At 69.7% G+C, this 57671-nt stretch carries 36 protein-coding genes and 2 pseudogenes (2 of these 38 cut by a window edge); 26 read left to right on the top strand and 12 right to left on the bottom strand.

What is annotated here, in order from left to right:
* The 8 genes and pseudogenes from OG453_RS43995 to OG453_RS43960 all read right to left on the bottom strand — a co-directional run.
* Positions 1-649: the 5' portion of an MAB_1171c family putative transporter gene (locus OG453_RS43995; protein ID WP_266874442.1), read on the bottom strand. The gene continues 569 nt to the left of window position 1, outside the view; only the first 649 of its 1218 coding nucleotides appear in the window; it begins with the start codon at positions 647-649; its stop codon lies beyond the left edge, outside the window.
* A 39-nt stretch (positions 650-688) separates the two neighbouring features.
* Positions 689-1258, bottom strand: a complete 570-nt coding sequence (locus OG453_RS43990) for an ImmA/IrrE family metallo-endopeptidase (RefSeq protein ID WP_266874441.1) — start codon at positions 1256-1258, stop codon at positions 689-691.
* 67 nt (positions 1259-1325) lie between these two features.
* Entirely contained in the window at positions 1326-1862 is a 537-nt protein-coding gene (locus tag OG453_RS43985; protein WP_266874440.1) for an ImmA/IrrE family metallo-endopeptidase, read from the bottom strand.
* Positions 1859-2380 carry a helix-turn-helix domain-containing protein gene (locus tag OG453_RS43980; RefSeq protein WP_266874439.1) on the bottom strand — a complete coding sequence of 174 codons (522 nt, stop codon included), beginning with the start codon at positions 2378-2380 and terminating at the stop codon, positions 1859-1861. The genes OG453_RS43985 and OG453_RS43980 overlap by 4 nt, the downstream gene beginning before the upstream one ends.
* Positions 2381-2601: 221 nt before the next feature.
* Positions 2602-2988 carry a hypothetical protein gene (locus tag OG453_RS43975; protein ID WP_266874438.1) on the bottom strand — a complete coding sequence of 129 codons (387 nt, stop codon included), beginning with the start codon at positions 2986-2988 and terminating at the stop codon, positions 2602-2604.
* Positions 2985-3502 (bottom strand): annotated as a pseudogene (locus OG453_RS43970) (winged helix-turn-helix domain-containing protein). Before OG453_RS43970 ends, OG453_RS43975 begins: the two are co-directional and overlap by 4 nt.
* Positions 3503-3536: 34 nt before the next feature.
* Entirely contained in the window at positions 3537-3716 is a 180-nt protein-coding gene (locus tag OG453_RS43965) for a hypothetical protein (protein WP_266874437.1), read from the bottom strand.
* Between the two features lie 74 nt (positions 3717-3790).
* Positions 3791-4222 (bottom strand): helix-turn-helix domain-containing protein, encoded by a 432-nt coding sequence (locus OG453_RS43960; RefSeq protein WP_266874436.1) that lies wholly within the window; start codon positions 4220-4222, stop codon positions 3791-3793.
* Between the two features lie 234 nt (positions 4223-4456).
* Here OG453_RS43960 and OG453_RS43955 point away from each other — a divergent pair, with 234 nt between their 5' ends.
* The 18 genes from OG453_RS43955 to OG453_RS43875 all read left to right on the top strand — a co-directional run bounded on the left by OG453_RS43955 (position 4457) and on the right by OG453_RS43875 (position 32369).
* Positions 4457-5140 carry a flavoprotein gene (locus tag OG453_RS43955; RefSeq protein ID WP_266874435.1) on the top strand — a complete coding sequence of 228 codons (684 nt, stop codon included), beginning with the start codon at positions 4457-4459 and terminating at the stop codon, positions 5138-5140.
* Positions 5141-5194: 54 nt separating this feature from the next.
* A complete protein-coding gene (gene lanKC / locus OG453_RS43950) occupies positions 5195-7798 on the top strand; it encodes a class III lanthionine synthetase LanKC (protein WP_266874434.1) in 2604 nt (867 codons plus the stop codon).
* A 243-nt stretch (positions 7799-8041) separates the two neighbouring features.
* On the top strand, positions 8042-9058 hold the full coding sequence (locus OG453_RS45465; protein WP_353962315.1) for a hypothetical protein: 1017 nt from the start codon (positions 8042-8044) through the stop codon (positions 9056-9058).
* A 1271-nt stretch (positions 9059-10329) separates the two neighbouring features.
* A complete protein-coding gene (locus OG453_RS43945; RefSeq protein WP_266874433.1) occupies positions 10330-10887 on the top strand; it encodes a hypothetical protein in 558 nt (185 codons plus the stop codon).
* A 149-nt stretch (positions 10888-11036) separates the two neighbouring features.
* Positions 11037-12053, top strand: coding sequence for a 3-oxoacyl-ACP synthase III family protein (locus tag OG453_RS43940; protein ID WP_266874432.1), 1017 nt, complete (start codon positions 11037-11039; stop codon positions 12051-12053).
* A 2-nt stretch (positions 12054-12055) separates the two neighbouring features.
* Complete coding sequence (locus OG453_RS43935; protein WP_266874431.1) at positions 12056-12301, top strand: hypothetical protein; 246 nt, start codon at positions 12056-12058, stop codon at positions 12299-12301.
* Complete coding sequence (locus OG453_RS43930; RefSeq protein WP_266874430.1) at positions 12298-12933, top strand: GNAT family N-acetyltransferase; 636 nt, start codon at positions 12298-12300, stop codon at positions 12931-12933. Before OG453_RS43935 ends, OG453_RS43930 begins: the two co-directional genes overlap by 4 nt.
* The gene (locus tag OG453_RS43925; protein WP_266874429.1) at positions 12933-13694 is read left to right on the top strand and encodes an SDR family NAD(P)-dependent oxidoreductase; all 762 of its coding nucleotides are present in this window, start codon (positions 12933-12935) and stop codon (positions 13692-13694) included. The genes OG453_RS43930 and OG453_RS43925 overlap by 1 nt, the downstream gene beginning before the upstream one ends.
* Entirely contained in the window at positions 13691-14605 is a 915-nt protein-coding gene (locus OG453_RS43920) for a hypothetical protein (RefSeq protein WP_266874428.1), read from the top strand. Before OG453_RS43925 ends, OG453_RS43920 begins: the two co-directional genes overlap by 4 nt.
* The gene (locus tag OG453_RS43915) at positions 14595-15491 is read left to right on the top strand and encodes a hypothetical protein (RefSeq protein ID WP_266874427.1); all 897 of its coding nucleotides are present in this window, start codon (positions 14595-14597) and stop codon (positions 15489-15491) included. The genes OG453_RS43920 and OG453_RS43915 overlap by 11 nt, the downstream gene beginning before the upstream one ends.
* A 106-nt stretch (positions 15492-15597) precedes the next feature.
* Complete coding sequence (locus tag OG453_RS43910) at positions 15598-16743, top strand: glycine amidinotransferase (protein ID WP_266874426.1); 1146 nt, start codon at positions 15598-15600, stop codon at positions 16741-16743.
* 430 nt (positions 16744-17173) lie between these two features.
* Positions 17174-24529, top strand: a complete 7356-nt coding sequence (locus OG453_RS43905; protein ID WP_266874425.1) for a type I polyketide synthase — start codon at positions 17174-17176, stop codon at positions 24527-24529.
* The gene (locus OG453_RS43900; RefSeq protein WP_266874424.1) at positions 24526-25266 is read left to right on the top strand and encodes a thioesterase II family protein; all 741 of its coding nucleotides are present in this window, start codon (positions 24526-24528) and stop codon (positions 25264-25266) included. The genes OG453_RS43905 and OG453_RS43900 overlap by 4 nt, the downstream gene beginning before the upstream one ends.
* Before the next feature lie 75 nt (positions 25267-25341).
* The gene (locus OG453_RS43895; RefSeq protein ID WP_266874423.1) at positions 25342-25584 is read left to right on the top strand and encodes a hypothetical protein; all 243 of its coding nucleotides are present in this window, start codon (positions 25342-25344) and stop codon (positions 25582-25584) included.
* A gap of 688 nt (positions 25585-26272) precedes the next feature.
* Positions 26273-26983: a GAP family protein gene (locus OG453_RS43890; RefSeq protein ID WP_266874422.1), complete on the top strand. Its 711-nt coding sequence runs from the start codon at positions 26273-26275 to the stop codon at positions 26981-26983.
* 913 nt (positions 26984-27896) lie between these two features.
* The gene (locus OG453_RS43885; protein ID WP_266874421.1) at positions 27897-28376 is read left to right on the top strand and encodes a hypothetical protein; all 480 of its coding nucleotides are present in this window, start codon (positions 27897-27899) and stop codon (positions 28374-28376) included.
* Between the two features lie 1287 nt (positions 28377-29663).
* On the top strand, positions 29664-29801 hold the full coding sequence (locus OG453_RS43880) for a hypothetical protein (protein ID WP_266874420.1): 138 nt from the start codon (positions 29664-29666) through the stop codon (positions 29799-29801).
* A gap of 1377 nt (positions 29802-31178) precedes the next feature.
* On the top strand, positions 31179-32369 hold the full coding sequence (locus tag OG453_RS43875) for an MAB_1171c family putative transporter (protein WP_323178753.1): 1191 nt from the start codon (positions 31179-31181) through the stop codon (positions 32367-32369).
* Between the two features lie 1192 nt (positions 32370-33561).
* On the opposite strand, the pseudogene OG453_RS43870 reads toward OG453_RS43875, so the two are convergent.
* A pseudogene (locus OG453_RS43870) lies at positions 33562-33720 on the bottom strand (SDR family oxidoreductase); the annotation flags it as partial.
* Between the two features lie 131 nt (positions 33721-33851).
* On the opposite strand from OG453_RS43870, the gene OG453_RS43865 reads away from it, so the two are divergent.
* Positions 33852-34610, top strand: a complete 759-nt coding sequence (locus OG453_RS43865; protein ID WP_266874418.1) for a transposase family protein — start codon at positions 33852-33854, stop codon at positions 34608-34610.
* Between the two features lie 157 nt (positions 34611-34767).
* On the opposite strand, the gene OG453_RS43860 is transcribed toward OG453_RS43865, so the two are convergent.
* Positions 34768-36372: an aspartate aminotransferase family protein gene (locus OG453_RS43860; protein ID WP_266874417.1), complete on the bottom strand. Its 1605-nt coding sequence runs from the start codon at positions 36370-36372 to the stop codon at positions 34768-34770.
* 254 nt (positions 36373-36626) lie between these two features.
* Here OG453_RS43860 and OG453_RS43855 point away from each other — a divergent pair, with 254 nt between their 5' ends.
* The 4 genes from OG453_RS43855 (at position 36627) to OG453_RS43840 (ending at position 42487) form a co-directional block, all read left to right on the top strand.
* Positions 36627-38000, top strand: coding sequence for an NAD(P)/FAD-dependent oxidoreductase (locus tag OG453_RS43855; protein ID WP_266874416.1), 1374 nt, complete (start codon positions 36627-36629; stop codon positions 37998-38000).
* Between the two features lie 3 nt (positions 38001-38003).
* The gene (locus tag OG453_RS43850) at positions 38004-38774 is read left to right on the top strand and encodes an SDR family NAD(P)-dependent oxidoreductase (RefSeq protein WP_266874415.1); all 771 of its coding nucleotides are present in this window, start codon (positions 38004-38006) and stop codon (positions 38772-38774) included.
* A gap of 136 nt (positions 38775-38910) precedes the next feature.
* Positions 38911-39057 carry a hypothetical protein gene (locus OG453_RS43845; RefSeq protein ID WP_266874414.1) on the top strand — a complete coding sequence of 49 codons (147 nt, stop codon included), beginning with the start codon at positions 38911-38913 and terminating at the stop codon, positions 39055-39057.
* A 76-nt stretch (positions 39058-39133) separates the two neighbouring features.
* Entirely contained in the window at positions 39134-42487 is a 3354-nt protein-coding gene (locus OG453_RS43840; RefSeq protein WP_266874413.1) for a type 2 lanthipeptide synthetase LanM family protein, read from the top strand.
* Here OG453_RS43840 and OG453_RS43835 read toward each other — a convergent pair.
* Together OG453_RS43835 and OG453_RS43830 are read right to left on the bottom strand one after the other, a co-directional pair.
* The gene (locus tag OG453_RS43835) at positions 42484-42780 is read right to left on the bottom strand and encodes a hypothetical protein (RefSeq protein ID WP_266874412.1); all 297 of its coding nucleotides are present in this window, start codon (positions 42778-42780) and stop codon (positions 42484-42486) included. The two genes, OG453_RS43840 and OG453_RS43835, sit on opposite strands and share 4 nt — an antisense overlap.
* Positions 42781-43072: 292 nt before the next feature.
* Positions 43073-44230: an acyl-CoA dehydrogenase family protein gene (locus OG453_RS43830; RefSeq protein WP_266874411.1), complete on the bottom strand. Its 1158-nt coding sequence runs from the start codon at positions 44228-44230 to the stop codon at positions 43073-43075.
* Between the two features lie 287 nt (positions 44231-44517).
* Here OG453_RS43830 and OG453_RS43825 point away from each other — a divergent pair, with 287 nt between their 5' ends.
* From OG453_RS43825 to OG453_RS43815, 3 genes are all read left to right on the top strand, one after another.
* On the top strand, positions 44518-45552 hold the full coding sequence (locus OG453_RS43825; protein WP_266874410.1) for a ketoacyl-ACP synthase III family protein: 1035 nt from the start codon (positions 44518-44520) through the stop codon (positions 45550-45552).
* Between the two features lie 195 nt (positions 45553-45747).
* Entirely contained in the window at positions 45748-53949 is an 8202-nt protein-coding gene (locus OG453_RS43820) for a type I polyketide synthase (protein ID WP_266874409.1), read from the top strand.
* A gap of 98 nt (positions 53950-54047) precedes the next feature.
* Positions 54048-57671, top strand: the 5' portion of a protein-coding gene (locus OG453_RS43815) for a type I polyketide synthase (RefSeq protein WP_266874408.1). Its footprint extends 1977 nt past the window's final position; only the first 3624 of its 5601 coding nucleotides appear in the window; its start codon is at positions 54048-54050; its stop codon lies beyond the right edge, outside the window.

The raw sequence follows: 57671 nt of genomic DNA, 5'->3' as shown, positions 1-57671 counted from the left end.
CCAGTGGGCGGAGATCGAATTGTACGCTGACGGTGGCCGAGGCTCGGTTTACAAAGTTGATCGAATAGATCAGTGCACCCGCAGCGGTGAGGCGTAAGCCGCGGCGCAGCCATGGTTCCCCCGCGACTTTGGCGTATCTCCAGCACAGGCGAGCGATCTCGAAAAGTGCTACCAGCAAGGCTCCTACGTAGAGGAGCGAGTATGCGGCTACCACGGGCCGGTGAATGTTCTGCAGAAGATAGTGCGTTGAGCGCCCTGACGCCTGGGAAGAGGCCACGATCCACAGCGACAGCATGGTCACCATCATGATCACGGCGATGGAAATTCGCCACTTGGCTTTCGGCCATGCCCGTTCGGGTTCGTGTGCCCAGAACAGGAGCACGAGGAGTACTGCGGTGCTGAAGACCACACCGCCGAGGAGGTGTATGGCCAGTGCTGCTATGTCAGATATGCCTGACTGCCGGTCGACGGCCCGAGCTATTTCGGGGGTTGCGAGCGCGAAGGCCGTGCCCTTTAAGGCGAAAGCGGCCAATAGTGCGAGCAGCGCTGGGTCGCGCCGCCCCGGTTTCAGGCCGCGGCATTTGTAGAAGAACGCCGCCCAGCATAAGGCGGCGAGCAGAGGGAAGACGATGCTCTTGGCTCCGGTCACAGCAGCTCCAAAGGCAGGTAGGTTGGAACCGGGTTGCCTTCATGATGCTCTGGTCGGGGAGTTCTTCAGTGAGCGCTCAATCCGTGCGGCGGTCCCGACGGCCCCGGGGGGTACTGTCCAGGTGCGTTCGGGCGGGCAGCGATCGGCTCGCCCAAGGATCAGCGAGGCCGTGATCTCGGCCTCTTCCTCCTGTACATCGGAGTAGGTGGTACGGCGGAATATATCGCGCAGCAGCTCTGGACCGAGGCCTGGGAACAGCTGGTTCATGGTGGCCTCGTCGAGTTCGCCGGTGCCGCGATGGCAGCAAATCATGTGTGCCAGTTCGTGGGCGATGATGTGCTCCTGGTGAAGTTTGCTGGTGTTGGCCTCGTAAACGATGTAGTCGGCATTGTTGGCGGCTATCCACAGTCCGCAGGGATCGGGCGCCTGCATTGCCGCGGGGATGAGATGGATCGGGCGCCCCCGTTGCCGACCGAGGTGTTCGCACAGCATCCGGATGTCAGGCGTCTCTGGAAGCTCCAGGCTCGCCAGTCTTTTCCGGCAGATCTCCAGCAGCTGTGCCGACCGTTTACGCTGTGCCTGGTGAACATGTCTGGAGGATTTAGCCATGGTCTACCGCCACTCGCTCCCTTACTGATTTCATGATGGAAGATCGTCGGGGCGCATATGGGATGCGTTATCGGATTCGTGGGTGGCGCTCATGACGGTGTACCAGCAAGCGCCGCACCCTTCTGATGGTCTCGTCGGCTTCTGGTGTAGGACGATTCAGCCCTGCCGGAGCCCGTTCGGCACCCTGGAGAATCAGTGAGGCGATCATTTCTGCCTCTTTTTCTTCCGGGGTGCTGTAGTGGGTGCGCTGCAGAATTCTTTCGACCATGTTCGGGTTCAGGGTTGGCATGAGCAGGCGTGACGTCTCGTCGGTCATAACTGCCGCAGTGGTGTGGCCGCACAGAAGATGGCCGAGCTCATGGACGATGATGTGTTCCTGGTGGAATGGACTGGCCTGTTTCTCATAGAAGATGTAGTAATTGGTGGCCGTGGACACCCACAGCCCGCAAGGGCTGCCTGCGGGCATCGCGAGAGCCTTCAATTGGATTGGGCGGCCCTGCTGTTGCGCGATGTTTTGGCACAGAGCATGCACGTCGAACGGGCTCGGTATATCCAGGCTGCGGATGAGAGCCTTGCACCGGCGGTGCAAGCCATACAGGCTCACGCATCCTCCCCATTTCTCTCATCGGGCGCCGTGTCGCCAGATGAGGGTGATCGCTTCCTGTCTTGTGTTTCCCTGTTTGTGAGACAGCGATCTGGCGCGTCCTGGGGCAGCCCCTCCAGTTCGCGGACTCGCTCGATCACTTCGCTGATCGAGTGCAAACTCTTGGATGACAGGCCGGCTGCTCGTAATGCGACGCTCTGCACGCCTGTGTCCTTCAGTGCGACGAGCAGCCCCAGGTCTGCGCTGACGTCCGCTGCCACCTGCTCATCGAAGAAATACGCCGCAGGCACTCCGAAAAAGTCCGCTATCCCCTGCAAATGCCGCATTGTAGGGTTGTCCCGCTGGCCTTTGCGTAGCAGCCAGACATAGCTGCTGGAGATCGATACTCCGCTTGCCGTGATGGCCTGGGCTACTTCCTCTGTGCCGTACGGCCCGCGTCCGGGTGGGACGACTGTCCGGAACAAGTGCTCGAGCTTGCTGGCCAGCGTGTGCCCCGCCGGACCGTGTTCGCTGTCCATAGCCGTCTCCGTTCTGGCCTGTGAGCTGCGCTCCGGTGCGACGGGCAACCGCGGTGACGCTTGCATCAGTTGACGGCGCGCATACGCCGGCAGTGGTGTCCGTCACCGCCAGTCACTCAACTAGCGTAAGGGAAACCGCCTTTGAGTTCCATCATGAGTCGAAGAACGTGAGTGCATGGTCGCCTCTGCCCCGGCGCCGGGCTGGTGGCGGGGCGGCTTCTTCATCGCCGAAGGCCACGTCGGCCGTCTCCCGTGAACAGTGTGTCCTTGAGGAGTGCCGCAGTTCGCGCGAGGCGGTCGGGGTCGGTGAAGGCCCGCATGCGGGCGTCCTCATGGACGTTGAAGTCGTCCCAGGTCAGTACGCGTGGGCCGCCGAGCAGCCGGTGGGCTGCGATCAGCAGATCGCGGTCATCGGTCCGGGTGAAGCCGCGGCGCCTGGCTTCCTTGCGGTCGCCGCGGCGCTGGGGCCGGTAGAGCAGGCGGGAGCATGCGCCGTGCTGGTAGCAGGCCAGTGCGGCGATGGAGATGCGCCGCTGGGACCGGCCACGCACCTGGATCACCGGTGTGTGGCCGCGTTTGGCCCAGGTGCGGGTGGTGGGCGGCGTCATCGAGAAACCGGCCTCGTCCTCAAAGGCGATCCAGCCCTCGAGCGCCGCCGCGGCGCTTCCGCCTGCGGCCTCGTGTCCTTCACCCAGCCGGTGACCACGTCCTCATCGCGATCCAGCGCCCGCCGTGCCGGCCATTGGCGGCTGAACCCGTGGCGGTGCAACATCTGCGCGATGGCCGACAGGGTGAGGGTCTGGTGGAACCGGCGCCCGATGAGCGTCTTGGTCCGGGCCAAAGTCCACGTCCGGTCCTTCCAGCCGTGGGCAACCGGCCCTTTGGCCAACTCCGCCTCCAGGGCGGCGAATCGGGCCTCGCTCAGCTTGGGGCGGGCTGCTGGCCCCGAGCCGGCCCCTTGGAACGCAGGCTCTGGTCCCCGCCGTCCCGCCAGGTCCTGCGCCAGCGCCGCACCGAGCGGACACTGACGCGGAGTTGCTTCGCCACCTGCGTGTCGTCCTGTCCGGAGGCGAACAACTCGGCCGCCCGCGTGCGGATGCGCTCGCGAACGGCAACCAACACCTGTCAGCCCCTCTACGGCATCGCGGCAGCAAGGTCAGTGACCGGGGAGCGCCAGGTTCACCGGCTGCTGGCTGACCCCGCGTTCGGCGGCGGCCCGCTTGTTCGTTCCGCCCTCGGCACACCGCAGCACGATCTTCGCGCGGAGGGCCAGGTGCTGCCCGCTCTTCGCCCGCCTCGCCCACCGTGTCAGCTCGGCCGGCTCCGCAGCAGACAAGACGACTTCAACAGCGCAAGGCCCCGCGAGAGAGAAAGACGCCGGCTACTTGCGCCTCTGGTCTCCGGTGCACGCTAGAGCGAGGGGTCGGTGGACAGGCCCTCCAGCTCGCGCACCCGCTTGATCACCTCAGCGATCGAGCTCAGGCTCTCGGGGGAGAGACCTGCCGCGCGCAGGGCCACGTCTTGTACTCCGGCACCACGCAGCGCGACGAGGAGCGCGAGTTCCTCGTCGACGCTTCGGGATGTCTCATCGTCGAAGAAGTACGCCGGCGGGACGCCGAAGAATTTCGCCAGCGCTTCCAGATGGCGCAGGGTCGGGTTGTCCCGCTGCCCCTTGCGCAACAGCCAGATGTAACTTCCGGAAATCGAGACCCCGGTCGCAGTGATCGCCTGTGCAGCCTCTTCTGTGCTGTACGGCTCGCGTCCCGCCGGAACCACGGTGCGGAACAGGTGATTGAGCTTGTCGGCGAGGGTGCGCTTCGGCGAAGCGGTGGCATCGGGCATGGCTACCCCTCCCTCGCGACGAGCACCGCCATCGTAGCAGCACACTGGTGTGGATGCCTGGAGGAGTTGAAATGCACACCAGTTGACAGCTCCGAGGGGGCCGACCTAGCCTCCCACTGTCGCCAGCTCTTCTGATGTATCAATCGTCATCCCTTCAGTTCGCTCATGAGTCGAAGGCCGGGTGGCATCGCCTCCGCTCACAAGCGTCTCCTTCGCCGCTGAGAGAGGGACTCTATGTCGTCCGACGGCACCTCCGCCAAGGCCGCACCCGGCGCTTCAGCCAAGAAGCCCGCACCCGCCCTGGGGGCCGAGCGGCTGCTGATCGTGGGAACGGGCGCTCTGGCCGTGATGCATCTTCCGTTCTGGATGAACTGGCTGCATGTGAACTACCCCGATCTGGATGTCCAGTTGGCCCTCACGCGCAGCGCTGAGCGCTTCGTGAGCCGCGAGGGGCTCACTGTCATGGGCAGCCGCGAAGTCATCGCGGACGTGTGGCCGGACCAGCCGGAGACCAGCGCCCTGCACGTACGCCTCGCCGACTGGCCGGATGCCGTCGCTGTCTACCCCGCAGGCATGGACTTCATCTCCCGGATGGCCGCGGGAGCCGCCAACACTCCCGTCCTCATGGCGCTGCAGTGCACCCGCGCCCCCGTGGTCATAGCCCCCTCGCTGCCGCCCCACGCGGAACTCAACCCTGCCCTGCAGGACAACCTGCGCCGCCTGGGCGAGCGGCCCAACACCAGCGTCGCCCCAGGACAGCCGGGCCGCAGCTCCACCAGCGGGGACAAGGTCCTCATGGCACCCCCGCTCTGGGCCGTGCTCAGGCTCCTGGAACAGCAGCGGCAGGCCATGGCCGCACCCGCCGAGCCGGCCACCGCCCGCGAGCCCGTCAGGGCTGACGCGCCAGCTACGACCTGAGCGGCACGGGACCTCTGCCGCACCGTATCGGCCCCCGACCCCGGATGGTTTCCTGTGTTCGAGTTCCAGCAGCTCTACTGTCTTGCCGACCCGGTCTTCTACGACGACGTGGCGCGCTGGCGCGAAGGCCGCGGATACTTACCCGACGCCCGCCCGGCCCTCGCCGAGCGGGCCGTGCCACAGGGCTGGTCGCGAGACGACCGCGGCTTCTGGGTGGTCATGCGGCCAGACCGTCATGTCATGCCCGAGCAGGGCTGGAAGGTGCACGTCTCGGCAACGCTGGACAACGCCGACCGGCTCGCGGAAACCGTCTGGGACTACTGCGTGGCGCACGGCATCGCGTTCAAGTACCTGGGCAGCCGCAACACCCATCTCGCGCTCAACTTCAAGTACGCCCCCCGTGGCGCCAGCGGCAAGATGATGACCGTCTACCCGCAGGACGAAGACGAGCTCCGGCGTCTGCTGGAAGACCTCGGCGGGCAACTCGAAGGAGCAGAGGGGCCGTACATCCTCAGCGATCTGCGCTGGGAGCAGGGACCGCTCTACGTCCGCTACGGCGCGTTCCGTGACATGCACTGCCTCGATGTGACCGGCCGGCAGGTGAAGGCCTACCGCGCCCCCGACGGAAGACTGGAGCCCGACCGCAGGGGACCCGTCTTCGCCCCGCCGTCCTGGGCGCGCCTGCCCCCCTTCCTGGAAGCACAACTGGCCGCCCGCAAGGGGGGCGGGGGCGAGCACCCCTACCGGGTGCGCAGGGCTCTGCACTTCTCCAACGGCGGCGGCGTGTACGAGGCCGAGCGCACCACGGACGGACGCACCGTGGTGCTCAAGGAGGCGCGACCGCACGCGGGACTCGACCGCCACCAAGAAGACGCCGTACGCCGCCTGCAACGCGAACACTGGGCCCTGACCCGCCTGCAGGGCGTGTCCTGCGTCCCGCAATGCCTCGACTACTTCGTCATCAGCGGACACCACTTCCTGGCGCAGGACTTCGTCGCCGGCCAGCCCCTGACGGAATGGACGGCGTGCAACAGCCCCTGGCTGCTGCGCGAGAACCCCACCGCGCCGCCCGACGCGGACAGCCTGAAGCGCTTCACCGAGCGCGCGCTGCGCGTGTGCGACGCCGTGGCGAAGGCCGTCGAGGAACTCCACGCGGCCGGCGTCGTCTTCGGCGACCTCCACCCGGGCAACGTGATGGTCCAGGACGACGACTCCGTGCGCCTGATCGACTTCGAGTTCGCCCGTGACATCACCGAGCGCGCCTATCAGCCCGGTCTCGGCGCAACCGGGTTCGCCAGCCGCGGCAAGCGCGGCGCGGATATCGACTGGCACGGCCTGGCGGCAGTGCGCATCGGGGCCTTCGTCCTGCTCAATTCCCTGACCCGGCTCACCCACGCCAAGACCCAGGAACTGGTCCGCATCATCGAGGACGGTTTCCCTGTTCCGCCCGGCTGGGGCGCCGACATCCTGTCCGAGCTCGACGTTGCACACGAACGCATCGACCTCCCCGCGGCCTGTGCGGGACCGCTGCGCGTACCACTGGATGAGAAGGTCACTGACTGGGAGCCGGTCTGTTCCTCCATGGCGCGGGCCATCGTGCGCTCGGCCACTCCCGATCGGACAGACCGGCTCTTTCCTGGAGATCCCGAGCAGTTCGCCACGGAGGCCGGCGGACACGGATTCGCCCATGGCGCCGCCGGTGTCCTGTGGGCCCTGGCCGCCTCGGGGCAGGGCCGCTTCCCGCACTTCGAGCAGTGGCTGGTGGACGGTGCGCGGACATTGCGCGAACCGGGCCCCGGCTTCTACGAGGGCGCCTCCGGCATCGCCTACGCCCTCGACGAGCTCGGCTACTCGGACACGGCCCTGGACCTGATGGAACGGCACGTCCTGGACGCCGAGTTGCCAGGGGCTCCAGGCCTGCACTCGGGGCTGAGCGGCATCGCCCTGAACCTGCAGCACCTGGGCGAACGGCACGCCCTGGCCGCCTATCTGGAACGGGCCACCGCCCTCACCGAGCAGGTCGCCGCCGCCATCGGCTCCGCCACGCGCTCCGGCGAGCGGCATGAGGCCGGGCTGCTGCACGGCTGGTCGGGAGCCGCCCTGCTGATGCTGCGCCGCCACCAATACGACGGCGACGAGCGGTACTTGGACCTTGCCGTGCGGGCGCTCCGTCTCGACCTGGACTCCTTGGTGACCCAGTCTGACGGCTCCCTGCAGTACGAGGAGCCCGGCGTGCGCACCCTCGGCTACCTCGACACGGGCAGTGCGGGCATCGCCCTGGTCGCCCACGAGGTCCTGCAGCACCACGCGGACGCCCGCCTCGCCGAGAGCCTGCCCCAACTGGTACGCGCGTGCTCCCCCGAGTATGTCGTCCAGTCCTCGCTGTTCCGAGGGCGCGCGGGACTGCTCGCCACCGTGGCCCGCATCGGCGCGCAGGAGAGCGGCCCGAACCCGCGCTCCCTGACCGAGCGGCACCTCCAGCGCCTGCACTGGCATGCCATCCCCTACCACGGGGAGGCGGCCTTCCCCGGAGTGAAGAATCTGCGGCTCTCGATGGACCTGGCCACGGGCACGGCCGGCGTCCTGCTGGCCGTGTCAGCGGCCACCTCGGCCGCCCCCTTCCTGCCCTTCACCGAGAGCAGGTCTGTCGAGGCGTGAGCAGGTGCAGCCGTAGGGGGCTGCACCTGCTCAAGGCCGGGGATCGGCGCCATGACGTCCCCCGAACTGGCCATTTCATCGTGCCACGCACCAGCCTCCCGCGACAGAGCCCGGCTCTCCTACGCCCGTGCCACGAAGATATGAGGAAGCGTGACATCCATCATCCGGCCTCCCACCCACCCGCCTGTCAACAGCCCGGCCAGTGGGCTTGGTGCACCGACTGGAATCGTCGGTAGCGCCGCCATGGCCCCTGGCCGGTCCGTGTCCCCTCACGTGCCGGCCCCGGGCCTGGACACGAGCGATGAAGAAATCGCCTCACGAAAGGGCATGCGCAGCCGTCGCTGCCGGGAAGAAGGCGTGCGCTCCTGGCAGTCGTGCGTCGCCGCGGCTCGCATTGCGCTCAAACGGGCACGGGCACGCCCGGCCGATGCCGACGTCATCATCGTGGCCGCCTTCACGCCCGGCCAGCCGCTTGCCTCAACGGTCCTGACGATGGAAGAGCAGCTCGGCGCGGGCCGGGACCGGCCGCTGGACAGCCACCAGGCGGCCCGCGCGGCCCGCGCGGGCGGAGCCTGCGGACCGCTGCCCGCCAGCCGCCTGCTGAGGACCGACGGCCTCGAGGCCATCCTGGTCATCGGCGCGGAAACCCTCCCGCGCATCACCGATCCGGAAGACCGATGTACGAGCGTGTCCTTCGAGGACGCCGCCGGGGCCACCGCCGTGCAAAGAACCCCGCCCGGTACCGGCCCGCTGTCGTGGGACTCGAAGCCTTCCTGCGGCATGCCCATCCCCCCAGGCGGCAGCGGCCGAGACGCTACCGCCACCACCGTCTGCGCCACATCGCCCCTGGCGTTCTCGACCGCCTCCTGCGCGAGCCGGCCGCGCAGGGAAGCGCCCTGCCCGGGTGATTCCGCTGCGCCATCGCCCAGCGCGATCACGTCGCGTTGGCGCTCTGTCCAGCAGGGACCACAAAACCGTTCCACTCGGGCGCAGCCAAGGCCTCGGGGAGGCGGGCGGCACCCGGAATCACGCGGCAGAGCCGCCCGGCGGCCCTGCCGCGTGACACCAGACCGGCACATGATCGCCCCTGGCGGCTTGCGCTGCCCGGGGGCGCCGGCGCCTGAGGACTTGCGCCGCGATCGTGGCGCGCCCGGCATCAGGACAAGGGCGAGTGGGCCAAGGTCACCGTGCGGCTGCGACGGGGCGTGCACGCCGTCTCCGCCGCCGGGCCGGCACTCCCCCAAGCCGCCGCCGAGATAGGCGACGTGGCGGGTACGTCATGCCCAGCATCAACCGGGTCGAGCACTGCTCACCGGCTCTCGGCTTCGCCCGCCTTTGCGCGCAAGATGCGGGGGCCCGATTCAACTGTCCCGGCTGCAACACCTGAGCGGGCAGCGGAGATTATCAAGCACCAATGAAACCTCCCCCTTCAGCCTTTTCCGGTGCGTCAATTCAGGTGTCCGCCGGTAATTCCGCATGCCCGAATTCGAGAAATTCCATGACGGATTCGATTTTTCAGATAATCTCGTACACGTGCTTGACTCTCCGAATCCCGGCTCCTAGATTCTTACCTGTCGGCGAGCGGCCCTGAAGGGAAAGGAGTTGAAATGTCAGTCTTAGAAAAGCATGCGGTTTCGCTGTTTCACTGTCTGCCGCAGACGGCGAAGAAGCCAGGGAGCTTTTTCCATGCGCCATCCGTGAGGATGAGGACAGTCTGCGATCTCGCGGCTGACTCCCGCAGGTCACGCCCGCCGTCAGCACGCGCCACCGAGCCGTTCCCGGGAGGCGCGGATGAAAAAGAATCCGGAAAAATCTTATCCATTGGGTTTCCTCCGGTAGATCCGCCATCGTCACCTGCGGGCCGCCGATGCGCGGCCGCAACGCGGCGAGGCAGATCGCGGAACAGGCTCCGGGAACCATCGCCATGATGACCGCGCACCGCGTGGAGCGGGCGTTCGGCGCACGCGGCCACTGTCCCGCGTCCGCCCCTCCAGGCACCCCCAGGACCCGCGCGCCGCGTCGGCCGAACCGGCCTGAAGCGCAGCCGCCACCGACCCCACCGGGCCCCGCCCGGATGGGGCACCCCCAAGCGGGGGCCGCCAATCCGAGCGGCCTCACCGATACCCAGAAAGGAGGTATGGCCATGGACCTGACCAACATTCTCGAGCTGCAGGGCGAGGAGATCGTCGCCGAGGGCGTCGAGCTTCCGGCCAGCACCGGCAGCAGCACCTGCTGAAGCTGATCGCCGCTCGAAGCGGTGACTTGGGTGTGTGGACGCGGAGATGCGCCATGTCGTCCGCGTCCACACACCACCCCCTGAAGAAAATAATCAGATCCGTGTTGATGCCGCGGCCCAGAGCGAGTGCGCCGAGGCGCTTGAGTGACGGGCTGCCGCTCTCGACGGCGGCTCCATTCCGGAGCGGAAGCCCCAGGTCGGCAATGGAGGAGCGGGCATGACCGGAAGTGAAACAGGTAGGCCGGTTCAACCGGAATTCGCATTCATTCCCGTGGTTTCCGTGGCGGATGAGGAAATGCTCGACAGAGCAATTTCCCAGCCCTTCTCCTACGTGTCCACGGAGGGACCGGTATGGCGCACCGCAGCCGGGCGACGGCGCGTCGTACAGGACGAGCGCTCCTCACATCTCATCGTCCGGGTCTCGGACCAGGTGGTCGGCGCGGTGACCTGGTCCCCCGGCCAGACCCCGGGATTCTTCCGGCTGAACGTCACCTCGTGCGACGACGCGGCGTGGACGCCCCGGTTGGCCGAGCTCTCGATCGGGCGGGCGATGTCCTTCCTGCTGCGCGCCCGTGAGGCCAGGCGGGTGGAACTGCTGGTCGCCACCTACAACGAGGTGCTGCTCGACTACCTCGCCACGCACTCCGCCTTCGAGATAGAGGGCGTTTTGAAGGACCGTTTCTTCATCGACGGACGGTACTGGCCGGCCGTCGTCTGCTGCGCGGACCTCGCTGCCTTTCCGATCGGGGAACGGCCGGACGGGATGCACCGCGAGGAGCTCCTGCGCCGCGTCCGCAAGAAGACCCTCCAAGACCTCACGGTGTCCCACGACGGCACGTCGTGGGCGGTATGAGGAGGAAACACCATGGACTCCCCCCCCACGTGATGGATCCGCGGGGCACCGAGAGCGCCGCCGAGGGCGCGGAGCTGTCCGCGAGTACGTCCAGCGACGGCTGCTGACCCCGGCGCGGGTCGGTGTATCACCATACGAGAGGAGACCTCGTGCCCAGATGGGGACTCGCCCCGGTCAGTCCGCGCAGTGTCAGCCTGGCTCTGCCCGACCGGGTCGTCACCAACGCCGAACTGTGCGAGGTGCTGGACACCACGCCGGAGTGGATCGAGGAGAAGACCGGTATCCGGGAGCGGCGGTTCCTCGGAGACAACGACAACATCACCGAGCTCGCGGTCGAGTCGGCCGACAGGGCGCTTGCGCTCGCCGGGCTCGAGGCCAGGGACGTCGACGTTCTCGTCGTGGCGAGTACGACCCCTGATTGGCTGATGCCCTCGCTCGGCGTCATCATCGCGGACCGGCTGGGCATCGCCAGCCCGCGGATCGTGGACATCACCCAGCACGCCTGCGCGTCCTCCGTGTACGCGATCTACACCGCGGCGTGCCTCGTGCAGGAGCCGGGATTGGAGAACGCCCTCGTCGTCTGTGCCGAAGGCTTCTCCCGCGCCACCGGCCCGTACGACCGGACCACCCGCATCTTCTTCGGTGATGCCGCGGCGGCCGCGGTGTTCAGCAAGACCGAGGCGTCCGCGGGGCTGCTCAGCTACGACCTCGGCAACGCCTTCTCCGACGCCGTCCACATGGCATCGCCCTCGCAGCTGGCCCACGAGCGTGCCGTGATCGGGCGTGAACTGCACAGCCAGTACCTGCAGATGGACGGCCGGGTCGTGCTGCGGGAGGCCTCCACCCGGGTTCCCAAGTCGATTGCCGAGACCCTGGCCGCGGCCGGTGTCGAGGTGCCGGACGTCAGCGGGTTCGCCCTGCACCAGGCCAGCGCCAGGCTGGTGCGGCTCATCGGGCACGCGGTGGGCGCGGACCCGGACCGGGTGGCCGTCACCGCCGACGCTCTCGGCAACACCGGCGCCGCCTCGCCGCTCACCGCCCTGCGCAGGCTCGCCGTCGACGGCCGGGCCGGACAGGGCGACCTCATCGTGCTGGGGGCCATCGGCGCCGGGTTCCTGTGGGGCTCGATGTGTTTCAAGCTGCCGAACGACATCAGTGTGGAGTGACCGTGGAAAAACTGCGTGAGGTTTTCGTCTCGATGTTCGAGGACCGGGTGGGCGATCACGGCCCGGCTGACGACACCGTCGTCTTCGGCAGCGAGAGCGCCTACGGCCTGGAGTCGATGGACACCCTGCGTTTCGTGTCGGCGTTGCTTCCGCTCTACGGGGACAGGGTCTACGACCTGAAGGTCGAGGGCATCACCACGCTCCAGGCCCTGCACGAGCAGCTCGCAGGCGAGTGGCGCAAGCCATGAAAGGTCTGCTGTGCGAGCTGCATCCGCTCTCCGAGGCCGAGTTGGGCACGGTGGCTCAGTGGCTGGGCGCCACGGAGTGCGAGGCACTGTTGCGAGGAACGTCCAGCATGCTGGTCCGGCAGTCCCGGTATGCGGCCGTCGAAGCCGACGGGGCACGCGCCGCGCTGGTCACGGACACCAGGGGCACCGTTGTGGGGCTCGTCCACTGGTGGCGCCTCGGGGAGGGCGTGTACGAGGTCGGCGGCGCGACGGGTGAACAGCGCCTGTGGGGAACGGGGATCGGCATCGAGGCGGCCGTGCTGCTGGTCGACTACCTCTTCGACGTCATGAACTGCCGCCGTGTCGAGTTCACGGCCGGTCTCCACAACGACGCCACGCTGAACCTGGCGCTCAGCGACGGCGACGGCCTGCCGTTCGAAGCGGTGTGCCGCGACTACTTCCAGACGGCACACGGCACCGTGCCGGCCGTCAAGACGGCCCTGACCAGACAAGAGTACGAACGGCCGTATCCGCACTACCAGCCTCGCGTCGGTCGCCGGCTGGACCGTGGGCGGCTGGCGGAGCGCGCCGAAGCCATGGCACAGCGTATCGACATCCGCGTCATCGCGGACCGTGTGAGCGGAGAAGGATGATGGGCGAAACGGAAGCGGCGGCCTACCGCAACGTGCTGGTCGTCGGCGGCACGAGCGGTCTGGGGCAGGCGGTGGCGTGCGAGTTCGCGCCGCTGGCGGAACGGGTGCATCTGACCTACCACGACCGGCGCGACGCGGCCGAGAAGACGGCCGCCGCGGTCTGCGAGCACGGCGGGACACCGGTCGTCCACCAGCTGACCCTGCCCGACCCCGACCCCCGGGCCACGAGCGTGCGCCGGCTGCTCGGCGACATCACCCCGTGCGACGTGGTCGTGAACTGCGCAGTCACCAATCACGCCGCCGTGGCCACCGTTTCCAACGCGGAGCAGTTCAAATCGGTCATCGACGCCAATATCTTCGGCGCCTACCAGGTCAGCTCGGTCTGTGCGCAGGCGATGGCCGCGACCGGCGGCGGCAGCGTGGTGAACGTGTCGTCGATCCTCACCAAGCGCTACATCGTGGGGGCGATCGGATACATCACCAGCAAGGCGGCCATCGAGGCGCTGACACGGGGATTCGCCCGCGAGTGGGGCAAGCTCGGGGTCCGGTGCACGGCCGTCTCACCCGGCCCCATCAGGGACAGCGGGCAGCTGAGCACCGTCCCCCCGGAGGCCCTCGAGGAGATCATGGGCGGCCCCGACTACATGGAGCGGCTGCTGGCGCCCCGCCGGGTGGCTTCGGTCATCCGGCAGATCACCGGCCCCGACTTCTGCGCGGTGAACGGCGAAGTCATCGTCGTCGACGACGGGTTCTCGCTGTGACCGGCACCGGCGCCTACATCTTTCCGTCCCAGGTCTTCCTCGACGCGGACATCCGCCAACGCTGTCTGGAGTCGAAAGCGCTGCGGATCCTGCTGGACCTGGCCAGTGACACGCTCTCCATGGACTTCCGCGCCATCTTGCGCGACGGCTCGGAGGAGGAGGCGAACGACCCCCGCTTCCGCCGCCCGCTGATCAACATCATGGGAATCGCCGGCTACCGGGAGGAGGTGCGCCGGCGGGACATGCAACCCGTCTGCGTCACCGGCATCAGCCTGGGATACCTCAGCGCGGCCGCGGCCGCGGGCTGGGTGTCGCTGGAGGACATCGTGCGGATGTCCAACACCATGGCCGCGATAGAGATCGAAGCCTTCGGCCCCACCGACTACCGCAGCGTCTTCTTCTACAACGGCGATCACGTCAAGGTGTTCGACGCACTGCGCGCCGACGGCATGGAATCCCTGCTCCACATGTCGGTCGTGGTCTCGGGCAACCAGTTCATCGCGGCCTGCCGCGAGTCGGACATCGACGCGATGAAGCCGGCGCTGATGCGGGCCGGCGCCCTGTTCAAGGTGATTCCCTACAGCTTCCCGGGGCACTGCGACCTGATGGGCGACGTGCAGGAGTCGTTCACCAAGGAGTGGACGTTCAAGGACCCTTTCGGCAATACGACGGTTCCGCTGGTCAGCATCAACGACTGCCGCCCCTACACCAGTGGTGAGGCCGTCTGGCAGCTGACGAAGGAGCAGTACACCACGATCCTTGACTGGCGCGGCGTGCTCGACTACCTGCACGGCCTGGAGCTGGACTCCTACGTGGTGCTGGAGCCCTCCGGTTTCGTGGTGAAGTCCATGAAGCTGGACCCGGCGTGCGGGCTGCGGCCCGAAGTCGGCGGGGTTCTCGATGGCGTCTGAGCGGGCCCTCGTCCTGCCCGGGCTGGTGCCGCTCACCGAGTCCGCCGTATCCGCCGTCCTGGACCGGCGCGACGGCCACCTCGAACTCGCCGCCCGCAGCTGCCGGTTCGACCCCGACGAGGTGGACCGGGACCAGGGCAGCACCGGTCTGGCCTCCACCGTGCACGAGGCGCTGCTCGCCGTGGCGGTGATCCGGCGGACGGAGCGGGAGAATGGCCGCTGGGTGGCGTACGGGGGGATGAGCGCGGGCTGCCTGCCCGCGCTGCTGGCCGCAGGCGCGATCACCGAGGAGACCTGTTTCCAGCTCATCTGGGAGATCAACTCCCGGCAGATCGCCGCGAACCGGGTGCGCCGCAGCGGCTCCACGCTGACGGTCCTCGCGTCATCGCAGGGAGACGCGCGCCAGCTGACCGAGGCGCTGCGGATGCGCGAGGAGTCCGCCTGGCTCTCGGTCGACCTGGGCAGCGGCCTGGTAGCGGTGAGCATGCGCAACACCGAGCCGGAGACGATCGGCCCGCTGCTCAACAAGCTCGGAGTGTCCGTCATGGACACCATCGACCGGGCCGAGCACTGCCCCTACGCGGTGCCTGGGCCGCAGGAGTTCACCGATCTCCTCAAGGAGACGGAGTTCCGCACCGCGGAGGCGGCCGTGGTCTCTCCGCTCACCGGCAAGCCGGTGGAGAACTCCCCGGACGCGTTCCGGCGGATGCTCGTGGAGCAGTGGTTCGACACGGCGAGCCTGCCTCGGCTCGTCGAGGGCCTGTGCGGCGTCGACCGGGTGCGTGCCGTGGACCTGGTCGCCCCGGAGAAGTCGGTCTACGTGGCCTGTACGCGCAGGCTGCTCCAGGACCAGGCGGGGCACCGGTTCCTGCGGCTGCCGGGCTGACCGGAAGGACCCGCCCGGCACCGCGTGCACCCCCACACCACCTCACGTGCACCCCCCACACACAGCCTGCGGATGGCGCAGGAAAGACAACGACGGAAGGGCTGCCATGACCGCGATCGCCGGTACACCGGTGGTGAACTCCTGGAACGAGTGGGACCACCTGAAAGAGGTGGTCGTCGGTTCGGCGGACGGCGCGTGCTTCGAGCCGACCGAGCCGGGCAACAGGCCCCAGGTCAGGGGCCGCGAGGGAGCCCCGTTCCCCACTGGAGGCAAGTCCGCGGAGGCGGTGGCGCAGGCGAATGCGGAACTCGACGGGCTGGCCCGGCTGCTGGAGTCCCGTGGGGTGAGCGTGCGGCGCCCCGGCCGGCACGACTTCGGCAGGGCCCTGCGCACCCCTCACTTCGAGGTCGCCAACCAGTACTGCGCGGTGTGCCCCCGGGACGTCATGATCACGGTCGGCAACGAGATCGTCGAGGCGACGATGTCGCGCCGCGCGCGGTACTTCGAGTACGAGCCCTACCGGCACCTGGTGTACGAGTACTGGGAGGCGGACCCCAGGGTCGGATGGACGGTGGCGCCCAAGCCGACGATGTCCGATGCCATGTACCGGCAGGACTTCTGGGAGTGGCCGGTCGATGAGCGCCACCGGCGGATGCACAGCTCGGAGTTCTGCATCACGCAGGCCGAAGTCGTCTTCGACGCCGCTGACATGAGCCGGTTCGGCCGGGACATCATCGTCCAGGAGTCGATGACGACCAACCGCGCGGGCATCCGCTGGCTGAAGCGGGTCCTGGAGCCCAAGGGCTTCCGTGTCCACCCCGTGCACTTCCCGCTGGACTACTTCCCCTCCCACATCGACTGCACCTTCGTGCCGCTGCGCCCCGGCCTGGTCCTCACCAACCCCGACCGGCCGATCCGGCAGGACGAGCTGTCGCTGTTCACGGACAACGGCTGGGAGCTGATCCAGGCGCCGGAGCCGGTGCTGACGAACGACGAGATGCCCCTGTACTGCCAGTCCTCGAAGTGGCTGTCGATGAACGTGCTCAGCCTCTCCCCGACCACGGTGATCTGCGAGGAGCAGGAGAAGCCGCTCCAGGACCTGCTGGCCGATCAGGGGCTGGAGGTGCTCACCGTGCCGTTTCGCAACGTCTTCGAGTACGGCGGCTCCCTGCACTGCTCGACCTGGGACATCCGCCGGGACGGCACCAGGGAGGACTACTTCCCCTCCGCCGTGTACGAACCGCTGGTCTGAAGAGGCGCTTCGTAGCGGGACCCCGGGCCTCGTCGGCCTGGTGCCGGGGGGCGGGGCGGTAGTGGCGGTAGCGGATGCGGCGGAGGGTGCGGTCGAGGTGCGCGTTGTCGGCGAAGGCGGCAGCCGCCGCACCACTGCCCGTGCGCTGCGCGCGGCATCTTCAGCCGGCTCCTTGGCAGCGAGGGCCTGCAACTCGCCGCCAGGCGCGCCACCGGCGCTGCACCGGCCGCTCGCTCACCCGCAGATCCTTTCGCGATCACCGCGGTCTTCCTCACCGCGGGCGAAGCGATCGCAGGCCTCATACCGGATCCGTTGCCTGAACTGCCGCCGCTGCGCCATCGGTCCGCCACCTTGCGCGTAGCGCCTGTCACCGGCCTCCTGCAGGGATCAGCCGCCGTCATGACCCGACATCGAGCCGAGGATTTCCGTAATGCCGAACCACTCTGCTGAGGCCACCCGCTCCTTGGGGAGGGCCCCGGGCACCGTCCACGAACTGGTCGAGCGGCACGCCCGCGGTGACCGGGCGGACTCTATCGCCCTGGTCTACGGCGCCCGCCGGGTGGGCTATCGCGCCCTCGATGCGATGGCGGCCCGGGCAGCCGCCGCGCTGCGCCACACGGGAGTCGGCCAGGGCGACTTCGTCGGCATCCGCATGGCGCGCACCCCAGAGGCCGTGGCGGCGATGCTCGGGGTGATGCGGACCGGCGCGGCCTATGTGCCGATCGACCTGGCCGACCCGGCCGAGCGCGTCCAGCACGTGATCAGCACGGCGGGTATCGACGTGGTCGTGACGGACGGGCCCCCCGAACCGCCCGTCACGACCGCCCGGCTGCTCGGGCTCACGGAGGGCTGCCACCTGGTGCCGTCCGGCGAGCCCGGGCAGCCGCTCCAGCAGATCGCCGCCGGCCCGGGGGCGGCCGGCGATCCGGCCGCGGCGGCCTACGCGATCTTCACGTCTGGGTCCACCGGCGCTCCCAAGGGCGCGGTGATGACCCATGCGGCCCTGATGAACCTGCTGACCTGGCACGACCGGGCCCGGCCTGGCAGCTGCCGGCTGCGCACCGCCCAGATCTGTGCGGTGAGCTTCGACTTCTCCTTCCACGAGATCTTCTCCACCCTCGGCTTCGGCGGCACCCTCGTGCTCGCCGACGATGAGGTCCGCCGCAACCCGTTCGCGCTGGCGGCCTTCCTCCGGGACGAGCGGATCGAGCGGGTCTTCTTGCCGGTCACCCTCATGGAGCAGCTGGCGCGGGCGGTCGAGCAGGAGCCCTCGGCCGACCTGGCGCTGCGCGAGGTCATCACCACGGGGGAGGCACTGCGGATCAGCCCGCCGGTCAGGGCCCTGTTCCGCCGTACCCGGGCGCTGCTGCACAACCACTACGGGGCGACTGAGTTCCAGGACGCCACGGCCTTCACGCTGGAGGGCGATCCGGCGCAGTGGCCGGCCCTCGCCCCGATCGGGCGTCCGATCGACGGGGTGCGGGTCCACATCGTTGACCAGCGGCTGCGGGAGGTACCCGAGGGGACCGAGGGCGAGCTGTGTGTCGTGGGGGCCGGGGTGTCGCCGGGGTATCTGGGGCAAGCGGAGCTCACGGCAGAGCGGTTCGTGGCCAACCCCTTCGGCAGCGGCCGGATGTACCGCACCGGGGATCTCGCCCGCCGCCGCTCCGATGGGACGTTGGAGCTGATCGGCCGCATCGACACCCAGGTGAAGGCACACGGCGTACGGATCGAGGCCGGCGAGATCGAAGCGCTGCTCCTTGGCCATCCCGCGGTCAGGGACGCCGCCGTGGTCGCCCACGGCATCGACGGGCAGCAGCGCCTGGTCGCCCATGTGGTGCCCGGTGCGGGGCTGGATGAGGCCGGTGCCGGGCGGGTGCTCCACGGCTTCCTCGCCCGGCGGCTCCCGCCGCTGATGCTGCCGGAGGCCTACCGCCTGCTCCCCGCCCTGCCGCTGACGCCGAGCGGCAAGACAGACCGCGGGAGGCTGCGCCCCCCGGACACCTTCGAGCGGCTGGCGCCCACTGCGGTGGTGGCCCCGGTGGGTGCCACCGAGCAACTGCTGGTGGAGGTCTGGCAGGCGGCGCTGCGGGTGGAGGAACTGTCCGTCGAGGACCGCTTCTTCGACCTCGGCGGTACCTCGCTGCTGCTGGTGAAGGTCCGTCAGGAGCTCACCGCACGCCTGGGCCAGGACGTTTCGATGGTCGACCTGCTGCGCTGCCCGACCATCAGGGACTTCGCCGCGCATCTGGAGCGCTCCGCGCCACCACCGGGCGAGCACGGCGATGCGGGGGCGTCCACGGGCCGGTGGGGGGCCGATCGCCGAGGGCGGGCCGCCCCCCGGCGCAGCGGCGGCGGGGACGTCGCGATCGTCGGGATGGCCGGGAGATTTCCCGGGGCGCCCGATGTCGAGACGTTCTGGCGGAATCTCGTCGCGGGTGTGGAGTCCGTGGAGCCCTTGCCGGGCGGCGCGCGGGGACAGCGGGACCAGGACCTGGCCGCGCACCCCGACTTCGTGACGGCGGGCGCCGTGCTGCCGGCCGTCGACCGGTTCGATGCCGCGTTCTTCGGCCTCAGCCCCAAGGAGGCCGACCTGCTCGACCCCCAGCAGCGGCTCCTGCTGGAGTGCGCGTGGGAGGCGCTGGAGAACGCCGGATACGCCCCCGGCGGCGCCGGAGCCTCGGACGTGGCGGTCTTCGCGGGGGCGGGCATGAGCACGTACCTGCTCAACAATCTGGCACCGCACTTCGGCTACGGACACCGCAAAGCGCTGACCGAGTCCGATCTGGAGCAGTTCCAGCTCAAGCTCGGCAACGACGGGAACTACCTGGCCACCCGGGTGTCCCACGCGCTGAACCTGCGCGGGCCCAGCATCACGGTCCAGACGGCGTGCTCCACGGCGCTGGTCGCCGTTCATCTGGCGTGCCGGAGCCTGCTGGAGGGCGAGGCCGGTATGGCGCTGGCGGGCGGTGTGCACATCGTGGTGCCCCAGGACGCCGGCTACCTCCACGAGGAAGGCATGATCCTCTCCGGTGACGGGCACACCCGTTCCTTCGATGCGGATGCCTCCGGCACCCTCTTCGGCAACGGCTGCGGTGTCGTGGCCCTCAAGCGGGTGGAGGATGCGGTCGGGGACGGCGACCGGATCATCGCCGTGATCAAGGGCTCGGCGGTCAACAACGACGGTGAGGCGAAGGTCAGCTTCACCGCACCCAGCGCCGACCGGCAGGCCGATGTCGTCCGGGCCGCGCTGGAGGCCGCCGACGTCGACCCGGCAGACGTGGGCTACGTCGAGGCCCACGGGTCGGGCACGGCACTGGGCGATCCCATCGAAGTGGCGGCGCTGCACGAGGCGTTCAGCACCGCGTCCACCGCACGGAGCCGTCCGGGGCCCGGCCATTGCGCTCTCGGCTCCGTGAAATCCGGCATCGGGCACCTGGACGAGGCCGCGGGCATCGCCGGGCTGATCAAGGCGGCGCTCTGCGTCCAGCGCGGGACGCTGGTGCCGAGCCTGCACTTCCGCGCGCCCAACGAGGAGATCGACTTCGCGGGCTCTCCGTTTCGGGTGAACACCAAGACGGTGCCATGGGAGTGCGCCGGCCCCAGGACGGCCGGCGTCACCTCGCTCGGGGTGGGCGGGACGAACTGCCATCTGATCCTGCAGGAGCCGCCGCACCCGCTCGGCGAGAGCCCGGCGGACCACCGGTTCGTGCTCCCCCTGAGCGCCCGCAGCGACGCCGCCCTCGGCGAGCTGGCCGACCGCTACCTCGACCTCCTCGCCGCGCCGTCCCGGCCCGGCTTCGGCGACATCTGCTTTACCGCCGCGACCGGGCGCCGCCACTTCGCGCACCGCCTCGCCGTGGTCGCGGGCTCGGCGCAGGAGGCGCGCGAGCAGCTCCTGGCAAGCGTTGCCGCCGCCCCGCCGCAGCCGTCGTCCGCCCCGCGGCCGAAGAGCGTGGCGTTCCTCTTCCCCGGGCAGGGACCGCAGTACGCGGGTATGGGAGGCGACCTGTATGACCGGGTGCCGGTCTTCCGCGCCGTTCTGGACCGGTGCGACGAGCTGCTGCGTGGCCGGCTCGAACGGCCGCTGCTGTCCGTGCTGTTCCCCAAGGCGTCCGAGGCGTCCCCGATCAGTGAGACGCGCTACGCCCAGCCGGCGCTGTTCGCCGTCGAATACGCCCTCGCCGAGACCTGGCGGTCGTGGGGGGTCGAGCCCGCAGTTGTGCTGGGGCACAGCCACGGGGAGTACGCCGCCGCCTGCTTCGCTGGCGTGCTGTCCCTGGAGGACGCCCTGCGGCTGGTCCACGCCCGCGGAGAGCTGATGCAGCAGCGCACCGAGGCGGGGACGATGGTCGCGGTGATGGCCGACGAAGCCACCGTCGCGGAGCTGTTGAGCGGGGACACCGCGATCGCGGCGGTGAACGGCCCGTCCTCGACGGTCATCTCCGGCCGGACCAGCGACCTGCGGCGGATCTGCGACGAGCTGACCGGCCGGGGCATCCGGCACCGGGTGCTGGACATCTCGATCGCCTCGCACTCCCCCCTGATGGCTCCGATGGTGGCGGACTTCGAGGCGATCGCGCGCTCGGTCCGCTACCACCCCCCGCGCATCCCCATCGTGTCGACGGTGACGGGTGCCCTCATCGGTGCGGAGATCGCGGACTGGCGCTACTGGACCGGCCAGATCACGCGGACGGTACGGTTCCACGACGCCGCCACGGCGCTCGAGGCCCTGGGCCCCGGCGCCCTGCTGGAGATCTCACCGAAACCGACGCTGCTGCAGCTCCTGGAGGAGCGCGAGGAGGGCGTGGGCGGCCCGGTGCTGGTGCCCAGCCTGCGCCCGGAGCGGCCCCGCGAGCAGTTGCTGGAGGCGGCCCGCGCCCTCTACCTGGCCGGCGCCCGGCTCGACTGGTCGGCGTTCTTCGGCGGCGGCCACCGCCGCGTCGCACTGCCCACCTACCCGTGGCAGCGCCAACGCCACTGGATCGAGGCGCCGCCGGCCGCCGTCCCGGCCGGTCCGCCCGCGCTCCACCCGCTGCTGGGCAGCCGGCTCGAGCTCGCACGGAGCGAGAGCATCCGGTTCGACTCCACGGTGGGCGTGCCCACCCTCCCCTGGCTGCGTGACCACCGGGTGTTCCAGGCCGTCGTGATGCCCGGAGTCGCCTACCAGGAACTCGCCTTCAGCGCGGCACGGGAGGTGTACGGGGCGGTGCCAGCCGCGCTGCGCGACTTCTCCATCCACCGGGCGATGGCCTTCGAGGACGAACGAAGTCTGCGCCAGATGCAGGTCGTGCTCACCGCGGACGGCGGGGGGCAGCTTTTCGAGGTGTACTCCCGGCCGCTGCGAGAAGACGACGGGGCCGGCGCGGCCAGGGGCGAGGCACCGGCGGTGCCTGCTGCCTGGACCCTGCACGCCTCGGGACACCTGGCGCCGGCCGACGAGCCGGTGCGCTGCCCGCTCGCCCCTGCAGCGCTGCCGGCGCTGCGCGAGGCGTTCGCCGGTGCCGCGCTGCAGCCGGAGGAGATCTACCGAAGGGAACGGGAACGCGAGATCGACCTCGGACCGCTCTTCCACGTCACGCAACAGCTGTGGCAGGACGGGGAGACGGTCCTCTCACGGATCGCCCTGGGGCCCGCGCTGGGCGCCGAGGCCGCCCGGCACCGCGTGCACCCGGTCCTGCTGGAAGCCTGTTACCTCGCGCTCACCGTCATGTACCCGGAAAAGCTCGGGCGCAGGACGTACGTGCCGCTGGGCGCCGACGTGATCCAGATCGAGCGGCCCGCGGCGACGCAGGCGTGGTGCCACGCACGGTTGCGTCCCGCGCGGGGAAAGGATCCGCAGACGCTCCGTGCCGATGTGGACCTGTTCGCCCCGGACGGCGGTTTGATCCTGGCCATGACCGGGGTCGTGCTCAAACGCGCGGAGCGTGCGGCGATGCTCCCGGCCCGGCCGCAGGGCCGCACGGAGTGGCTCTACGACACACAGTGGGCGGCGATCCGCCCGCCGGCCGGGCCGGCGGGCGGCGGCCGGTGGCTGCTGCTCGCCGAGGACGCGGCCGCCCTTGAACTGGCCCGCCAGGTCGCGGAGTCGGCCCGCTCGCACGGAGTGACCTGCGAGGTGCGTGGCGCCGACGACGCGCCGGGCGGCACGGTGGCCGGCGGGTCCCGCCCCGACGCCGGATACGAGGTGGTGGCGGTGATCCCGGCGAGCGGAGACGGGGACGGGGACGGGGATGCCGGCCATGGCGCGGTGGCCCTGGGACAGCGGCTGCTGCGCCTGGTCCAGCACTTCGGCGCGATGGAGCGCGGCGGGCCCCGCCTCTGCCTGGTGACACGCGGTGCGCAGGCCGTCGCGGGCCGGGCCGTGACCAGCCCGGCGCAGGCCGCGCTGTGCGGGCTGGGCAGGGTGGCGGCTGCCGAGCATCCGGAGCTGCGCTTGACCCAGGTCGACCTCGACCCCGAGGCGGAACCCGGCGGGCAGGCGAGCGTGCTGCACGCCGAACTGGCCGCGCTGGCCGCGGCGCAAGAGGCGGCCGACGACCACCGGATCGGCTACCGGGGCACCCGGCGCTACACGGCACGGCTGCGCCGCGCCGCCCCGCCGACCGCGCCGGGCGCGCCGGCGGCCGCCGTGCGCCAGGACGCCACGTACCTGATCACCGGTGGCCTGGGCGGACTCGGGCTGGAGACCGCACGGCTGCTCTGCGGCGCCGGCGCCCGGCATGTGGTGCTGATGGGCCGGACGCCGCCGGACGCGGACGCCACGGAGGCGATCGCGAAACTGCGGTCCCAGGGGGTGACGCTGGAAGCGCTCACCGTCGACGTGGCCGACGCCGGCCAGCTTGCCCAGGCCGTGGGCAGGATCGGCGACGATCCCCGCTTCCCGCCGCTGGCCGGGGTCCTGCACCTGGCCGGGGTGCTGGACGACGGGGTCCTGCTGCTGCAGTCGCCGGAGCGCTTCGCGCGGGTGATGGCGCCCAAGACGCGCGGCGCCTGGAACCTGCACACCGTGACGGCGGGGTGCCCGCTGGACTTCTTCGTGCTGTTCTCCTCGGTCTCGTCCCTGTTCGGGACCCCTGGCCAGGCGAACTATGCGGCCGCCAACGCGTTCCTCGACGGCCTTGCCGCGTTCCGGCAGGCGCAGGGACTGCCTGCCCTCGCCATCCAGTGGGGCTCGTGGGCCGAGTCGGGCATGAGCGCGCGGGCGGGCATGGAAGCCGCACTGGAGCGCCGGGGCGAGGGGGTGATCCCCAAGCGGGACGGCCTGGCCCTGCTGGCCGGGCTCCTCACCGCCCGCCGCCACCCCGGCGGCACGATCGCCGTCCTGCCGGCCGACTGGGAGCGCTTCGCGGACCGGAACGCGCCCGCCACCCGCGGCTTCCTCGCGGATCTGCCGGGCGGCAGGCACCGCGGTGAGCAGGCCCTTGGGGCATCGGTGCGTGCCGTGTTCGACGCGGCTGCGGCGCCCCGGCGCCGCGAACTGGTGCGGGAGTGCGTCCGGGAACAGGCGGCGAGCGTGCTGGGCACCGGCGGCCCGGGGCTGCCGGACGACGGGGACTTCTTCGCCGGAGGGCTGGACTCGCTCACCGCCATCCAGCTGCGGCGGAACCTGCAGCGGACCCTGGAGTGCGCGCTGCGGCAGACGGCGGTGTTCGAGCACCCGACCGTCGCGTCGCTGACCGACCACCTGCTGGACGTGCTCGGCGGCGACCAGGCCGCCGCGGTCACCGGGAACACCCCCACCACGGTCCGCGGCGGATCGTCGCACGCACGAGGAGACCGGTGAGCGGCCGGACGACCCGGCTGGTGTGCCTGCACCACGCCGGCGGCAGCCCCGCCGTGTTCGAGTCCTGGGCGCAGCAGGCCCCGGAGGGCGTCGAGGTGCTCCCGCTCGCCCTGCCCGGCGGTCCGAACGCCGGCAGCCGGCGGCGCTACCACCGCACCGAACAGCTGATTCCGGCCCTCGTGACGGAACTGCAGGAGCACCTGGCCGACGACGACTACGTGCTGTTCGGACACAGCATGGGAGGTCTGCTGGCCTATCTCCTCACCCGGCACTTCGAAGAGCACGGCGGGCGAAGACCCCGGGCACTGGCGGTCGCCGCCTTGGGGGCGCCGCAGGTGCCCTGGCACGACTTCGCGGCGGAGCACGATGACGAGGCGCTGATCCGGTGGCTGCACGGTATCGGGGGAATCCCGTCGTGGCTGCTGGACCACCCCGCCTGGCTGGTCCCTTTCCTGGGACGGGTGCGTGACGATGTCGCGGTGTGCCGCTCGTACCGCCATGTCCCGCAGGAAAGACGGCTCGCCGTGCCCATTCATGTGTATGGCGGCGCGGAGGATCCCCTGGTCTCCACTCAAATACTCGAACGCTGGACAGAAATCGGGGAACGGGTGGAGATCACGTCCCTTCCGGGTAGGCATTTCCTGGTTTCCGAGGATTCCGGTCAACTGAGCCGGGCGGTTTTCGACCTCGCCCTCGGCGGTGGCTTGATGCCGACCCTCACCACGCTGCCGCGATAGGGAAGCTGATCTTTTTCTGGCAGCCTTGCCTGCGACGGTGCACCCGTCAGACAAGCAATCGCACTGGGGGTAACTGTGAACTTCAAAAGGGTTCTTGGAATTGTCCTTCTGGCGGCCGGAGCCGTCCTGACAATTTTCTTCTGGGACCTCAAGTACGAATGGTTCCAGGGCGGACCGTTCGGTTCCCTGCTGCTGATCCTCGGCGCAATTGACCTGGCCGAGTCCTTCCGGTCCAAGAAGTCCAAGGGAATCGTGGGCGAGCTGCGCGACGACCTCGGCTTCCCCCCGCGGCACCGGGACGATGACCGAGGGCACTGAGACGTTCGGCCCGGCCGGCGCGGCGGGCCGCAACGCAGCCAGCAGCGACCAGCAGGGGCCAGCAGGGGCCAGCAGGGAAAGGAACGCGGACCGATGAGCCGGTTCAACGCGAGCGACGGTGAAACCGCGCCCCGGCGGCCTGCCCGTCATCTGCACCGGTACGCCCCGCGCGACCCACCTGCCGTTCTGGCTCCCCTGGCCATCGCCGGAGCAGCCGCGCTCCGCGGTGACGGCCAACCCCACCGACACCGCCCAGCGATTCACCCGTCCGACCGCACTCACCGCGCTCTGGGGGGGGCCGGACTGCTGGGCACGTGCCGCGGCCGGGAGGCGGGATCCCCCTCGCCATCGCTCCCCCGTGCCCGCCGGGCGCGGCGGACAGCCCGATCACTGCCGACGTACCGGCCCAGATCGCGGGCGTGCCCGCCGCCGGCCGCTCCGCGCACGGGCAAGAGCCGCAGCGTCACGGCCGAGACGGATGTGACGGCGCCGGCGCGGGAGGCGCTCGGCGGGCTCGAAACGGCGGCCGTCCGGCGCCCGCGACCCCCGTGTGCCGAGCAGCGGTGACCGGCCCCGCGGGCACCGCGCAGACACCCGGCAACCGGCCATGCACGGCGAGCGGCACCGTACACGCTCTCCTCCCCCCTGCCCTCTCCACCGATCCCGCACAGCGGAAGGCACGCACTCCGTGGACGTTCTCCGCCAGATTCTGCCCCTCGCCCTGCTCGACACGCTGAGCGTCTCCACACTGGCGATCCCGGTCTGGTTCCTGCTGACCCCCCGCGGACTGCGGATCGCCAACGTCTTCTGCTACCTCCTGCTCGTCGGCGCCGGATACCTGCTGCTCGGTGTCCTGCTGATGGGCGTGCTCTCGGCGGTACGCGACCCGATGCGCTCGGCCCTGGACTCCCCGGCCGGCGACGTGGTGACAGCGGTCGCCGGGGCCGCGTTCCTCCTGCTGGCTGCCTGGCACGGCTTCCTGCGGCGTCCCGCGTCCGGCGAGGGCCGCCTGATCCGATGGCGGGCATCCGCAGTCGGCGAGTCCGCGACACTGCGAGGGGTGGCGGCCGTCTCGCTGATCGCCGTTGTCCTGGAAACCGCCACGATGTTCCCCTACCTCTCCGCCATCGACACCCTCGGCCGCGAGGAGCGCCCCCTGGGCCTGCGCATCGGCCTGCTTGCGCTGTACTGCCTGGTGATGATCGCTCCCGCGCTGCTCGCGACGCTGCTCCGCGTGATCGCCAAGCACGCCGTGCAGCCGGTCCTGCGGCGCCTGGACCGCTGGCTCCGGGACAACGCGCAGGAGAACACCGCGTGGCTGTTCGCCATCGCCGGCTTCATGCTGCTCTCCAACTCGGATCTGTTCCAACGGCTGCTGGCGCAGCTGAGCGACCAGTGACCGGGGCAGACCGTCTGACCTGCGCCGCACCCCCGCGCCGCCAGTACCGTCCCTGCACACCGATCCCCCCCGCCCTCACGAAAGCGGTCAGCGCCGCCGGGCCGCACTCCTCACCTCTCTGAACCGCAGCAACCCGGCCGCCGCCGCGCTGATCGCCACCTGCTCGCTGCCCTGGCCTCCCAGCCTGACCCCGTCAGGGACCTCGGCGGGGGCCAGAGCAACGACCCAGAGCAACGCCCCAGGGTGCGCCAGGACTTCGACCAGGGCATCTCGTGCCGGCCCGACAGATCCGCCCTCTTCACCTGCGGGTCGCCGATGTACAGGCAAAACACGGCGCGGGAGATCACGGAACAACGCCCGGGAACCACCGTCATGATGACCGGACCGGATACCGGAACCGCCGCCAGCACCACCGGCTCCGGCTCCGGCTGGTGCGGGACAGGCCCTGCCCATGCGGGGGCCTTCCCCCTGAACGCCTGCGCCGACCAGAGCGCAACACGGCGACGGGAAGGGAACGGCAGGGAGCGGCGCTGAAGCGGCCCAACTGCTGCCAGCCGACCGCCCCGGGGCGGAAGCCCTGCCGCGGGATTCCTGCCGCGCACACGGCAAGCACCGCGCAGCACTGGCGGGTGGACCCGGCACCCGAGCGGGGGCCGCGTGAAATGTCGTCCGCGTCCCCACCCCGCCCTCGAAGGAATACATCGAAAGATGTACCCGGCCTTGTACCTGGGAATGAAATTTCCACCGCCGCGTCAAGGCCTCACCTACGCCCTGCCTTTCGCTTGTACATTATTTCTGCGACTTCGGTGCTGTGTGAGCGGTGAGGTGACATGGGAGCAGGAATAGTAATGATTATCCTGGGCATCGGTTCCATTGTCACGGACGCCAAGGGGGAAGACTATTTCTTTCTCGAATGGGCGGCAAAGTGCCAGCCCTTAGCGGGCTCCCTGCTGGCCGGTACGGGTTGTGTCTTAACAGCGATTCACTGGCGCAGGGAGTTCAAGAACAAATGACGAAAAAAAATGTCGCCCTTGGTGTCGCGATCATGGGAATGGCCGTCATGACCGCCTGCGGCCCGGCCGATGGCGAGTCCGGCTCATCGGACCGTGCAACGACCGGCACCTCCAGTGCCAATGAGCTGATCGGAGCCAGGAAGAAAATCTTCTTCAATGTCCTTGAGAACACCAAGAACAAACCCTCCGGGGTCAGCGACGAGGAACTCGTCAGTCAAGGCAACGCGGTCTGCGCCGCCGACGGCAACGGCGGTGTGGGCGGCGCCATCGGCAGCGCCGTCAACATCACCCGGGAGACCAAGAAGAAGCTCGACATCTCATACAAGGACGCAGTCGCCGTGGTCGGCGCGGCCCGCGCGGCCTGCAAGGCGCAGCCCTGACCCCAGCCGCGCGCCTGCACGAGGCGGGCTGCCCCACTGGTTCGCGAACGCAGGAAGTGCCTCGGCCCGCAGGCACGAGGATCGTTGAGGTGCTGGTTCCCGTCACCGCCGGAGGCACTGTCCAGGTGAAGAAGCGCATCGGGTCCTGCCCCCGTGTCCGCACCGAGGGCGGCGGTCGTGACAGGGTCTGGCAGACCGGTTCGGCGCCGCTGACAAAGACGGCCCGCACGGCCGGTCCGCACGCGGCGATGCCGCCGGCCCCGGCGCCCTGGCGCAAGACCCGGGCGGCGCACCATCCGGGCACGATCTTGCGGGATGCCGCACTCGCGGCCGCCCCGGGCGGGGACGGCCCGGCCGATGGCAGCACCCCGCAGGCCGAGCCGGCCGTGCGCGGGCCGCTGGCCCCGGACCCGACGGCCCCCCGGCTGATCGACACACCCGCGTCCGGCGGGCAACCCGCCCTGGCCACACTCCGCGCCGCCCGCAGCGAAGTACGCGAACACGCAAGGAAAGCCGGCCCGCCAGACAGCGCCGGCGGACAGGGGCGCGCGGACACCGACGGCATGCCCGTCCCGGCGCACTTGGAGAAGGACGCGGCCACGGCCGGGGCCTGGGCCCGCGGACGGGGAGCCGGCAACGATGACGCTCCGCGGCCACGGGTCATCGCGGTGGACGGCACGACGCCGCACGGCGCCCCCACCACGGACCGGCCCGGGAGCGCGCCGCCAGCCGCGAGGGAGCACACCGGGGCCGCCGCCCCCGCCCCGCGCCAAGCCGCCGGCACGAGCACCGCCACCCCCGGCTTCACCGCGCTGCTGGACACCCCCGCCCTGAAGAACACCGCGCTCACAGCCGACGCCCGGCATACCCAGCACGGCCCCTGCACCGACCGGCGCGCGCACGGCACCCGCCACCGGGCGAGCATCAAGGCCGAGCACCCCGGCCCGCACACACAGCTCAAGAACCTGCCCTGGCGCGGGATGCCGCTGGCGCGCCGGGCGCGCCGGGACCACACCCATACCCACCCCCGCATCGGGACCCGCCGCCCGACGACGGTGACGCCCCCTCACCCCGACTGTCCCGGCCCCTGCCAAGCCCTCCACCCGGCGCGCCGGCACCGCGAAGCGAGCAGCGGGAAACACCCCCTCGAACGCGCCTGCCGGAACACCAGCCGGCCACCGGGCACCGCCTCCGGCGCTCAACCCGCCACACAGATCCGCAGGCCCTGGCCCAGCGCGGACCCCCCGCACCACGCAGGAGGCCCCCACCGGGCGGCCACCCCGCACGATGGCACCCCCGCACCACCTCACCCCCGCCAAGCAGCACCAGGACGGCCCCACCGACACCGCCGCCATCCCCGTCCGGCAGACCGCCCCTGCCCACCCCCGCACCACCGCCACTGCCCGCCGTCTCGCCACACCCTGACCCGGCCGGACAGCCCCACCTCCAGCAAAGAGACCCCGCTCCAGCCCAACAGGACGGCACCCCGCACCCCGCACAACAGCCGCCGACCGCCACCCCGAGCGCAGCAACAGGACACATCCCCAGCTGAGAAGTGTCCTCCCCCGGCAGGTGAAGCCACCGCACCGGCCTGTGCCGCGTGGCGGCCAGAGCCGCTCACCGAGGCCCCCGCAGAAGCCCCCCTGCTGGTGCAGCCGGTCATCTCCCCTCGCCCCCGGACCGCGCCCGACAGCCGTCGCCGCACCCGCACCCGGACCCGCAAACCTCCACCAGAGCACCGCCCGCGGCGATCAGGGACAGCCCACCCGGGGCCACGCGGCACCGGCGATCCAGCAAGCGGCGGCGGGACGCCGCCCCTCACGCAAGCCGCCAGCCTCACGGCCGGCTCCTCCTGCTCCGCCGGAGCGAACCCAACGGCGGCCGGCCCGGTACCCCCCTCCTCCCCGTGGCGGGCGGCGCACCAACCCGCCCGCCGCCGCACGGAAATCAAGCCATTCCTCTGCAATCCCATGATCTCCTCATGGCTGGATGCACCGCCCGAAGCTATCGTGACCGCTGTCGCACAAGCAGCGCCTTTACCACACCTTTATCTACGTTCTCGAGGGTCAACGCCTGAAAGATGCCCCATACACGGTCGGCTCGACCGAACAACAGACAAGGGGAAACGGAAAGTGCTGAACCGGTATTTCAGGATCTGCCCCCAGAGCGGCATAAGGAATGCCAGGAAACCCAGATCCCCCTCACCGGCGGAGGTCTCCGCGCCTGTGCACTCACGCACCACAGGACCTTCCCCGCTGACCGGCCATCTCCCGTGTCGCCACATATGAAGCGCGGACAGGGACGCAGCCCGGCACACCTGCGGCGCATGTGCGAGGCCCGTCTGGCAGCACTAATGCTCCCCGCATCGCGCGATACGGCACACTTATGCGCACATCTGAGCGAGCGGCGAGGCCGCCCTCTCCATCTGATCCCCCTCGCCCTGGGGGCCGCACAGCCGTGCGGTCTCTGGGTAGCCTCGGTCACGGCCGACTTCGTCGTATTCGAAGCCAACACCACACGACCGCATCAAGATCACATCATTATGCATGAGCTGGCTCATATACTCTGCGACCATCGCGGCATATCGTCCCCGGACAGCGCGGCCGCACAGCTGCTATTTCCGGACCTGGACCCGAGAATGGTCCGCAACATGTTATACCGAGCAGGGTATTCGGATGCTCGAGAGCGCGAAGCCGAGATGATGGCGAGCCTCATCCTCACCACGCAGAATGACCCGGTCGCCGAGCCGTCGAATCCCGCACTCGGAGCTCTCGGCGGGGCTCTGGGCATCACCCCGAAACGATGCTGGCCGTGACACTCAGCGACCTTCGAAGCTTCGGCGTCGAACTGGAGACAGCCGGCGTCGCGTGCATGTGGCTGGCGGTGATCTTACGGGCACCGACCGCCGCGCGATCACGTGCGCAACGCCCCCTGTGGTTAGCGGTCATGGGCGCCGCCGTTGCCGTGACCTTCCACCTGGAATGGGTCAACGAGCTGGTGCACCAGGCCGTCACCCCCACACACCTGACCGCCCTGGCCCGAAACCTGTTCGGCGTCCTCGCCTCCGCCGCCGTGCTCGACTTTGTCCTCATGGCGGCCCGCGGCCGCCACACCTACTCGCTCTACGGCTTCGCCGGATCCGTGATCGCCACACTCACCTGGCTGGATACCACCGCAGACTCACACCTGCACCACACCATCCCCCCGGCCGGCCCGCCCTCACCGACCACCGCCTACTGGGCAGTCCTCGTGACCGTCAACCTCGGCACGAACGTCGTGTGCGCAGCCGCCTGCTGGTGGTACAGCCGCGCCAGCCACAACCCCTCCCTGCGCGCCGGATTACGGCTCTTCGGCCTCGGCGCGTTCTTCGCCGGTGCCTACTGGCTGCTCAGCGCCCTCTACATCGGGATCCGGCTCCCGTGGATCCCCTCGACCACCCCACTCCTGCTCGGGTGCTACGCCCTCGCCCGAGCGAGCGCGATCTGCGTCCCCCTCGCGACCGCAACCGCACTGACGCTCCGGCGCATACGGCTTCTGCGCAAACTCCAGCCCCTGTGGCGCGACCTCATCAACGCCGTACCCGAAATCCACCTGGCACAGACCCACCAACACCGCCGCCTCGGCTACCTACGCTCCCCTGACCCCCTGGACCTACACCTCTACCGCACAGTGATCGAAATCCGCGACGCCATCCTCAGCCTCCGCAGCTACATCCCCCCAACCGTCCTGAACGACGTCCTGACACACCTGGCACACACCACCTCACCCCCCGCCGACACCGACCCCCACGTCACCGCCTGCTGGCTGCGCATCGCACGACACACCAAAGCAAAAGGCACACCCCCACTACACACAAACCCTGCTCCCCCCCTCCTCGGCGGCACAGACCTCCCCAGCGAAATCACCTTCCTCTGCCACGTCGCCAAAGCCGACACATCACCACACATACGCAAACTCGCCACCCACCTCAGCCACCAACACACACCAACCTGAACCCGCCCTACCACCCAGCCAGCCCCGGCAAACAAGCCGGAAAACCGATGCCCCGGACGGCACACGGCAACCACACAAAACCCCACTGACATGGGACAGTTACCCCCCCCACCCCGCCGGCACTGCCCATACCCGCACGGCACAAAGCAGTAGACAGCGACACCCACAACGACAGCCCCACCACAGGCAAGGCACGACCATGCCGCCCAACAGACGAAGGCACACCCCGACCACACCGGTCACGCAGGACCGGATCGGGGCAGACAGCCTCAACCAACACACAGCAACCCAGGGAAAAGAGCGCGAGAAGCCGTGTGAGAACTGGCCTATTGGGGATCTACGAGGACATCGCGCTCAGTGGCCAGCCACGATTCACCGAAGGCACGGCGGCCCCGTCACACGAGGGACCTACGCCGACCGTCGCCCTCCTCGGGCAACTCCCGCACATGCTGGAGCAGGACCAGACGGGCAGAAACCGTCCATGACCTGTGTTTCCCCCTGCCCGGCCATCCGGACTGACACGACTCGGGGCGCGACCTGACGAGTTCGCTCGTGTGAGCATGCCGCACCGGTCTTTCCGGTGCGGGCCCGCCATGCGGCTGAAGCCGCGGCGCTGGCCGGTCGCGGGCCCCGCTCCGGCCCCCTCGCCCGGCGCCTGCACCTCCCGCCCCCGCTCTCTCCTTCTCCTGGGAGCCCGGCGGGGCGGCGCAGAGGGGTGCCGGCCCTTCTGGAATGCCCGGCCACCGAGCCTGGCCTCGAGGAGTGCCGCCCGGCGCAAAGCAGGGGCGCGCTCCAGCCCTCGCGTCTTCGCGTCTTCGCGTCTTCGCGTCTTCGCGCCCACAGCGTTCATACACCGGGCCGTCAGGTGTCGGTGGAGGAGGGTGCGCGCTGTGCGGCCGATCCCGATCTGCGCCGACCGGGAGCCGAGCACCGTGCCGAGTGTGGAAGAAGTCCGACTCGATGTACCTGCCGGGCCGGGTGCCCATCACCGGGACAGCGGGTCCGGCTCGCGGTGCGGTGAGCCGGTCGACGGTTCCATGGCCTCATGACTCCTCGCGGAACAGAAGTCGAGGCTTTGTACGGGACGTGCGGTGTGCGGTGACGGGCAGTCAGATGGCCGCGCAGCGGGCCGTGTTGTCACGCACGGAGGCGATGTGACACCGTGCGCGCCGGCGAGGGAGTCACAACAGGCCCCGGTGGCCAAGAGGGTCTCACCGGTGATCCAGCCCGCGTCGGGGCCCGCCAAAAAGGCGACGACGCCGGCGATGTCCTGGCCCGTACCGAGCCTGCCGAACACGGCGTTGCGGACCGCACGCGCCAAGAGGCGCGAGGGCAGGGACCGGCGCAGCATCCCGGTGTCAGTGAGCCTTTTCCAACCTGATGGCTGCGCAGAGTCGTTGGTGGCGAAGGGCTGTACGGAACGACGAAGCTCCTGGTAGACGGGTTCACGACCAAGATCACCCTGTCCGCCAGGAGCTTCGCGTGCTTGTCTACCCGTCCGCCATCGATCTGTCGAGCCGTACTTTGCGATACCTGAGCAGGCAACTTGCTACGCGGCGAGGGGAAGTCGGTACGCGGTGGCGACGTCTTTCTACGGGACGCCAGGCCCTGCTCACGCCGGCACACCTGCGGTGCGGTGACACCTACGCCCAACTCGCCGCAGGATTCGGCGTCGGGATCGCCACGGTCTACCGCTACATACGAGAGGCCGTCAACGTCCTCGCCACCCTCGCGCCCACGCTGACCGATGCCGTGGGGGCCGTGCGGCACAAGGCGTTCGTCATCCTGGACGGCACCCTGTTGCCGATCGACCGGACCGCCGTCGACCGCCCGTACTACTCGGGGAAACACAAGCGCCATGGCATGAACGTGCAGGTGCTGACCGATCTGTTCGGCCGTCTCATATGGGCTTCTCCGGCCCTGCCCGGATCCACCCATGATCTGACCGGGGCTCGTGCCCACGGACTCGTCGAGGCCCTGGCCGAGGCCGAATTGGAGTGCTGGGCCGACCGCGCCCACCAGGGCGCCGGCCGCCACATCCGCGTACCGATCCGAGGCCGGAAGCTCCAGCGATGGCAGCGGCGTCACAACACCACCCACGCCAAGATCCGGTGCGTCGGCGAACAAGCCATGTCCACCCTGAAGAGCTGGCGCGTCCTCCGCAAGATCCGGTGCAGCACCACCTGGATCACCGACCTCATACGGGCAATACTCGCCCTCCACCTCGCCACTTCCGTATGAGGTTGGAAAAGGCTCACTCACTAACTAGGTCAATCCGTGCTCACCGAAGAACGTCCGCATTCCACGGCCGACTGGCGCGAGCACGGCGACACGCCGCCCGGCAGGGGGGCGCCGGGCGGCGTGTCATGGACGGCAGCGGCGGGGGCGCCGGGTGCCGTCAGCCCGTCAGGCGCTGCTCGTCCTGGTCGCGCAACAGGGCGCACAGGTCCCGCAGTCCCGTCTCCAGGCGGCCGGTCTCCTCTTCTGTCAGATAGAGGGAGGGAGCGAACCGCAATGTGTTCGGCGCACTGGCCGTCGGCAGCACCCTGATGTGGTGCGCCCGCAGCAGGAAGCCGGCAGCGACGTACCCCAGGATCCCGCCCGCGGCGGCGGAGCTGATCATCGCGGAGCCGGACCCGGACTGGTCGTGGAACTCCAGCCCCTGCAGCAGGCCCTTGCCTCGCGTCTCCTTGACGACGTCCGAGTAGTCGGCACGCACACGGTCGAGCGCCGCGCGCAGCATCTCGCCACGCTCCACGGCCTGCCGGTAGGCCGCGCCGTCCTCCGCCTCCAGCATCTCCAGCACCTTGAGGGCGATGGCGGTGGAGAAGCCGTCCTTGGCGAAGGTCGAGCTGTGCACCAGCTCGAACTCCCCTCGGTAGCGCTTCTGGTGCACCAGGACGACCGAGCTTTTGGCGATGCCGCCGCCCAGGCTCTTGGACAGCGCGTAGTAGTCACCGCGCAGTCCCACCAGGGAGCTGGCGAAGAAGGCGCCGGTGCGGCCCAGGCCCGTCTGGATCTCGTCGATCAGCAGCGGGCAGTCCGCCTCGGCTGACACCCGCTGGATGTGCGCCGCGGCGTCCCGGTCCAGCAGACGGATGCCGCCTTCGCCCTGGATCGGCTCCACCAGGAAGGCGCAGAAGGCGGGGAAGTCGCGCTCCACCACTTCGGCGACGCCGTTGGTGACCACCACGTCCAGGACGCGTGCCTGCGCCCGTATCCCGTCCACGGTCTTCTTGAGTACGTCGGGCTGATCGTGCGGGAGGAAGAGCGCCTGGGTGCCCAGTCCGCCGAACGCCGACCGGAACCCGTCGTTGTGGGTGAGTTGGACGCTGCCCATCAGCTTCCCGTGGAACGATCCCTCCAGCGCCAGCAGCACCGGCGGGCGGGCCGCCACTTCGCCGTTGTGGCGGGCCACGGCGCCCACCAAGTGCTCGAGGGCATCCTGCGGCGATCCGGTGGCGGCCTTGGGCGGTGCGCCCGCGGCGGCCTTGCGGTAGGCGGAGTCCGCCACCGTGAGGCGGCCCTCCCTCGCCGCGTCCCGTGCTTGCTCGACATGCTCCTCGATCTCGCCCATCAGCGCCGAGACCTTGAGCACTCGGTCGAACTCCGCGTGCTTGACGGCCGTTTCGATGGCCTCGGCGCCCGTGCTGGCGAAGTGCGCGAAGTAGGGCTCGGTGTCTCCGGTCTCGCGCCGGAGGATCTCGTTGAGCTTTGCCGCGAGCCGGTTGGCCACGGGGTGACGTGAGAACTGGGCGTACACCGGGACCCCGGAGTCCAGAACGGACTTCGCGTGGGCCGTGATCTCCGCATTGTTGTGGCCCAGGATCAAGGACGCGTATCCGCCGCAGTAGTCGGTGACCGCAATTTCATTGCCGTCGGTATCGAGGTAGAAGAGCGTGTTGCCTTCGGCTCTCACATATTCGACACCAAGGCCCGAACTCGACAGCACGGTGGCCAAGTACGGTTCGGTGAGCTCGGGTTCCGTTGCTGCCGATTCCATAATCTCTCCTCCGGTGGGGGGAGGCGGATACTCTCCCCTCCCCCGCTGTGCCACCACGTTTGCGTGAGCCTAGAGAATGTCGGCGGGCGGGGAAACAGCAGCCGGTAATACGCCGGTAATCCCGTGCACGCATCGGGTGGTGATCGTGCGATGGGCGTGCTGTGGGCGGCGTGCGCCTACTTTGGTCTGCGTTCTTCCGACTGTTGAAAAAGAAACTCGGAAGGTCGCGCATCGACTACGAGGAGCGGCTCGCCATGAAATCACGCGCAGAAGGCCACGCGGTCGTCGTGGGGGCCGGTCCGGCCGGCCTCTTTGCGGCCCGGGTGCTGGCCGACGCCTATGGGCGGGTGACCGTCGTGGAGCGGGACGATCCCGCCGACGAGCACCGGCGCGGGGTTCCGCAGAGCGAACACGCGCATGACTTCCTGGCCCGCGGCTACCAGATCGCGGAGGGGTGGTTCCCCGGTGTCGGTGACGAGATGGTGGCCGGCGGCGCCCACGCCGGGGACATCGCCCGCGACGTCCGCTGGGTGATCGGCGGCAGCCCTCTGGTCAAAGGCGACTCCGGGCTGACCACCGTGGTCAGCTCCCGTACGTTCAGGGAGCGCCACCTGCGAGCCCGCGTCGAAGCACTCCCGCACGTGACGGTGCTCGGTGGACGGGACGTCGCCGGGCTGTCCTTCTCCGGGGACGGGAGTGTCGTCGACGGGGTGCTCCTGGGGCCCGACGGGGCCGAAAGACTGTCGGCCGACCTCGTCGTGGACGCCTCGGGGCGGGGCTCCCGCACCCCGGTGTGGCTGGAGGAACACGGCTACGGGCGGGTCGAGGAGGAAAAGCTCAAGGTCGACGTGGGGTACGCCACCCGCGTCGTGCGGGCGCCGGCGGACGCCTTCGCCGGGGATGTCTGCATCAACATCGTCGCCTCTCCCGACTCCCCGCGCGGGGGGTCGTGCCAGCGGGTGGAGGGTGACCGCGTGGTGGTGACGCTCTACGGCGTGCTCGGGGACCACCCGCCGACCGATGTGGAGGGCTTCAATGCCTTCGCCAAGTCGCTGGCGGCCCCGGACATCCACGAGATTCTGGAGGTCTCCGAGCCGCTGACCGAGGCGCGGCGCTACCGCTTCCCGGCCAGCCTGCGGCGGCGCTATGAGCAGATGGGCTCCTTCCCCCGCGGGCTGCTGCTGCTCGGCGACGCCGTGTGCAGTCTCAATCCCCGTTACGGGCAGGGGATGGCGTTCGCCGCCCTGCAGGCCCTGGCGCTTCAGGACCATCTGCAGGAGGAAGGGGAGGGGCTGGAGGCGGGCGCGTACTTCCAGCGGCTCGCCGGGCAGGCCGTCGATCCGGTCTGGGGCATGACGCTGCTCAGCGATCTCAGCTTTCCCGGGGTCCAGGGCGAGCGGACGCCGGAGACGCTGCAGGTGCTGGACATCGTGGGCCGGACTCAGATCGCGGCCACCCTTGACGGGTCGCTGGCCCTCAGCTGCCTGCGGGTCTTCGGGCTGATCGACCCGCCGACCGCGCTCATGGATCCCGCGGTCCAGGAGCGCGTACACGAAACGCTGACCCGTCGGCCGGCACATGCCGGCTCCGGGACAGAAGGCAATTCAGAAACCGATAGGGGAAATTGAGCCATGGATCTGGCGTACGCAGGCAAGTCGGTCGTGGTGACTGCGGCAGGCCGGGGCATCGGAGCTGCGGTGGTCCGCACGTTTCTGGCGGAGGGGGCGCGCGTTCTGGGTGCGGACGTGGAGGTGTCCAGGGAGCTCAAGGAGAGCGGTGCCCTCACCTTCGAAGGCGATCTGACGACCGTGGAGGGTGCCGAGCTGCTGGCCCGGCGGGCGTCCGAGGAGTTCCCGGAAGGCGTCGACGTACTGGTCAACGCGGTCGGCGGGCTGGCCGGCATGCCGATCACGGGTCTCGACGGGCTCACCGAGGAGGTCTGGCAGCGCGGCTTCGACCTCAACCTGAACTCGGCGGTCCGGGTGACCCGGGCGCTGGTGCCGCAGCTCAGGGAGGCCGTGGTGAGCGTCGCCTCCAGCGTCGGCCGGTGGCCGAGCCAGGGCCCCTACTTCTATGCGTCGTCGAAGGCGGCTCTGCGGGCGTGGTCCAAGGGGCTGGCAGACGACCTCGGCGAGCGGGGAATCCGGGTGAACTCGGTCTCTCCCGGGCTGATCACGACGCCTCTGTGGGACGAGTACGGGCCCCGGCTGAGCAAGGAATGGGGCATGGAGACGTTCGAGGAGTTCGAGCGGGAGATCCCGGGCATGGCCCACGTCACGTCCGGGCGATGGGGCACGGCACAGGAGGTCGCCAACCTGATCGTCTTCCTGGGTTCGTCCGCCGCCTCGTACATCACCGGGGCCGACTACCTCATCGACGGCGGCATGGAGAAGGTCCTGTGAGCTCGTAACAAGCCCACGGGTCGGCGCTCTTGAGGCGTCACCAGCCGATCAGCGTCCAAGGACCGCCCAGGAATTCCGTCGGCCTCCCGTGAGGCCGACGGGACAGGAAAGCTCACCTGACGAAAGGAATCACGACATGAACGGCGAGATCCTCGAGGCGAACGCAGACCACCCGTCGGGCACCGTGGACCTCATCTCCGACCTTCCCGGCGAGCGCACCGAGGTACAGGCCAAGAGCGGATCCGTGAGGACCCTCACGATCAGCTACTGGCACTGCTGCTGACACTTCTTCACCGCAGGCCCGGCGCGACACTCTGGTCTCGCCGGGCCTGCGGTCTGTCCGCTGAAAGGAGATCGTCATGTCCGGGACGCAGAAGAAGAGCCGCATCACACGGCTGTCCAGTACCGCCGATGAGGCTCGCTCGCTCTACGTCGGCGAACGCCTTCCGGGCGCGCCTTTGCCGGTGCCGCGTTCCGGCACAGCCAGTGATCGGTTCGCCGGATGGCGGCAGATGGCCCCCTTCCGCGGTGAATCCTTCGCGGACAACCTACGGGCCGTGGGAGTTGAGCCCGAGCAGCTTCAGCGGCTTCTGAGCGAGGAGCCGGCCGAAACGGCGGCCCGGCTGCCTGATGCCTTTCCCCCGCCCTGGGTGAGTCCGTTCGCCGAGGCGTACGAAATGTATGGCGAGGGGAGCGACGAACAGCCGGACTCGCTGCCGCCCTTGATGCGCCTGGCCGAGCCGGTCGTGCGCCGCGCACGCGCCAGACTGCGGGAGGCACTGCTGGCAGATCCCGCCATCGCGGTGATCGAGGGGCTGGCCGACGCCTTGTGTGCGGATGTTCCCCTGCAGCAGCTCGACATGACGCTCGGCCCCACCGTGATCCTTGAGGTCAACCTGGCGCGCGAGCAGAACTCGCTGGCCGGCGCCACCGCACAGGAGCGGTTCGCGTCCTTCACCAAGCGGCTCACCACAGACGGATACCGGGTGGAGTTCTGGACCCGGTACCCCGTACTGGCCCGCCGGGTCACCGAAGTCATGGAGCAATGGGTCAAGACCCGCCTGACGTTCGCCCGCCACCTCCGCGATGACCTGCACGAGGTCACCCATACCCTGATGGGCCGTCAGTTCGAGGAGCAGACACCCGCCATCGGTGCGGTCGCCTTCGGGCAGGGCGATACGCACAACGGCGGCCAAAGCGTGGCCAGGGTGGACTTCGCCGATGGCAGCGCCGTCATCTACAAGCCCCGCTCCCTCGGCGTGGACACCGCTTTCAACGCCCTGATCGCCCGCTTCGTCCAGGACAGTGGCCTGGCGCTGAGCACTCCGCGGGTGGTGGAGCGGCAAGGCCACGGGTGGGTCGAGCTGGTGCAGCCGGCCCCGTGCACGTCGCCGGACGAGGCGGCGGAGTTCTACCGGCGCCTGGGGGCCCTGCTCTGCCTCGTGTACGCCCTCAACGGCACGGACCTGCACCACGAGAACCTCATTGCCGCGGGCGCCCATCCTGTGCTCATCGACCTGGAAGCGCTCTTCCACCCGGCCGGCGGCAGCGCGGCCGTGTGGGCCACCGACACCCGCACGACGGCCGATCCGGCGGCGGAGGTGCTGCGCACGTCGGTCCTCACCACGGGCCTGCTCCCCGGGAAGACGCTCATCGGCCAGGAGTCGGGCCGCACCAGGCACACCGACCTGAGCGGCATCAACGGCTCCGGCGGACAGCCCTGGCTCGTGCCCGTCCTCGTTCCCCAGGACATGGGGACGGACAAGATCCGCCTGGTCAGCCGGGAGGTTCAGGTCCCCGGCGCCGACAACCGCCCCCGCACCCGCGACGGAGTCCTGATCAACCCGGGCCGGTTCACCGACGACGTCCTGACAGGGTTCCGCCTGGGGTACGAGTGGCTGCGCGAGCACCGCGACGAACTGCTCACCCCGGGCGGGCTGATCGACGGGTTCGCCGGACACCCGGTGCGCTATCTGCATCGCGCCACCTACGTGTACGGCCAGGTCCTCACGGAGAGCTTCCATCCCGACTTCGCCCGCGATGCGCTGGACCGCGAGCAGAGCGTGGCGCGCCTGTGCTCGGGCTGGCAGGGAGCCCCGCACCGGGAAATGATCGTCCGCAGCGAACTGGACGCGCTGCTGAGCGGCGACATCCCCTTCTTCCAAGTGATCCCGGGCGCACGGGACTTGTTGCTGGACAACGGCCGGAAGATACCGAGGTTTCTCGCCGAGGCGCCGCTGGATCTCGTACGAAAGCGCCTGCGCCGCCTGGGGCGGGACGACCGCGAGCGGCAAGAATGGATCATTGGTGCGGCCTTCGCGGATCTCTGTCCACCTGACAGCCGCCGCCGGGCCCCCGCCGGCTCCGAGGGGCGTACGGGAAACGCTGCGGCCATCCGCGCCGCGCTGCCCGCCAAGGCGCTCAGGGAGGCGGAGAAGATCGGTGACCGGCTCATGCGGCTGGCCTCCGTCACAGGAGACCGGGTCGGGTGGCTGGGGACGCGCACGGTCGCCGCGGACGTGAGCGACATCGAGCCGGTGGGAGCCGACCTCTATTCGGGCACATCAGGGATCGGCCTGTTCTTCCGGGCTCTGGGCCGCGTCAGCGGCCGGCAGCGGTACGCGGACTTCGCCGACCTGGTGGCCGCGGACGTCGTGCGGCGTGTCACCTCTCCAGGGGCCGCGCACTCTCAACCAGCCGACGGCGCACCGGCTCTGGGGGCCTTTGCTCCCGGTCTGAGCGCACTGTTCCTGATGAGTCACGAGCGCCGGCTGCCCGGCCCGGCCGGATCCTACGAAGCGGTCCGGGACGCCCTGCTGCCCCGGCTGGACGAGGCCATCGCGCACGACGAGCAGCTGGACGTCTTCGGCGGCAGCGCCGGTTGCGTCCTGGTGCTGCTGAGCGCGCTCGCCGTCGACGACGACCCGCGCTTGCTGGCCACGGCGCGGCGTGCCGGCGACCATCTGCTCGCTCGCGCCGAGACGACGCCTGCCGGCGCCGCGTGGCGCAATGAGAGCGTGCACAGCAAAGAGCCCATCACCGGCCTCGCGCACGGCACTTCGGGCATCATCATGGCACTGTCACGCCTCGCGAACCTGGTCCACGACGAGCGGTACCGCACTGCGGCGGCCCGGGCACTCGACTATGAGGCAGCCGCCTTCGACCCGGATGCGGGCAACTGGCCGGACCTTCGTGACGGGGCCGCCGAACGGTTCCGCTCGGCGTGGTGCCACGGCGCGGCGGGCCTCGCCCTGTCGCGCTTCGACCTCATGGGCGTACCGGAGTTGCGGGAGAACGCGGTGCTGGACGTGGCCGCCGCGCTGCGCGTGACCCCACCGAGCCGTGGCAACCACAGCCTCTGCCACGGCGATCTGGGCAACCTTGAGCTGTTTCTGCTGGCCGAGCAGCACGGCCTCTCGGAACCGGGGACACTGGACCACCGGTTGGACGCGTGCCTGCAGAGCGCGCACCGCGACGGCTGGCGGTGCGGCTCCCCCGACGGGGCCGAGGTTCCGGGGCTGTTCACCGGTCTTGCGGGCATCGGCTACAACCTGCTGCGGCTGACCGCTCCGGACGCCGTGCCCTCGGCCCTGCTGCTGCACCCCCCCGGCATGCTGAACCAGCATGCGGCCCGAACAGCGCCGTACGTCCGGCAGGTGGAGAAGGGCGCAGCGGGCCTTGGCCAGCCCGGGTCCTGGCCCGCGTCCGCCTAACCCGGGTCCTTGCCCGCGTCCGCCCGGTCGCCGAACTGCCGGGCGGACGTGTGGACATGGGCGAGGCGGCGCAGGGCGCTGAACACCGCTTCGCCCAGGACAGTGCCCATGACCACCGTCTCGGCCCGATCCTCGACCGCGGCCCGCTCGGCCACGTAGCCGAGATCGGCGTGGGCCCCCTGTTCGGCCCGCGTCAGCGTGGTCGTCGAGCAGCTCCGTGAACGGACCGTGCCCGGTCCGTCCCCTGGCAGCAAGGGCGCGGGGCAGGTCCTGGACGGCGACGTTGCGGTCATTCAGCTGCCGACCGCAACACCGAGGACCTGTGCACCGGTGTGTCCGGGTCGTCCACCGCGTGCAGCACCTCGCGATCGAGGCCGCCTTGAGGCCACCGACGTCGAGGAGCGCGCGGATCAGCCGGAGGCGGCGCTCGTGAGTCTCGCCAAAGCCGGCCCGGTCGGGGCCGCTCGCTCGCCCGGGGCCCCAAGCCCCTCCCGGACGTCGTACGTGACCGTCGACACCGGCGCCCCGGTCTTCCGGCTCAACTCGCCGATCCGTGTCATGCGGCGGGCCGGGGCCGCACCGTTCTCACGAGCGGCGCGAGACGGGTATCACGTAGCGGCTGAACAGCAGTTCACGCAGCACCTCGTCGCCTCCCTCGACGATCGAGACATAACGCATGTCCCTGAGCAGCTTCCCGATCGGCAGCTCGCTCGTGTATCCAAGTCCCCCGAACATCTCGGAACCCGCACTCGCAATGCTCCAGCCCGCCTGGCCGCAGAAGATCTTCGCCGTCAGCGCCGACTTCAGTGTTCCCTTCCTGGAGAACACCTTGGCGGCATCGGGCCCTGCCATGATCTCGTCGTACTCGCGGGCGGCCTTCAGGCAATGACTCTTCATGACGTCGATCTGCATCTCCATCTGCCCCAGCTTCTGCGCCAGGACCGGGCTTTCCAGAAGGGAGCCCCCGCGGAACTGCTTCTCCTTCGCGTACGTCATGCAGTGATCACGTATCCGCCTGGCGATGCCGATCGCACTGGCCGCGATGAGGGTCCGGCTGGCGTTGAGCCCGGTCTCCAAGAGCCGCAGCCCGGAGCCGGACAGCTGGTTGGCGGCGGGCACTCGACAGTTGTCCAGCCTCACCGAGTAGGTGTGCGAGGCACGCAGCCCGATGACGTCCCAGCGCTTGACCACCTCGATCCCTGGCGCGTCCCTCGGGACCACGACCGCGAGGTACTCATCCGGATCGTCGGCGGCCTTGGCGATGACGAGCAGGAAGTCGGCGAAGTCCGCGTTGGTGGCGAAGAACTTCTCGCCGGTCAGGACGAGATCGTTCCCCGACCGCGCGGCAACCGTCCCGATCCTGTTCAGCTCGCTTCCCGCGTCGCGTTCACTGCCCAGCGCGGCGCAGAACGTTCCGCCGCTCGCCATGGGCTCCAGGTAACGGGCCTTGAGGTCGTCCGATCCGTAGAGCCGGACCACGGTGCTGCCGAGGATCGACACGAGCAGCGTGAAGGCCACGCCGGCATCGCCGTACGCGATCTCGTTGACGATCTCGACCCCGTCCTCGAGGGAGAACCCGCGGCCCCCGGACTCCTCGGGCAGCCACCAGTTGGCAAGCCCCGTCGCACGGAAGTCCTCATACAGCTGGCGAGGTTTCTCCGACAGGGAGTCCAACTGCGTGTCTTCACCGCCGATTTGGCTTTTGACGAACTGTCGGAGAATCTCCAGGTCTTGAGGTTCCATTAAGGCAATCTATCGCCGCTCGCCCATCGCGCGAGCACCCTTGCGGAACCCGCGCCGATTACTGCGCAATTACCAGACGGAGAGCATCCTTCTCCATTTATCCTCCATCCTGTTTCCAGGTCTTCTGGCCACTATGAATTCAACGGCCGTCACGGCGTGATCCGCCTCGCCGGCCCAGCGCGCGAAACCGCACACATCCGCCGGTCCCCGGTCACCATGCCGTGGACCGGCGGATGTTGGAGTTTGAGACCCAGGGCGTATCGGGAGCAGAAAGGAGACACGGGCTGATGAGGTTCGATGACTTGTACATCACCGGACTCGGCGTCCACATACCCGGGCGGGTCACAGTCGCAGATGCCGTGGAACGCGGCGACTTCGACGAGAGGCTCGCACGGCACACGGACCTGGCCTCCATCGCCGTCTCGGACGGTGTGTCCGCGCCGGCCATGGCGGCCGAGGCCGCACGCACGGCGCTGCGGCGCTCCGGGACCGTCCCCCTGGACGTCGACCTGATCCTGCACGCCGATGTCTACTACCAGGGGCACGACCTGTGGGCCCCGGTCTCCTACATCCAGCGTGAAGCGGTGGGCAACCGCTGCCCCGCCATAGAGGTGCGCCAGCTCTCCAACGGCGGCATGGCGGCCATGGAACTGGCCGCCGGCATGCTCAACGGCGGCCTGCGCACCAGCTCGGCCCTGCTCACCACGGGCGACCGGTTCTGCGAGCCGGGCTTCGACCGCTGGAACGGCGACCCGGGCACCGTGTACGGCGACGCGGGCACGGCGCTCGTCCTGTCCCGCCGGCCCGGTTTTGCGCAGCTGCGCAGCCTGTGCACCGTCTCCGAGCCGGAACTGGAGGAGATGCACCGGGGCGACGACCCGTTCGGAGCGGAGCCGTTCGAGGTCCGGCAGCCCATGGACCTGGAGGCGACCAAGCAGGCCTTCATCAACAAGGTGGGCGTCTCCTACAGCGTCGCGCGCGTGCGGGCGGGCCAGTCGGAGGTCCTCAAGCGAGCACTCAACGAGGCTGGATGCGAGCTGTCCGACATCGACTGGTTCGTGCTGCCGCACTTCGGACGCCGCCGCCTCACGCAGACGTTCCTGCGGCCGTGGAGCCTGGACCCGTCCGCGACCACGTGGTCCTGGGGAAGGACCGTGGGGCATCTCGGCGCCGGCGACCAGTTCGCGGGCCTCGCCTATCTCACCGAGTCAGGCAGCGCCAAGCCGGGGCAACGGATCCTCCTGGCGGGCATCGGAGCCGGGTTCACCTGGTCGTGCGCCGTGGTGGAGATCCGGCGGACCCCTTCGTGGGACAACCCGTAGCAGCGCAGGGAACCGAGGACCGTCCGCCTTCGGTCGTGCGCAGGGGCCCGGCAGAGAGAGTTCCCTGTTCTTCTCGCGCGGCCTGAGGTTACGGAAGTTCATTGACGGGGTCGTCTGCGCAATCGTCATGCAGGCCACCCCGTGCAGTGCGGGAAGAGGCTGGTAACAGGTCGCTCCTCGCGTACGGCAGAACACATGGTTACCGGCGCATGGTTGTTCCTGATTAGGGTTTTCACCGGTGCGGAGAAGTTATTTCGGAGGGCCTCATTCCGGTGGGAGAAATCAGTGTTTACAGAACCGTCTGGCGGCGAACTTCAGGTGGATCGGATCGCGGTCGTCGGTATGTCGTGCTGGGCGCCGAACGCGACTGACCTCACGGCTTTCTGGCGCCTCGTGAGCAGCGACATTCCTCAGGAGGGCTCCAAGGAGGGCGGGGACACCGACACCGGTGCAGCAGACCAGTTCGACGCAGAGTTTTTCGGGCTCTCCGCGAGCGAGGCCGAAGCCCTCGACCCGCGTCAGCGGCTTCTGCTCGAACTGGCCTGGGAAGCGCTGGAGGACGCCGCCGTCGTCCCCGCCGCACTGCACGGCACCCCGGCCGGGGTGTTCGTCGGCGGGCCCCAGGACGCAAGCGCGGCCCGGATCTCCCACGGCCTGGGGCTTTCCGGCCCGAGCCTGGCCATCGACCGGGGCGCGTCCTCCTCGTCGGCCGCCCTCCACCGGGCCTGCGAGAGCCTGCGCAGCGGCGAGATCACCACCGCACTCGTGGCGGGGGCGCTCGTGCACCCGCCACCGGACGGCGCGCCCCGCCCCGGCGACGACACCCCTGCACCCGACGCCCTCGGCGGCCAGGGCGCCGCGGTCGTCGCGCTCAAGCCCCTGAGCCTCGCCCGGGCGGACGGCGACCGCATCCACGCAGTGATCGCCGACAGCGTCACCTGCGAGGACGACGACCCCGCGGCCGGCATCACCGGTCTCCTCAAGGCGTTGCTGAGCATGCGCCACCACGGGCAGCCGCCCCGTCACGACCACGCGGACCACGCGGCGACCGCCGGCATCGGCACCTCGGCCGACGGCCGAGCCATCCGGCACATCATCGAGCAGGCCCCGCCCCTCGGCCAGGCCCCGGCCGTGGACGCCGGCACGCCCGCCGTGGTCCCCTGGCCCCTGTCGGGCCGTACCCCCTCGGCCCTGCGCCGCCAGGCAGCCGCGCTGCTCGCCCGGGTCGAGGACGACCAAGCCGTGCGCCCACAAGACATCGGCTGCTCCCTGGCCACCGGACGCACCACGTTCTCCCACCGCGCCGTCGCCGTCGGCGGCAGCCGGGAAGAACTGCTGGCCTCGCTGCGGGAGGTGGCCGACGGACACACCTTCGCCGGACCCGTCACCGACCCGGACCGCGTGCGAACCGTCTTCGTCTTCCCTGACGCCTCGGACAGCACCGGCAGCTCCCGCCTGGCGGAGTCGGCAGCCGAACTGTGCGAGGCCTCACCGGTCTTCGCCGCACGCATGGCCGAATGCGCCGACGCGATGGCCGAGTTCACCGACTGGCACCTCACCGAGGTGGTCCGAGGCACCCAGGGCCCCTCACCGGCCGACTCCCCCGAGGTCGCACGGGCCGTGCGATTCGCGCACACGGTGTCGCTCGCCGAGGTGTGGCGCTCCTACGGTGTGGCCCCCCACCAGATCGTGGGAGAGACCGGCGCGGCCGTGGCCGCCGCCTACGTCGCGGGATCGCTCTCGCTGCGCGACGCCGTGCGCGCGGTCACCTCCGCGTCCCGGCACCCTGTGCACCTGTCGCCCGACGACGGCTCCGTACCCTGCCGTCTGGTCTCCGCAGACGGCCTCCAGGAAGCTGTCCGTGCAGTACTTGACGACGGCAGCACCGTCTTCGTGGAGATCTCGCACCATCCGGTACTGACCGGCGAACTGATGCGGGCCGCGGCGGACACGGACCGATCGTGCGCCGTCATCGGGTCCCTGCGAGATGCCGAGCCCGCCTGGCGCAGGCTGACGACCTCCCTGGCCGAGGCCTACGTGAAGGGCGTGGCCGTCGACTGGCGAACCGCCTTCGACGGCAGTGGCGCGCAACGCGTCGACCTGCCGACCTACGCCTTTGCGCGCAGCCGGCCCGGGACGCCGGGTCCGGGCCCCAAAGCTGCCCCGGCGGCTCCGGACGCTGCCCCCTCAGCAGGGGGCACCGCCACGGCCGGCGCGCGGCGGGACAGCAAGGAACTGATACGGCTCGTCCTCGCCCACGCCACCGCCGTCCTCGACGACGAGCAGCTCGGCCTCGCCGAGAAGAACGTGTCGTTCAAGGACCTCGGCTTCGACTCGCAGTCCGCCCTGGCCGTGACCAACCAGCTCGCCCAGGCGACCGGCCTGCAGCTGCCCGCCACTTTGCTGTACGACCACCCCACTCCCGAGGCGGTGGCGGGCTATCTGGAGGACCTGGGCAACGGAGTCACCAGGAAGCCAAGCCACACACCGGCGAACCCGGGAAGGGCCCCCCGCCGCGTCCGGCAGGACGAACCCATCGCCATCATCGGCATGGCCTGCCGGTATCCCGGCGGAGTGACCTCGCCGGAGGACCTGTGGCAGCTCGTGGCCGAGGGACGCGACGTCATCTCTTCCTTCCCCACGAACCGGGGCTGGGGCGAAGACCTCTACGACCCGGACCCGGCCAGCTCCGGGCGCAGCTACACACAGAGCGGCGGATTCCTGCACGACGCAGGCGACTTCGATGCCGCGTTCTTCGGGATCTCACCCCGTGACGCGCTGGCGATGGACCCGCAGCAGCGGCTGGTCCTTGAGACGGCCTGGGAGGCCGTCGAACGGGCGAAGCTCGATCCACGCACCCTGCACGGAACTCCCACCGGCGTGTTCATCGGTGCCATGGCCACCGACTACGGCCCTCGCATGCACGAAGCATCGCAGGAGATCGAAGGGCACGTACTGACCGGGAGCACGGCCAGCATCATCTCCGGGCGCATCTCTTATCAACTCGGACTGACCGGACCCGCCCTCACCATCGACACGGCTTGCTCCTCATCTCTCGTGGCACTGCACACAGCCATGCGCTCCCTGCGCACGCAGGAGTCCGGCCTGGCGCTGGCCGGCGGCGTGACCGTCATGGCGACGCCCGGCATGTTCGTGGAGTTCTCGCGGCAGCGGGGTCTGGCGGCCGACGGCCGGTGCAAGTCCTTCGCGGCGGCCGCGGACGGCACGGGCTGGGCCGAAGGCGCGGGAGTTCTGCTGCTGGAACGCCTCTCGGACGCACAACGACTGGGCCACGACGTACTGGGAGTGCTGCGGGGCTCGGCCGTGAACCAGGACGGCGCGTCCAACGGCCTCACCGCACCCAACGGCCCCTCACAGGAACGGGTCATCCGCGACGCCCTGGCCGACGCCGGACTCAACCCCGGCGACATCGACGCAGTCGAGGCACACGGCACAGGAACACGCCTGGGCGACCCCATCGAAGCACAGGCCCTGCAGGCCACCTACGGCCACAACCGCGCCAAGGACCGCCCCCTCTACCTCGGCTCCCTGAAATCGAACATCGGCCACAGCCAGGCCGCCGCCGGCGTCGGCGGAGTCATCAAAATGGTGCAGGCCATGCGGCACGGCACCCTGCCCCGCACCCTCCACGTCGATGAACCCACCCCCCACATCGACTGGGACACCGCCGCCATGCAACTCCTCCTCGAAGCACAGCCATGGCCCCACACCGGCGAGCGCCCCGCCCGCGCCGCCGTCTCCTCCTTCGGCATCAGCGGCACCAACGCACACGTGATCCTGGAGGCGGCCAAGAGCGCCGCACACGGGCCCGCCCCAAAGACCGACGCGTCAAAGACCGACGACTCCAAGTCGGACGCGTCCGAGTCCGACGCGTCCGAGTCCGACGCGTCCGAGTCCGACGCGTCCGAGTCCGGCAGGGCCGAAGGAGCAACAGCGGGTGAGACCGACAGCCCGCTGCTGCCCCTCCCCTGGGCACTGTCCGCCCGCAGTGCCGACGGTTTGCGCGCGCAGGCCCGCCGGTTGCTCGATCTCGCCGCCCGCCCCGGCCTGTCCCCCGCCGACATCGGCCACTCGCTCGCCGCGACCCGGAGCACCTTCGAGCACCGGGCCGTGGTCCTGGGCAGGAGTAGGGCCGACTTCCTGGAACGACTGGAGACCCTGGCCGCCGGTACCTCGCACCCGGAGGTGATCACGGGTCACGCGCCCGGGCCCGTCAGCACCGCGTTCGTGTTCTCGGGTCAGGGTGCGCAGCGGCTGGGCATGGGCCGTGAACTCGCCGCCCACATACCCCAGTTCGCCTCCGCACTCAACGACGTGTGCAAACACCTCGACCCACTGCTGGACCGTCCCCTGCGCGACATCATGTTCGCAACCGAGACAGACCCGGACGCAGACCTGCTGGACCGCACCGAATACACCCAGCCCGCACTCTTCGCCATCGAAGTAGCCCTCTACCGAACCCTGGAAAACTGGGGAATACGCCCCGACTACGTCACCGGCCACTCCATCGGCGAAATCACCGCAGCCCACATCGCCGGAGTCATGTCCCTCAAAGACGCCGCCACCCTCGTCACCACCCGCGGCCGCCTCATGGCCGCAGCCCGCAACGACGGCACCATGATCGCCGTCGCAGCCCCCGAAAAAGACATCCTCCACGACCTCACCGGCCTGACCGGCATCGACATCGCCGCAGTCAACGGACCCCAGGCCACCGTCGTCTCCGGCGACACCAAAACCCTCAACCACCTCAACCACCAATGGCAACAACGCGGCTGGCGCACCACACACCTCCGCGTCAGCCACGCCTTCCACTCCCCCCACATGGACACAGCCCTCGACGAATACCGCCAAACCCTCACCACCCTCAACCTCAACAACCCCACCATCCCCCTCATCTCCACCCTCACCGGCACACTCACCACCCCCGACGAACTGACCACACCCGACTACTGGGTCAACCAACTCCGCAACACCGTCCGCTTCCACGACGCCATACAGACCCTGGAGGACGAGGGCGTCGGTCTGTGCCTCGAGGTCGGCCCCGACGCCGTACTCACCGGAATGATCCGAAACGGTCAGGGCGAAGGCGGCATGACCGCCGTGCCCTTGCTGCGTGCCCGGCATCCCGAGACCGACGTGCTCGGCGCGGGCCTGGCCCAGGCCAGCGTCCACGGCGCGCACGTCGACCTCGCCGCGTTCTTCCCCGGAGCGGCCCGCGTCGACCTGCCCACCTATGCCTTCCGGCACAGCCGCTACTGGCTGACCTCCGCGCAGCGGACGGCCGGGCACGCCACCGGGGCCGACGCGTCCCGGCACCCGCTGCTGGACACGGTGGTCGATCTCGCCGGCCGAGACGAGACGGTCCTCAGCGGCCGTGTCAGTTCCGATGACCACCCCTGGCTCGCCGACCACACGATCGACGGCAACGTGATCCTCCCGGCGACCGCGTTCCTCGAACTCGGCGCGGCAGCGGCAGCCCGCACCGGGGCGGCCGGCGTGGAACAGCTGACGCTGGAGGCGCCCCTGCGCCTGCTCAAGGGGAAGGCCGTCCGGCTCCAGATCATCGTCCAGGCACCTGACCAGGACGGCATCAGGGCCTTCTCCGTCCACGCACAACCCGCCGACTCGGATGACGAGAACACCGCCCTGTGGGCCCGCTACGCGAGCGGCAGCCTCGCCCCCGCGGGCACTGCCCCGGAGCCGGACACCTTCGAACCCCTGCGCAACTGGCCGCCGCAGCACGCCGCCGAGGTCCCGCTGGAGGGCATCTACGCCCGCCTGGCCGGGCTCGGATACGAGTACGGCCCCGCGTTCCAGGGGCTCCGGGGCCTGTGGCAGCGCGGAGAGGAGCTGTACGCGGAGGTCCGCCTGCCCGATCAACTCCGCGATGCATCAAGCGACTTCGCGATCCATCCGGCGCTGCTCGATGCCGCGATCCAGCCTCTGGTCGTCACGGCGTCCGAGCAGCTCGAGGCCGGAGAGCTTCTACGGCTGCCCTTCGACTGGCACGGCGCCACCTTCTGGAACACCGACGGCCTCACGGGCCTGCGCGTCCGGCTCACGACCGCGGGCAGCGACACCACCGCCATCGCGATTGCCGACCAGCACGGCTCTCCCGTAGCAGAAGTTCGGGCGCTGACGATGCGTCCGGTACCCCGGCAGCAGTTCACCGGCCAGTTCGACGCAGAGGGTGCCACCCTGCACGCCGTGGAGTGGCAGCCGGTCCCCACTCCGGAGCCCGGCGAAGAGCCCGAGAAGCTGGTGTTCATCACTGATCGCCTGCCCGAGGATGTCGGCACGACCGTCCTCCAGGTACCGCACAGCACCGATGCGGACGTTGCTGGTGGGGTGCGTGGTGTGGTGGGCGGGGTTCTGCAATGGCTGCGGACGTGGCTGGGCGATGCCCGGTTCGAGGACTCGCGGCTGATCGTGGTGACACGGGGCGCGCTGGACGCGGTCAACGGCGAGGGCGTAACCGACCTGGCGGGCGCCACGGTGTGGGGACTGCTGCGCTCGGCACAATCGGAGCATCCCGGCCGGATCATCCTGGCCGACCTGGAGGAAAGCCCGGCCCAGGCCGGCCCCGACGAGGTGGCCGGACTCCTGCGGACCATCGCGGGCTCCACGCACGAACAGGTTGCCGTGCGCCAGGGGCAGTTGCTGGCGCCACGCCTGGTGCCCGCCGCCGCAACCGGCGCGGGTCCCGACTGGGGCGAGGGCACCGTCCTGATCACCGGCGCCACCGGCACCCTGGGCGCCATCGTGGCCCGCCACCTCGTGACCGAACACAAGGTGCAGTCCCTGCTGCTGCTCAGCCGCAGCGGCGAAACCTCCCCCGGAGCACCGCAGTTGCGCGCCGAACTTCAAGAACTCGGCGCACAGGTCACCCTCGCCGCCTGCGACGTCGCCGATCGTGGGGCGCTTTCCGACGCGCTGGCGCGTGTGCCCGCAGACCACCCGCTGACAGGCGTCGTGCACACGGCAGGTGTCGCCGAGGACGGCCTGCTGTCCGAAATGAGCCAGGAACAACTGGAGCGGGTACTGCGGCCCAAGGTCGACGGCGCCTGGAACCTGCACGAGCTGACCCGCGAGCTCGACCTGAAGGCCTTCGTCCTGTACTCCTCACTGGCCGGCCTGTTCGGCACACCAGGCCAGGCCAACTACGCAGCAGGCAACACCTTCCTGGACGCACTCGCCTCCATGCGCCGGGCCCAGGAACTGCCCGCCGTGTCCATGGCCTGGGGACTGTGGGAGGAATCCAGCGGCATCAGCGGCGACCTGAGCGACACCGACCTGCGACGACTGAACCGCATGGGACTGAAAGCGATGCCGTCCTCGCAGGCCATGACCCTGTTCGACGCAGCCCTGGCGGCGGACGAACCGGTGGTGGCCCTGACCGGCATCGACACCCGCGCCCTTCACCAACGCGGCGACGACCTGCCCGCACTGCTCCAGGCACTGACACCCACAACACGCCGACGACGCACCACCACCACCGCCGCCGCCGAACCCGGCACGCAAGCCGACTCACTGACCGCGCGGCTGGCGGGCCTGACCCCCGACGAGCGTGAACGGTCCCTGACCGATCTGGTGCGCGGCGTCGTGGCCGACATCCTGGGCCATGAGGACCCACGCGAAGTCGAAACCGACCGTGCCTTCCAGGAACTGGGCTTCGACTCCCTCAACGCAGTCGAACTACGCAACCGCCTCAACGCACTGAGCGGACTGCACCTGGCCAACACCGTCGTCTTCGACTACCCCTCCGTCGACGCACTGACAGGCTTCCTCAACCAACAACTCACCGTCCAGCACACCCCCACACCCCCCACGCCGCTCACCACCCTCGACAGCGCTCCGGTGTCCCCGCTCCTCCAGCGGTTGGCGGGCCTCCACGAGGACGAGCGGAAGCGGGCACTTGTGGACCTGGTGCAGGAAGAGGTGGCCGACATCCTGGGTCATGAGGACCCGCGGGAGATCGAAGCGGACCGCGCCTTCCAGGAGTTGGGGTTCGATTCGCTGAGCGCGGTGGAGTTGCGGAACCGGTTGAACAAGGTGAGCGGAGTGCGGTTCGCGAACACGGTCGTCTTCGACTATCCCTCGGTCGGTGCACTGGCCGGGTTCCTGGACGGGCAACTGGCCGACCGGATCGGCCAGATGACCCGGGCCACGCGAGGAGCGGACGCCCCGGACACCGTGCTCTCACACCTGGGCGAGTTGGAGGGGCGTATCCGCGGCGTCGGGCAGGACGACGCGCTGCGGCGGCAGATCACCGAACAGCTGCAGCGGCTCTTGGAACTGACCGGGGCCGGGCTGGACGAAGACCTCGATTCCGCCAGCGACGAAGAGCTCTTCGCGCTGGTCGACGGGGCCGAGTAGCCGCGCATCGGCAGGCGGCCGGCCGGCCTTGACCGGCCGGCCGCCTGCCCGGACGCCCCGCTTCACCTCACACATGAACTTTGAAGGGTTGGATTCTGATGGCGGACGAGAAGGAACTCCGGGAGTACCTCAAGCGCGCGATAGCCGATGCGCGGGACGCGCGGGGCCGGCTGCGTGAGGTGGAGGAGAAGGCGCGGGAGCCGATCGCGATCGTGGGGATGGCCTGCCGCTATCCGGGCGGTGTGACGGATCCCGAGAGCCTGTGGAACCTGGTCGACCAGGGCGTCGACGCGGTCTCACCGTTCCCGACGGATCGCGGCTGGCGCGAAGACCTGCACGACCCCGATCCGGACAGCGTGGGCAAGTCGTACGTGAGCGAGGGCGGCTTCCTCGACGACGTGAGCGGCTTCGACCCTTCCTTCTTCGGGATGTCTCCGCGCGAGGCCACGGTGGCGGACCCGCAGCAGCGGCTGCTCCTCGAGACCACCTGGGAGGCGATGGAGAACGCAGGCGTGGTGCCGGCCACCTTGCGCGGCAGCCGCACCGGCGTGTTCGTCGGCCAGATGTACCACGACTACGGAGCGCGTCCCAACCTCCCCAAGGAGGGCTACGAAGGAAACCTCGTCAGCAACAGCATGGGCAGCATCGCCGCAGGTCGAGTGGCCTACACGTTCGGGTTCGAAGGCCCGACCGTGTCCGTGGACACGGCGTGCTCCTCGTCGCTGGTCGCCATGCACATGGGGGCGACGGCTCTGCGCCGGGGCGAGTGCGATCTGGCCTTCGCCGGCGGTGTCACCGTGCTGTCCACTCCCGTGTCGTTCGTGGAGTTCTCGCGGCAGCGGGGTCTGGCGGCCGACGGCCGGTGCAAGTCGTTCGCGGCGGCCGCGGACGGCACGGGCTGGGCCGAAGGCGCGGGAGTTCTGCTGCTGGAACGCCTCTCGGACGCACAACGACTGGGCCACGACGTACTGGGAGTGCTGCGGGGCTCGGCCGTGAACCAGGACGGCGCGTCCAACGGCCTCACCGCACCCAACGGCCCCTCACAGGAACGGGTCATCCGCGACGCCCTGGCCGACGCCGGACTCAACCCCGGCGACATCGACGCAGTCGAGGCACACGGCACAGGCACACGCCTGGGCGACCCCATCGAAGCACAGGCCCTGCAGGCCACCTACGGCCACAACCGCGCCAAGGACCGCCCCCTCTACCTCGGCTCCCTGAAATCGAACATCGGCCACAGCCAGGCCGCCGCCGGCGTCGGCGGAGTCATCAAAATGGTGCAGGCCATGCGCCACGGCACCCTGCCCCGCACCCTCCACGTCGATGAACCCACCCCCCACATCGACTGGGACACCGCCGCCATGCAACTCCTCCTCGAAGCACAGCCATGGCCACACACCGGCGAGCGCCCCGCCCGCGCCGCCGTCTCCTCCTTCGGCCTCGGCGGCACCAACGCACACGTGATCCTGGAGGCGGCTCCCGAGGAATCCGGGGAGCAGGAACAGGTCCGGGACAAGGCTGTTGGTGCGGTGGTGCCGTGGGTGTTGTCGGGGCGTTCGACGGAAGCGGTGCGTGCTCAGGCGGCCCGCCTGGCCGAACACATCGAGCGTGGTGGCCTCCTGGGCGTGGCGGATGCGGCGGACGTGGCCTGGTCGCTGGTGTCGAGCCGTGCGTTGCTCGAGGCGGGCGCGGTCGTCGCAGGCCGGAACGGGGACGAACAGCTGGCGGCTCTGAAGGCGTTGGCCACAGGCGCGTCCGATCCGGGTGTGGTGGTGCAGGAGCGCGCCCGCTCCGGGCGGCTGGGCTTCGTGTTCTCGGGTCAGGGTGCGCAGCGGCTGGGCATGGGCCGTGAACTCGCCGCCCACATACCCCAGTTCGCCTCCGCACTCAACGACGTGTGCAAACACCTCGACCCGCTGCTGGACCGTCCCCTGCGCGACATCATGTTCGCAACCGAGACAGACCCGGACGCAGACCTGCTGGACCGCACCGAATACACCCAGCCCGCACTCTTCGCCATCGAAGTAGCCCTCTACCGAACCCTGGAAAACTGGGGAATACGCCCCGACTACGTCACCGGCCACTCCATCGGCGAAATCACCGCAGCCCACATCGCCGGAGTCATGTCCCTCAAAGACGCCGCCACCCTCGTCACCACCCGCGGCCGCCTCATGGCCGCAGCCCGCAACGACGGCACCATGATCGCCGTCGCAGCCCCCGAAAAAGACATCCTCCACGACCTCACCGGCCTGACCGGCATCGACATCGCCGCAGTCAACGGACCCCAGGCCACCGTCGTCTCCGGCGACACCAAAACCCTCAACCACCTCAACCACCAATGGCAACAACGCGGCTGGCGCACCACACACCTCCGCGTCAGCCACGCCTTCCACTCCCCCCACATGGACACAGCCCTCGACGAATACCGCCAAACCCTCACCACCCTCAACCTCAACAACCCCACCATCCCCCTCATCTCCACCCTCACCGGCACACTCACCACCCCCGACGAACTGACCACACCCGACTACTGGGTCAACCAACTCCGCAACACCGTCCGCTTCCACGACGCCATACAGACCCTGCGAAAGGAGGGTGTGGCCGACTTCGTGGAAATCGGCCCCGACGGCATCCTCAGCGCCATGATCGCGTCCGGGACGGAGGGCGGTCTGGGTGTGGTGGCTCCGGCCCTGCGCCGTAAGCAGGACGAACTCATCACCCTCGTCCTGCTCCTGGGCCAGCTGCACACCCGTGGCGTCCGCATCGACTGGCAGATGGTCCTGCCTGCCGCCCGACGTGTCGCCCTGCCCACCTACCCCTTCCAGCGCCAGCGCTACTGGCTGGAGGAGACGGCCTCCCCCGCGGACCCGGCCGCACTCGGGCTGGAGAACATCGAGCACCCGATGCTCAGCGCCGCCCTCGCCCTGGCCGGCACCGACGAGATCGTCCTCACCGGACACCTCTCACAGCACACCCACCCCTGGATCAACGACCACACCATCCACGACATGGTTCTCGTGCCGGGTACGGGCCTTCTCGAACTCGCCGCCCGCGCGGCCGACGAAGTCGGCTGCGACCGGGTCGAGGAACTGCGCCTCATCGCGCCGATGGTGCTGCCGGAGCACGGCGGGATCCAGGTGTCCGTACGTGTGGGCACACCCGACGACGCCGGTCGACGCGAGATCAGCGTCTTCTCCCGTTCCGCCGACGCGGACGGCGACTTGGACCGCACGTGGAAGGTGCACGCCGAAGGAACCCTCGGAACGAAGGAAGCCGGAGCCGATGCCTCCGCGGCCGCGGGCCTCACGGTGTGGCCGCCCGAAGGCGCTACGGAAGTGCCGCTCGACGGCGCCTACGAGCGGCTGATCGACCGGGGCTACGCGTACGGCTCTGCGTTCCGGGGGATGCGCCGCGTGTGGCGGGGCGACGGCGAGGTGTACGCCGAGATCCTCCTTCCGGAAGACTGCCGCGCGGACGCGCCCCGGTATGTGGTGCACCCCGCGCTGCTGGACGCGGCGCTGCACCCGCTGCTGCCCGGGATCGTCACGCAGGACGATCAGTCGCAGCTGCCGTTCGCCTGGGGTGGTGTGAATGTGTACGGCGCCAGCTCCGCCTCGTTGCGCGTTAGGCTCTCGCTGCCGGACCCCGGCGCCGCCGTCTCGGAGGTCTCGCTGACCGCGGTCGACGAGACCGGTGCGCTGGTCGCCTCCGTGGAGTCGCTG

Source organism: Streptomyces sp. NBC_01381, assembly GCF_026340305.1.
In the GTDB taxonomy this organism is placed as follows: domain Bacteria; phylum Actinomycetota; class Actinomycetes; order Streptomycetales; family Streptomycetaceae; genus Streptomyces.
This window is presented reverse-complemented; position numbering and strand designations above follow the sequence as displayed.

Excerpts from the sequence above, each read along its gene's own strand:
- OG453_RS43990 (WP_266874441.1), bottom strand. The coding sequence starts at position 1,258 with ATGGCTAAATCCTCCAGACATGTTCACCAGGCACAGCGTAAACGGTCG.
- OG453_RS43980 (WP_266874439.1), bottom strand. The coding sequence starts at position 2,380 with ATGGACAGCGAACACGGTCCGGCGGGGCACACGCTGGCCAGCAAGCTC.
- OG453_RS43975 (WP_266874438.1), bottom strand. The coding sequence starts at position 2,988 with ATGACGCCGCCCACCACCCGCACCTGGGCCAAACGCGGCCACACACCG.
- OG453_RS43960 (WP_266874436.1), bottom strand. The coding sequence starts at position 4,222 with ATGCCCGATGCCACCGCTTCGCCGAAGCGCACCCTCGCCGACAAGCTC.
- OG453_RS43955 (WP_266874435.1), top strand. The coding sequence starts at position 4,457 with ATGTCGTCCGACGGCACCTCCGCCAAGGCCGCACCCGGCGCTTCAGCC.
- OG453_RS45465 (WP_353962315.1), top strand. The coding sequence starts at position 8,042 with ATGGCCCCTGGCCGGTCCGTGTCCCCTCACGTGCCGGCCCCGGGCCTG.
- OG453_RS43945 (WP_266874433.1), top strand. The coding sequence starts at position 10,330 with ATGCTCGACAGAGCAATTTCCCAGCCCTTCTCCTACGTGTCCACGGAG.
- OG453_RS43930 (WP_266874430.1), top strand. The coding sequence starts at position 12,298 with ATGAAAGGTCTGCTGTGCGAGCTGCATCCGCTCTCCGAGGCCGAGTTG.
- OG453_RS43925 (WP_266874429.1), top strand. The coding sequence starts at position 12,933 with ATGGGCGAAACGGAAGCGGCGGCCTACCGCAACGTGCTGGTCGTCGGC.
- OG453_RS43915 (WP_266874427.1), top strand. The coding sequence starts at position 14,595 with ATGGCGTCTGAGCGGGCCCTCGTCCTGCCCGGGCTGGTGCCGCTCACC.
- OG453_RS43910 (WP_266874426.1), top strand. The coding sequence starts at position 15,598 with ATGACCGCGATCGCCGGTACACCGGTGGTGAACTCCTGGAACGAGTGG.
- OG453_RS43905 (WP_266874425.1), top strand. The coding sequence starts at position 17,174 with ATGCCGAACCACTCTGCTGAGGCCACCCGCTCCTTGGGGAGGGCCCCG.
- OG453_RS43885 (WP_266874421.1), top strand. The coding sequence starts at position 27,897 with ATGGGCGGCAAAGTGCCAGCCCTTAGCGGGCTCCCTGCTGGCCGGTAC.
- OG453_RS43880 (WP_266874420.1), top strand. The coding sequence starts at position 29,664 with ATGGCACCCCCGCACCACCTCACCCCCGCCAAGCAGCACCAGGACGGC.
- OG453_RS43875 (WP_323178753.1), top strand. The coding sequence starts at position 31,179 with ATGCTGGCCGTGACACTCAGCGACCTTCGAAGCTTCGGCGTCGAACTG.
- OG453_RS43860 (WP_266874417.1), bottom strand. The coding sequence starts at position 36,372 with ATGGAATCGGCAGCAACGGAACCCGAGCTCACCGAACCGTACTTGGCC.
- OG453_RS43855 (WP_266874416.1), top strand. The coding sequence starts at position 36,627 with ATGAAATCACGCGCAGAAGGCCACGCGGTCGTCGTGGGGGCCGGTCCG.
- OG453_RS43850 (WP_266874415.1), top strand. The coding sequence starts at position 38,004 with ATGGATCTGGCGTACGCAGGCAAGTCGGTCGTGGTGACTGCGGCAGGC.
- OG453_RS43845 (WP_266874414.1), top strand. The coding sequence starts at position 38,911 with ATGAACGGCGAGATCCTCGAGGCGAACGCAGACCACCCGTCGGGCACC.
- OG453_RS43840 (WP_266874413.1), top strand. The coding sequence starts at position 39,134 with ATGTCCGGGACGCAGAAGAAGAGCCGCATCACACGGCTGTCCAGTACC.
- OG453_RS43835 (WP_266874412.1), bottom strand. The coding sequence starts at position 42,780 with ATGACCGCAACGTCGCCGTCCAGGACCTGCCCCGCGCCCTTGCTGCCA.
- OG453_RS43830 (WP_266874411.1), bottom strand. The coding sequence starts at position 44,230 with ATGGAACCTCAAGACCTGGAGATTCTCCGACAGTTCGTCAAAAGCCAA.
- OG453_RS43825 (WP_266874410.1), top strand. The coding sequence starts at position 44,518 with ATGAGGTTCGATGACTTGTACATCACCGGACTCGGCGTCCACATACCC.
- OG453_RS43820 (WP_266874409.1), top strand. The coding sequence starts at position 45,748 with ATGGTTACCGGCGCATGGTTGTTCCTGATTAGGGTTTTCACCGGTGCG.